The organism is Curtobacterium sp. MCSS17_006 (assembly GCF_003234215.1).
Classification (GTDB): domain Bacteria; phylum Actinomycetota; class Actinomycetes; order Actinomycetales; family Microbacteriaceae; genus Curtobacterium; species Curtobacterium flaccumfaciens.
This window is the reverse complement of the sequence record NZ_QKSO01000010.1, coordinates 57,672-112,812: the sequence shown is the minus strand read 5'-3', so window position 1 is coordinate 112,812 and position 55,141 is coordinate 57,672. Positions and strand designations below refer to the sequence as shown.

Sequence of the window (55,141 nt, the reverse complement as noted above, 5' to 3'; positions counted from 1 at the left end):
CCGCGACTTCCGCGGTCTCAGCGACAAGCAGTTCGACGGCAACGGCAACTACACGTTCGGTCTCACGGAGCAGTCCGTGTTCCACGAGATCGACCAGGACCGCATCGACCGTGTCCGCGGCTTCGACATCACTGTCGTGACCACCGCGAAGACGGACGACGAGGGACGCGCGCTGCTCCGCCAGCTCGGCTTCCCGTTCCGCTCCAACGAGCAGACGGTCTAAACTACTTCGGGCGGTGCGGGCCGGAGGATTCACGTCCTCCGGCCCGCACGCACGAACACACCGATCTCGGGGAACCGCCCCGGGATCACTCGATCGCTCAGGTCGGCATTCGTGGAACGGGTGTCGAAACCAGGCGAGAAATGGACGAACATCATGACGATGACCGATCCGGTCGCAGACATGCTGACCAGATTGCGGAACGCGAACTCCGCGCACCACGACGCAGTCGCGCTCCCGAGCTCCAAGCTCAAGAAGAATATCGCCGACATCCTCAAGCGTGAGGGCTACATCAGCGAGTGGAAGGTGGAGGACGCCCGAGTCGGGCAGACCCTCACCATCGACCTGAAGTACGGCCCCGAGCGCGAGCGTTCGATCGCCGGCATCAAGCGCGTCTCGAAGCCGGGCCTCCGGGTCTACGCGAAGTCGACGGAGATCCCCCAGGTCCTCGGTGGCCTCGGCGTGGCGATCCTCTCGACCTCCTCCGGCCTCCTGACCGACCGCGAAGCCGAGCAGAAGGGCGTGGGTGGGGAAGTCCTCGCCTACGTGTGGTGATCGACAATGTCACGAATCGGACGTCTCCCCATCGACATCCCCGCCGGCGTCACCGTCTCCGTTGACGGTCAGAACGTGGCGGTCAAGGGCCCGAAGGGCGAGCTCGCGCTCGTCATCGCGGAGCCCATCCAGGCCAAGGTCGAGGAGAACCAGGTCCTCGTCACCCGTCCGGACGACGAGCGCGAGTCGCGTTCGCTCCACGGACTGACCCGGACCCTCATCGCCAACAACATCATCGGCGTGACCCAGGGCTACACCAAGGGCCTCGAGGTCGTCGGTACGGGTTACCGTGTCGCGGCCAAGGGCTCGAACCTCGAGTTCGCCCTCGGGTACTCCCACTCGATCACGGTCGAGCCGCCGGCGGGCATCAGCTTCGCGGTGGAGGGCAACAACAAGGTCACCGTCGCCGGTATCGACAAGCAGGCTGTCGGCGAGGTCGCCGCGAACATCCGGAAGCTCCGGAAGCCCGAGCCCTACAAGGGCAAGGGTGTCCGTTACGCCGGCGAGAACGTGCGCCGCAAGGCCGGAAAGTCAGGTAAGTGATCATGGGACTCCTCAAGACACGAGGCAAGAGCAAGGCGGCCGCCAAGGCGCGTCGTCACAACCGTCTCCGCAAGAAGATCACCGGCACCGAGGCTCGTCCCCGTCTCGCCGTCACCCGCTCGTCGCGTCACGTGTTCGTGCAGGTCATCGACGACTCGAAGGGTCACACCCTCGCAAGCGCCTCGACGATGGAGGCAGACCTCCGCTCGTTCGACGGCGACAAGACCGCCAAGGCCCGTCGCGTCGGTGAGCTCCTCGCCGAGCGCGCGAAGTCGGCTGGCGTCGAGGCCGTGGTCTTCGACCGCGGTGGCAGCAAGTACGCCGGTCGCGTCGCCGCGATCGCCGATGGTGCCCGTGAAGGAGGGCTGAACCTGTGAGCGACAACGCGAACACCAACGAAGACGCCAAGACCGAGGCCGTCGAGGCCACGGAGACCGAGGCTGTCGAGACCACGGAGACCACCGAGGCGAGCACGGAGGCCACGGCCACCGACGCAACCGCCGAGGCGACCACCGAGGGCGCCAAGACCGGCAAGGAGGCGGAGGCACCTGCCGTCGCCGAGCGTCCGGTCGAGACCGCCGCGGGCTCCGCGTCGAACAACCGCGACTCCGCTGACAACCGTGGCCGTCGTGGTGGCGGTCGTGACCGTCAGCAGGGCCGCGACCGCAACAACCGCGGTGGCGACAGCCAGTTCCTCGAGCGCGTGGTGACCATCAACCGCGTCTCGAAGGTCGTCAAGGGTGGTCGTCGCTTCAGCTTCACGGCGCTCGTCGTCGTCGGTGACGGCAACGGCCTCGTGGGCGTCGGCTACGGCAAGGCCAAGGAGGTCCCCACGGCGATCTCCAAGGGTGTCGAAGAGGCGAAGAAGAACTTCTTCCGCGTCCCCCGCGTCGGCAACACGATCCCGCACCCGGTGCAGGGTGAAGCCGCCGCTGGCGTCGTCCTCCTGCGTCCGGCCGGCCCCGGTACCGGTGTCATCGCCGGTGGTCCGGTCCGCGCCGTGCTCGAGTGCGCCGGCATCCACGACGTCCTGAGCAAGTCGCTCGGCTCGTCGAACACCATCAACATCGTGCACGCGACCGTCGAGGCCCTGAAGCAGCTCGAGGAGCCCCGCGCCGTCGCGAGCCGTCGTGGCCTCGACGTCGAGCGGGTCGTCCCGGCCCGTCTGCTCCAGGCCGAGGCCGCAGCCCTGCGTGCCGCGACCGAGAAGGCAGGTGCGTGATGGCGATGCTGAAGATCACGCAGATCAAGTCCGTTATCAGCGAGAAGCAGTACCAGCGCGACACCCTGCGCAGCCTGGGCCTCAAGCGCATCGGCCGTTCGGTCGAGCGTGAGGACAACTCCCAGAACCGCGGGTACATCGCGACGGTGGCGCACCTCGTGAAGGTCGAGGAGGTCGACGCATGAGCGACGAGAAGAACGAGCGCGTGCAGGTGCTGAAGCTGCACCACCTCCGTCCTGCAGAGGGCGCCAAGAAGGACCGCACCCGTGTTGGTCGCGGTGAGGGCTCGAAGGGCAAGACCGCTGGGCGTGGTACCAAGGGCACGAAGGCCCGTTACCAGGTCCGGGTCGGCTTCGAGGGTGGGCAGATGCCGCTGCACATGCGCACCCCGAAGCTCCGCGGGTTCAAGAACCCGTTCCGGGTCGAGTACCAGGTCGTGAACCTGGACAAGATCTCGGAGCTCTACCCCGATGGTGGCGACGTCACCGTTGCGGGCCTGGTCGCCAAGGGCGCCGTCCGCAAGAACGAGAAGGTCAAGGTTCTCGGTCAGGGTGACATCACCGTGAAGATCACGGTCACGGTCGACAAGGTCTCGGCGTCCGCCGCCGAGAAGATCGTGGCTGCTGGCGGCACCGTCTCCCAGTAACCCCCGTCGGCGGCCCGTGCGTTTGCGCACGGGCCGCCGTTACGGTTTCCTTGACAGTGGCCGGCATCCGTCGGCCAGGTCGGCCCTGCCGACCGAAACCGGTCCGGCCGCGATCGACGGCCCCGGTCCCACAAGTTCGGAGTCATCGTGTTCAGAGCGGTCGCGCGCATCATGCGCACCCCTGATCTTCGCAAGAAGATCGGCTTCACCCTCGCGATCATCGCGCTGTTCCGTCTCGGGTCGTACATCCCGGCACCGTTCGTCGACTACGCCGCCGTGCAGAGCTGTCTCGCCAGCGCGTCGTCCTCCGGCGGTCTCTACGACCTCATCAACCTCTTCTCCGGCGGCGCGCTCCTGAAGCTCTCGGTCTTCGCGCTCGGCATCATGCCGTACATCACGTCGTCGATCATCGTGCAGCTCCTGCGTGTGGTCATCCCGCACTTCGACACCCTCTACAAGGAGGGCCAGTCCGGCCAGGCGAAGCTGACGCAGTACACGCGCTACCTCACGATCGCGCTCGGTGTGCTGCAGTCCACGACCCTGATCACGGTCGCCCGCTCCGGCGCCCTGTTCGGCACCAACGCCTCCGCGTCCTGCACGTCGATCATCTCGAACGACAGTTGGTACGCCATCATGCTGATGGTGGTCACGCTGACCGCCGGTACCGGCCTCATCATGTGGATGGGCGAGCTCGTCACCGAGCGCGGCATCGGCAACGGCATGTCGCTCCTGATCTTCACGTCGATCGCGGCGCAGTTCCCGTCGGCGCTCTGGGCGATCGAGCAGTCGCAGTCGTTCGAGCTCTTCCTGTTCGTGATCCTGGTCGGACTCGTGATCATGATGGCCGTCGTGTTCGTCGAGCAGTCACAGCGGCGGATCCCCGTGCAGTACGCCAAGCGCATGGTCGGGCGGCGGACGTACGGCGGCAACAACACCTACATCCCGATCAAGGTGAACATGGCCGGCGTCGTGCCCGTCATCTTCGCCTCGTCGCTGCTGTACCTGCCGGCCCTGATCGCGCAGTTCAACCAGCCCTCGGACGGCTCCGAGCCGGCCGCGTGGGTGACCTGGATCCAGAACAACCTGACCTCGGGTGACAACTGGTTCTACATGGTCCTGTACTTCCTGCTCATCGTCGGGTTCACGTACTTCTACGTGGCGATCACCTTCAACCCCGAAGAGGTCGCCGACAACATGAAGAAGTACGGCGGGTTCATCCCCGGCATCCGTGCCGGTCGTCCGACCGCCGAGTACCTCGACTACGTCCTCACCCGGGTGACGCTGCCCGGCTCGCTCTACCTCGGTCTCATCGCGCTCATCCCGCTGGCAGCACTGGCGCTGTTCGGCGCGAACCAGAACTTCCCGTTCGGTGGCGCGAGCATCCTCATCATCGTGGGTGTCGGTCTCGAGACCGTGAAGCAGATCGACTCGCAGCTGCAGCAGCGTCACTACGAAGGGCTTCTCCGTTGAGCGCACGTCTCATCATCGTCGGACCTCCCGGAGCCGGGAAGGGCACCCAGGCCGGCCGCATCGCCGACTCCTTCGGGATCCCCGCGATCTCGACCGGGGACATCTTCCGCAAGAACGTGGCAGAGGGCACGCCCCTCGGTGTGCAGGCGAAGGCGATCATGGACGCCGGCGACTACGTGCCGGACTCCCTGACGAACGAGCTCGTGAAGTCGCGCCTGCAGGAGCCCGATGCCGAGCACGGCTTCCTGCTGGACGGCTACCCGCGCACGGTCGGTCAGGTCGAGTACCTCGACGCGCTGCTCGCTGAGCAGGGCACCGGGATCGACGCCGTCGTGCAGCTCGTCGCCGACCAGGACGAGCTCGTCGGTCGCCTGCTCAAGCGGGCCGAGGACCAGGGCCGCAGCGACGACAACGAGGACACGATCCGTCGTCGCCAGCAGGTCTACGCCGAGCAGACGGCGCCCATCGTGGCGGCGTACGGCGAGCGTGGCCTCGTCGTCGACGTCGACGGCCTCGGTGCCATCGACGAGGTCGGCGACCGCATCCAGACGGCACTGGCGGGCCGCGGGCTCTCCGCGACCGTCTGACCAGCGTGGTGCGGTTCAAGAAGCCCTCGATCTACAAGACCCCGGACGAGCTCCGGGCGATGGTCCGGCCGGGTCTGCTGACCGCCGAGGCGCTCGACGCCGTCCGTGCAGCGATCCGCCCGGGGATCACCACCGGTGAACTCGATGCCATCGCCGAGCGCACCATCCGTGACGGCGGTGGAGTCCCGAACTTCCAGCTCGTGCCCGGCTACCGCCACACGCTGTGCGTGTCGGTGAACGACGAGATCGTGCACGGGATCCCCGGTGCGCGCGTGCTCGCGCCCGGCGACATCGTGTCGGTGGACGCGGGCGCCGAGGTCGACGGCTGGAACGGCGACAGCGCGTTCACGACCGTCGTGCCCGGCGGCGAGGCTGCGGTCACCGCAGCCCGTCAGACGCTCTGCGACACGACCGAGCGGTCGCTCTGGCACGGCATCGCCGCGCTCGCCCACGCGAAGAACCTGCACGAGGTCGGCTCCGCCGTGGAGGACGCGATCGACGAGACCGGCGCGTGGGGCATCGTCGAGGACTACACCGGCCACGGCATCGGCCGGTCGATGCACGAGGAACCGCCGGTCTTCAACTACCGCGTCCGCGGTGCCGGACCTGCCGTCAAGCCGGGGCTGGTGGTCGCCATCGAGCCCATGGTCACGGCCGGCGCGATCGACAGCTCGACGGACGACGACGAGTGGACGGTCCGGACGCTCGACGGCTCGGACGCCGCGCACTGGGAGCACAGCGTCGCGGTGCACGCGGCCGGCATCTGGGTGCTCACGGCCGCCGACGGCGGCGCTCGGGGCCTGGCCCCGCTGGGTGTGACGCCCGTCCCGATCCCGTAGGACGGGCCTCCAGTCCGCACGCGGTGCCCACGCTGGGTGTCTCCGCACGATGCGACGGCCGGGAGGCCCGGCTGGCGTCCGCCGCGTCGACGTCGTCGCGTGGACCCACCCGACCACTGGCGGGCGCACGCGCCGGGCGTCGCGTCAGTTGCCGACGGAGCAGGTCTCCTCGGAGGCGCTCTGCCCGGTGATCGACGAGGGGAGCGGCGTCGCCGACGCGGTCGGCGTCCGCGTGGCGGTCGCGCTCGGCGTCGCCGACGGTGTGCCGGCGGACGACGAGGTCCCGGACGAACCCGAGGTGCCGGACGACCCCGAGGAGCCGGACGACCCGGTGCCGCTCGAGGTCCCGCCGCTCGACGGCGACTCCTCGGACGCGCGACCGGTGCTCGAGTCACTCAGCGACGACCGGACGTCGTTCTGCAGCGCCACGTTCAGGGTGTGGGCCGTCTCCTGGTCGACGATCACGCGGGCGTTGTCGGCGGGGTCGTCGGCCACCGGGTACTGCACGAAGAGCATGTTGGCCGTGCTCATCCCGCGCAGGGCTGCCGCGAGCTTGACGAGGGTGCCGGTCTGGGCCAGGCCGTCGGACAGCGTCATGTTGGACAGGGCCGCGCCGGCCAGCTTGTAGAGCGTGATCGGGTTCGAGAGCGTGCCGTCCGAGGTGACCTTGCGGAGGAGCGCCGACAGGAACACCTGCTGCGAGCTGATGCGGGCGAGGTCGCTGCCGTCGCCGACCCCGTGGCGGGTGCGCAGGAAGGCCAGGGCGTCCGAACCCTCGAGGGAGTGCGAGCCCGTCGTGAGGTGCAGGCCGGTGAACGTGTCGTCGATCGGCTCGGCGACGCAGACGTCCACACCGCCGAGGGCGTTCGACATCTCGATCACGCCGTCGAACGTGATGAGCCCGGCGTAGGGGATGCTCAGGCCGGTGAGGTTCTCGACCGTGTCGACGACGCAGGAGACACCGCCGTTGCCGAGCGCGGTGTTGAACATCGCCGAGGTGGACGCCGGGTACGTCGTACCGGTCGCGGGGTTCGTGCAGGCCGGGATGGGGACCATCAGGTCACGGGGGAAGCTGACCGCGGTGAGCTGCTGGTGGTCCGCCGAGATGTGGATGAGCATCGTGACGTCGTTGCGGGCGCCCTCGACGTCCTCGTCGGAGTCGAACTGGCCGACCCGGGTGTCGCTGCCGATGAGCAGGATGTTCGCCCCGCCCTTGATCGCCGAGATGTCCGCGGTCTTGGCGGTGCTCTGGTCGTCGGTGCTCAGCGCGACGGTCTGCGGCGCGGTGGCGAGCTGCGCCCCGGCGATCGCGGCGACGCTGGTGCCGCTGACGAGCAGGACGGCGACGGTGGCCGCGACGACGGTGACGAGCGTGCCCCAACCCCGGCGACGGGCCTGCTTGCCGTGGCTGGCGAAGGGGCGTCGGGTGGCGTCGGGCACGTGTTCTCCGTTCGGTGGTCCGGCGCGAGCTGCTGGTGCGACGGACGGGGCTGCGGAGCAAAACTACGGTTCGCGCGCAAGTGCGCGCCCGGAGCGCGCCGTCAAACCACTGTGGAACGCTCAGGCACGGCTCCGGAAGCCCCAGACGTGGGGTGTTCCGCGTCCCCACTTGGCAATTGCGGGTTTACCACATAAGATCGATCTTTGGTGTGTCATGCCCTCTCGGGTGTGGCGACCGACCCGCAGACCGGTTCGGGGATCACACCTGTTCCACAACCAAGCGACAGTGAGGCTATGGCCAAGAAAGACGGCGTCATCGAGATCGAAGGCTCGGTGCTCGAAGCTCTGCCCAACGCGATGTTCCGCGTTGAGCTGACGAACGGACACAAGGTCCTCGCGCACATCTCCGGGAAGATGCGCCAGCACTACATCCGCATCCTCCCCGAGGACCGCGTGATCGTGGAGCTGAGCCCGTACGACCTGACCCGCGGCCGGATCGTCTACCGCTACAAGTGATCCGCGAGCTGGAAAGGAACGGCACGGCAATCCTGCCGAGCACGAAGCCAGCGAGCACGAGGAAAGAACCATGAAGGTCAACCCCAGCGTCAAGCCCATCTGCGAACACTGCCGTGTGATTCGCCGCAAGGGCCGCGTCATGGTGATCTGCAAGAGCAACCCGCGTCACAAGCAGCGCCAGGGCTAGTCCCGGGCGCGTGACCGGCACCGGTGTCCCTCGGACACCAGGCTGCTCGAGCACGACCCACAACTGAAGATCGACAACGCAGTACCAGAACCCGGTCGCATGACGGCCGGGGGACACCTCGGGGCGGAGGCCCGAGCACCGGTACTGCGCCACACCTCCATCGACAACAGGAGCAGCCATCACATGGCACGTCTAGCAGGCGTCGACATCCCGCGCGAGAAGCGCGTGGAGATCGCACTCACGTACATCTACGGCGTCGGCCGTACCCGCGCCGTCCAGGCACTGACGGAGACCGGTATCTCCGGTGACATCCGCGTCAAGGACCTGACCGACGACCAGCTCGTCGCCCTCCGTGACTTCATCGAGGGCAACTTCAAGGTCGAGGGTGACCTCCGCCGTGAGGTCGCCGCCGACATCCGCCGCAAGGTCGAGATCGGCAGCTACGAGGGTCTCCGCCACCGTCGTGGTCTCCCGGTGCGCGGTCAGCGCACCAAGACCAACGCTCGTACCCGCAAGGGACCGAAGCGCACCGTGGCAGGCAAGAAGAAGGCTCGATAGGAGACCCCGATGGCTACCCCCAAGACTGCCGCGCGCAAGCCGCGCCGCAAGGAGAAGAAGAACGTCGCTGTGGGCCAGGCCCACATCAAGAGCACGTTCAACAACACGATCGTCAGCATCACCGACCCGTCGGGTGCCGTCCTCAGCTGGGCGTCCTCGGGTGCCGTGGGCTTCAAGGGTTCGCGCAAGTCGACGCCGTTCGCGGCGCAGCTCGCCGCCGAGTCCGCTGCGCGTCAGGCGCAGGAGCACGGCGTCAAGAAGGTCGACGTCTTCGTGAAGGGCCCGGGTTCGGGTCGCGAGACCGCGATCCGCTCCCTCCAGGCCGCTGGCCTCGAGGTCGGCTCGATCAACGACGTCACGCCGCAGGCGCACAACGGGTGCCGCCCGCCCAAGCGCCGTCGCGTCTGACGCGAGGAGCAACCGGCCGCGCCCTGCTCGTCCCCTGACCGGATCCGTTCCGGCGAGGGCGGGCAGGGCCCGCGGCCATTCCTGGTCGTTCGATCGCGCACGTGTGTGCGCGTGATCACAACTCAACAGACCCGTCGGGGCCCATGCGGCCCCGTCGTACCGCCAAGTGTCATATAGCGGACACTTCGCCGAAAGGAATCCCACAGTGCTCATTGCACAGCGCCCCACCCTGACCGAGGAGCCGATCTCCGAGCACCGCTCGCGCTTCGTCATCGAGCCGCTCGAGCCGGGCTTCGGTTACACCCTCGGCAACTCGCTGCGCCGCACGCTCCTCTCCTCGATCCCCGGCGCGGCTGTCACCAGCATCCGCATCGACGGCGTCCTCCACGAGTTCAGCACCGTTCCCGGTGTCAAGGAAGACGTCACCGAGATCATCCTCAACATCAAGAGCCTGGTCGTCTCCAGCGAGCACGACGAGCCCATCACGGCGTACCTGCGCAAGCAGGGTGCCGGTCAGGTCACCGCAGCGGACATCTCCGCTCCGGCCGGCGTCGAGATCCACAACCCGGAACTCGTCATCGCGACCCTGAACGACACCGCGCGCTTCGAGCTCGAGCTCACGATCGAGCGTGGCCGTGGCTACGTCTCGGCGACGCAGAACCGTTCCGAGTTCAGCGAAGCCGGTCAGATCCCGATCGACTCGATCTACTCGCCGGTCCTCAAGGTCACCTACCGCGTCGAGGCGACGCGTGCCGGTGAGCGCACGGACTTCGACCGTCTGGTCGTCGACGTCGAGGCGAAGCCGGCCATCACGCCGCGCGACGCCATCGCGTCGGCTGGTCGCACGCTGGTCGAGCTGTTCGGGCTCGCTCGCGAGCTCAACACGGCGGCCGAGGGCATCGAGATCGGCCCCGCGCCGGTCGACGCCGTGCTCTCGAACGAACTGCAGACCCCGATCGAGGACCTCGACCTGTCGGTCCGCAGCTACAACTGCCTGAAGCGGGAGGGCATCAACACGGTGTCCGAGCTCGTCGCTCTGTCGGAGACGCAGCTCATGAACATCCGCAACTTCGGTCAGAAGTCGGTGGACGAGGTCAAGGACAAGCTCACCGAGCTCGGCCTGTCCCTCAAGGACACCGTCCCCGGATTCGACGGCGCCCACTTCTACAGCGGGTACGACGAGGACGAGTCCAACAACTGACCTCGCGCTCACGCGCAAGCGCGCTGACACCGCGCGCACCACTTTCACCACTGGAGAACTGACATGCCGAAGCCCACCAAGGGCCCCCGCCTCGGTGGCGGTCCCGCCCACGAGCGCCTGCTCCTGAGCAACCTCGCCAACGCCCTCTTCACGCACGGTCGCATCACGACCACCGAGACGAAGGCCAAGCGCCTCCGTCCGGTCGCCGAGCGTCTCATCACGTTCGCGAAGCGCGGCGACCTGCACGCGCGTCGTCGTGTGATCAGCATCCTGCGCGACAAGTCCGTCGTGCACACGCTGTTCACCGAGATCGCCCCCCAGGTCGAGGACCGCCAGGGCGGTTACACCCGCATCACGAAGCTCGGCTTCCGCAAGGGCGACAACGCCCCGCTGGCGTCGATCGAGCTCGTCCTCGAGCCCGTCTCGAGCACGCCCGCTCCGGTCAAGCGCAACTCGGCTCCGGCCGCTGCTGCCGCCCCGGTCGACGAGCCCGCCGCTGACGAGACCACCGAGGAGGCCCCGGTCGAGGAGACCGAGACCACCGAGGAGTCCGCACCGGTCGAGACCGAGTCCGAGACCGAGGCTGCTGCCGAGGTCGAGGCCGACGCCGCCGAGAAGTCGGACGACGCCGACACCAAGTAGTCCGGTGCCCTCCGGGGCGCTGCACCACCACGAGGAAGCCCCCGCGACCCAGGTCGCGGGGGCTTCCTGGCGTTCGAGGCTGGTCGCGGGTACGGACTGCTCGGCGTAACGTCACCGGCCGGGTGCGAGGGAAGGAAGTCATGGCGTTCCAGCACGTTGCGGGTCTGGGGACGAGGGTCTGGCGGTGGAGCCGGACCTCGGGCACGCAGCCGCGCCTGCTGCACGCCGGCAAGGCCGCTGCCGCCGCCGTGATCGCCTGGTTCGTGGCGCGGCACATCCCGGGAGTCGCGGCCGAGTACCCGTACTACGCACCACTCGGCGCTGTCGTCGCGATGCAGACCACGGTGTTCGCCGGCATCCGGAGCGGTGTGCAGACCCTGGTCGGGATCGCCCTCGGCATCCTCATCGCCGCGTTCACGATGTGGGTCGGCGACCCCGGCTTCCTCGCGATCGCGCTCGCGGTCGGCGTCGGGGTGCTGGTCGGCGGGTTCCGCGTGCTCGGGGAGGGCAGCTCGTGGGTGTCCACCGCGGCGCTCTTCGTGCTGCTCGTCGGTGGCGCCAACGCCGAGGGCTACTCGCTCGGCTACCTCGTGCAGATGGCCGTGGGGGTCGTCATCGGACTGTTGGTCAACTTCCTGGTGTTCCCGCCGCTGCACTTCTGGGACGCCGAACACCGCATCGACGCGGTGAACGGCGTGCTCGCGGACCACCTCGACGGGTTGGCCGCCGTGCTCGAGGAGGGCAAGCGCGACGAGAAGGCGTGGGACCACCAGCAGGACCGCCTGGACCGCGCGATCGCGGACGTGCGGTCACGGGTGGCGATCGCACACGAGAGCCGCCGGCTCAACCCCCGTGGTGCACTGCGCGGGTCGCGAGCGCGGCTCCAGAAGGACGGCGGACGCTTCCGGGCCCTGGAGCGGGTCGCCTGGTACACGACAGACCTCACCGAACTCGTGGCACGCTCCGGCCCGGTGTCCGAGGGCGTCGGGCGTCCGGACCCGTCGTTCGCCACCCCCATCGCCGAGGCCCTGCGGAAGATCGCCAGCACGATCCGCGGCGACTCCCCGGAGGACCAGGCCGAAGAGGCCATCGCACGACTCGAGACCGCGCTCGACGCCTCGCGTGAGAACCCCTCCCACGTCGCGGTCACCTCGGCCGCGCTCGTCGCCCTGCGCGGGATCGTCGAGTCCGAGCGACGCGCCACCGACGACCTCGACACCCGGACCGGTCCGTCGGCGTTCGGCCGTCCGCGCGGCTGAGCGGGTACGGGCGGCCGCCGTCCGGCAGACGGATCGCGGGCCGGGAGGCACGGATCACCCCCGCTACGGTGGTCACGTGGACGAGACGGTCGGCTTCCAGGACCCCGACAGCCCGGGCGACGTGCGGCTCCGGCTGGACATCGCGTACGACGGGGCGGCGTTCTCCGGGTGGGCCCGGCAGCCCGGGCTCCGGACCGTCCAGGGCGCCCTCGAGGCCGCACTCGCCACCGTGTTCACCCGCTGGGGCGAACCACCGTTGCTCACCGTCGCCGGACGCACCGACGCCGGGGTGCACGCCACCGGGCAGGTCGCGCACCTGGACCTGTCGGCAGAACAGTGGGCAGCGCTCACCGCCAAGCGCGGGACGGGCCGATCACCGCTCGACGGGCTGCTCAAGCGGGTCAACGGCATCGCGGCACCCGAGGGGGAGGTCGTCGTCACCGGTGCCTCGGTGGCACCCGCGGGGTTCGACGCCCGGTTCTCCCCGCTCTGGCGCCGGTACGAGTACCGGATCGCGGACGCCGACGCCCCGCGCGATCCACGTCGTCGTGGGCACACGGTCTGGCACGCGGCGAGGCTCGACCCGGCAGCGATGGAGCGCGGTGCGCTGACGCTGCTCGGGCTGCACGACTTCGCGACGTTCTGCAAGCCGCGCGAGGGGGCGACGACCATCCGGACGTTGCAGCAGTTCCGCTGGGACCGCGAGCCGGACGGCGTGCTGGTGGCGCGCCTCCAGGCCGACGCCTTCTGCCACTCCATGGTGCGGGCCATGGTCGGCGCGACCATCGCCGTGGGCGAGGGCCGCTTCGGCCCGGACCGCCTCGAGGAACTGCGCATCGCCGAGGAACGCACGAGCGCCTTCAAGACGGCGCCGGCGAAGGGACTGACGCTGACCGAGGTGGGCTACCCGGCTGACGCGGAGCTCGCGGACCGGGCGGAGCAGACCCGGGCCCGACGGTCGGCGGACGGTACCGTCGAGGGATGAGCCCGCGCGAACCCCGTTCCGTCGTGTCCGTCGCCCCCGGAGTCGTCTTCGTCGAGGGCCCCGTGTCCAACTGGGTGGTGCTGGCCGAGGAGGACGGCGTCGCGCTGATCGACGCCGGCTACCCGGCCGACACCGACCTCGTGCTCGACACCGTGCGCGCCGCCGGACACGATCCCGCCGACCTCCGTCGCGTCTACGTGACGCACGGACACGTCGACCACGTCGGCGGCATCCCCGGGATCCTCGAGCGGTACCCCGACGTCGAGGTGCTCGCGCACGCCGACGAGCTCGCCAACGTGCGTGGGCCAGAGCGGCAGCAGGTCACCCCCGCGGAGATCGGCGGACGGCTCGCCAGCCCGCGCGTGCTCGCCTGGCTGGCCCGTGCGCTCCGCTCCGACGCCCTGCGGCCGACCACCGTGCCGTCGGCCCGCGCCTTCACGGGCGCGGACTTCGCCGGACGGGCGATCACGCCGTTCCCAGCGGTCGGGCACACGGACGGCTCGACCGCCTACCTGCTCCCCGCCGCGGACGCGATCGTCACGGGTGACGCGGTCGTGAGCCGGCACGACACCCAGCCCGGGTCGTGGGCCCCGCGGCCCCGGATGATCACGCCGTTCTTCACCGCCGACCAGGACCGCGCGCTCGAGTCCGCGCGGGCGCTGCCGTTCCCGGCGCTCGTGCTCCCCGGGCACGGACCGGCCGTCCGGCGCGTCGGTGGGACATGGTTGCCCATCGGCTGATGTTGCCGGACGTGATCGTCCGCCCTGGCCCCCTGGCCCCCTGGCCCCCTGGCCCCCTGGCCCCCTGGCCCCTGGCCGACGTGGACCAGCCGGCGGGCGCGGAGCTTGCGGAGCGGGCGGAACTCGTGCGAGCGCTGCAAGCCTGACGACTGTCCGACACTTCGTTGTCGTGTTGTTATATATCTCAGACCGAAACGCTGGAATATGAGCGTTTGGTCTGGCACGATCGGTGCACGGCGAAGAAGCCGCAACGATTGGGGTAAGGATGAATCGAATTCGTACGGTCGGGGTGATCGGGGCGATCGTCACCGGCGCCATGCTGAGCACGGTGGGCGCAACAGCTGCGGCGGCAGCGCCTGCGTCGACGATCTCCGTATCGGCCAATGCCGGAGAGCGCGGCGTTTCAGGAGTAGTCCCGATGAGATCGAGCCCCGTGCCGAGCTCACCTGTTCCTCAGGGGGAGAACTCGACCAACAGGGTGCCGATCGGATCGATCGTCAACTGGATCAAGAAAAACGCCTCGTCGATCATGACCGGGATGAAGAACGCGGTCCGAGGGGGAATCAACAACTTCAAGAGGTGGTGGAACGGACTGGCGGGGTGGATCCGCGCTGGCATCACCGCAGTCGGGAACATGAGCGTAACCGAACTGTTCAGCGCGCTCTGGAACTACTTCTTCGGTTGATCGATGACGGCTGCGGGGAGTGGTGCAACGCTCCCCGCAGCCGTAGCGCGAGAGGAGCACAATGCTCGAAATGGTCGACGTTCGCTTGCGCGGGCATGGCCGTCCACGCCTGGACGGAGTGAACCTCCGGCTCGCTCCAGGCGTCGTGTACGGCCTGATCGGTCCGAACGGGGCGGGGAAGTCCTCGCTGATGTCAGTCCTTGCGCGTTTGGTCCCGGCCTCGTCGGGAGAGCTGTCGTCGCCTCCGACCCTCGTCGGGGCCGTTCTGTCGGAAAACGGACTTCACCCGGGTCGGACTGTCCGCGAGACGATTCGCCTCCGCGGCTCCTACGCGCGGTTGGGACGGGAAGTCGCGGACGATGCGCTCCGCCGAGCCGGCCTGGAGTCCGTTGCGCGCCGGAAGGTCGGTGCGCTGTCTCTCGGGATGCGCATGCGCCTGGCGATCGCCGCGGCGACCATCGGCGAGCCCGGTCTTCTGATCCTCGACGAACCGATGAACGGTCTCGACCCGGACGGTATCTCGTGGGTCAGGTCGGTCATCGCGGACATGCGGAGCCGGGGCGTGATCGTCGTGGTGTCGAGTCATCTCTTAAGCGAACTGGCACAATTCATCGACGTCGCGGTGATCATCAGCGCCGGAACGATCACCCGCATCGAGTCGATGCGCCGCGTCACACAACCCGGCTGTCTCATCCGGGTGAATGATCCGGCTGCTTTGGTAGACATCTTCGGGCTGAAGGGGTGCTGCAGCACGATCCGCGGTGAATGGGTGAGCGTCGACCTGCCTGCGCCGGAAGCTGTTCGTGAAGCGGTCACCAACTCACTCGACGTCTTCGGCGTCGAGGAACGTGGGACCGACCTCGAGGACCTCTACGCGACCACAACAACGGGTGAGTACTTGGCAGGGGGCGCGCGATGATCTCCTTCGTCCAGAGCTCGCTCCTGGAGCTCCGCAAGCGCACCGACACGCAGGGCTCCATCACTGCATACGCGCTGTTGAGTGCCTTGGTCATCGCGTGCGGTGTGCTCAGTGTCTGGGTGGTGAAGTCCGCTCCCTCCTTCGGAGCCGGCGAAGTGCTCGTGATCGTCGGTCTCCCGGCCGCGCTCGCCTCGGCGATCGTCGGCGTCGTGTTCGGCGTGGGTGACGGACGGGTGGGCGGGGAACGCGACGGGATACTCACTTGCCTCTCCCGCGACACCCTCTATCTCGCGCGTGGATGTGCCTGTGTCGCGATGGTGGCTGGTCTGGTCATTGCGAGCACAGCTGTGGCACTTCTCTCCGTCGTGGTGGCCAGCGCGCTCGGCGGCGAGTTGTCGTCGGTGTCCTTCGTGACGCAACTCGGAGAGGTCGCATCGCTCGCTCTCGCGGCGGCAGCCCTGGGCTTTGGCATCGGTGCGTCGCTCAGAGGTCTCGCGGTTGCACTGGCGAGTGTCCTCTTGATCATCCTCGTCGTGGACACGACACTGGCGCTCGCCGGCCCCTGGACGGACTTCATCCGGTTCAGCACCGTTCAAGCCGGAGTGACCGGGGATGCTCCTTTCCTGCCTTCCTTGACGTCTGGGCTCCTGTGGATCGGTGTGCCTCTGGTCGGAGGCTGGCTCCGCACGCGTTCAGCGGAGGTGTGACGTGGTAGGCACAAGAACGCTCCGTCGAAGTCGATCGGTCGGCACCGCGAGCCTCATCCTCATTGCGACCCTCGGCCTGTTCGTCGTCGGGGTCGACGGCCAGGTGCCGCTGATCCGACTCGTCGCTGCCGGAATCGCGGTGCTCGCTGGTGCGGCCTCGCTCTGGCTCACGCGCAAGCGGAGCGGCCTGTCCAGTTGGTACGCGATCACCATCGCTGTCGTGCTCCTCCGGCTGGCGAGCGGAGCATGAACCGGGGGCCCAGCCCGTCCCTGATGTTGCCGAGCGCAATCATTCACCTCGGCGCAACCTGAACGTCCCCGCAGATCGGTAGCCTGCGGGCATGGCCAACACCCTCGGACGCACGTTGTTGTGCGCCACCGCGGCCGCGACGCTCCTCGCGGCCCCGCTCGTCACCGTCACCGCAGCGACCGCGAACCCCGGGGGGACCGACCTCGTCATCGAGGAGGCCTACCTGAAGGCGGGCAGCAAGGGCGCGTTCTACAACCAGAAGTTCGTCGAGATCGGCAACCCGACCGACGCCCCGGTGTCACTCGAAGGATGGTCGCTGCAGTACCGCTCCGCGACGGGCACCGGCACGTTCTCGGCCAGTGCGCTCGAGGGCACCGTGCCGGCGAAGGGCACCTTCCTGGTGTCGATGGCGGGCAACGGCGGAGCCACCGCGGCCGGCGAGGACCTGCCCGCAGCCGACGACACCGCGTCGCTCAACCCGTCCGGCACCACGGGCACGCTCGTGCTGTCCGACGCCACGGCACCCCTGGCGCTCGCCGCCGGACCCGTCACCACCGGCACCGACGGCGTGGTCGACCTGCTCGGCTACGGCGCCTCGAACACCTTCGAGTCGACCGTGCGCACCGTGACCGGGGACAACTCCGTGCCGAACGGCCTGGTCCGCCAGGGCACCACGGACACCGACGTCAACGGTGCGGACTTCTCCGTGACGACGACGCTCACCCCACGGAACGCCGCGGGCGAGACGACGGCACCGACCGAGCCCACGGAACCGACCGACCCGGGTGACGGCGGGACCCCGACGCCCGGCACGCCCGCCGAGACGGTGACCATCGCCCAGCTGCAGGGCACCACGGACGCCTCGCCGTACGCCGGCAAGAGCGTCACGACCGACGGCGTCGTCACCGCGGTGTACGGCACCGGCGGCTTCAACGGCTACACGATCCAGACCCCCGGCACCGGCGGCGCCATCGACCTCGGCGCCCACACCGCGTCCGACGCGGTGTTCGTCTTCTCGTCGGCGACCGCCGGCCTGGTGCACGAGGGCGACCACGTCCGGGTCACCGGCGCCGTGTCCGAGTACTTCGGCCTGACCGAGCTCACGGTGTCCGGCGCCTCGTCGCTGCAGCAGCTGGAGGACACCGTCGCGGCACCGCAGCCCGCCGCGGTCGCGTTCCCGTCGTCCGACGCCCAGCGCGAGTCGCTCGAGAGCATGCTCGTCGCTCCCCAGGGCGCGTACACCGTCGCCGACAACTACACGACGAACCAGTACGGCGAGGTCGTGCTCGCCAGCGGCACGAAGCGCCTGGTCCAGCCGACCGAGGTCGGCCGCCCGGGCAGCGCCGAGGCGAAGGCCGTCGAGGCCGACAACGCCGCGCGCAAGGTCACGCTCGACGATGGTGCGAGCACCAACTTCCTGACCCAGGCGAACCAGGGCATCCCGGTGTCGTGGCTCACCCAGGGCCCGGTCACCGTCGGGGCCGCCGCCACCTTCACCGAGCCGGTCGTCCTCGACTACCGCAACAACGGGTGGAAGTTCCAGCCGACCGCGCCGATCACGGGTGCGACCCCGGCCGCCGACCTGCCGGCGTCGTTCTCGAAGGTGCGCCAGCCGGCACCGCAGGACGTCGGAGGCGACCTGAAGCTCGCCGGCTTCAACGTGCTCAACTACTTCCCGACCACGGGCGACGAGCTCACCGGCTGCAAGTACTACACCGACCGTGCCGGTGACCCCGTCACGGTGAACTCCGGCTGCGACGCCCGCGGCGCCGCCGAGCAGGAGGACTTCCTGCGCCAGCAGGTCAAGATCGTGAAGGCCATCAACGGCCTGGACGCCGACGTCGTCTCGCTCGAGGAGATCGAGAACTCGGTCCGCTTCGGTCAGGACCGTGACGCCGCCGTGGCCACCCTGGTCGACGCGCTCAACGCCGCCACCGGCCAGGACACCTGGGCCTACGCGAAGTCACCGGCCGTCGTGCCCGCGAGCGAGGACGTCATCCGCCTCGCCCTCATCTACAAGAAGGACCGCGTCGAGCCCGTCGGCGAGTCGACGATCCTGCTCGACGACGCGTTCACGAACGCCCGCCAGCCCGTCGCGGACGCGTTCCGCCCGGTCGGCGGCACCGCGGACGACGACTTCCTGGTGATCGCGAACCACTTCAAGTCCAAGGGCTCCGGCACCGGCGAGAACGCCGACCAGGGCGACGGGCAGGGGGCCTCGAACGCCGACCGCGTCGAGCAGGCGAAGGCCCTCGTGACCTTCTCCACCGACATGCAGGAGCAGTACGGCACCGACAAGGTGTTCATGCTCGGCGACTTCAACGCCTACAGCAAGGAGGACCCGGTGGTGGTCCTCGACGAGGCCGGCTACACCGACCTCGGCCCGGCGCTCGACAGCACCGAGTACTCGTACGTGTTCTCCGGCCTGAGCGGCTCGCTCGACCACGTCTTCGCATCGAAGGCCGCGCTCCAGACGGTCACGGGCGTGGACATCTGGAACATCAACTCGGTCGAGTCGGTGGGCCTGGAGTACAGCCGCTACAACTACAACGCGACGAACCTGTACACCGACGACGTGTACCGGGCGAGCGACCACGACCCGATCCTGGTCGGGTTCAACCTGGACGCCGCGGGCACGGACCCGACGCCGGTGCCGACCCCGACCCCGGTGCCGAACCCGACGCCGACGCCGACCCCGACTCCGGTGCCGCCGGTCGACGGGATCACCCCGCCGGTGGCTCCGGTGGCGCCGTCGGAGTCGCTGTTGACGGAGGCGAGCCGTAGTGGGGTGTCGGCTCCGGCGTCGGCTCGTGCGGGGGAGACGATCACGGTGACGGTGGGCCCGGCTTCGGCCGGTGACACGGTGAACGTGTGGTTGTTCTCGGAGCCGACGCTGATCGGGACGGCTGTGGTGGCTGCTGACGGGACGGTTCGGGTGACGATCCCGGCGGACACCGTCGCTGGTGCGCATCGGCTGGCGGTGACGGCTGCTGACGGGAGCCTGATCGGGTGGACCCCGATCACGATCACCACGGACGGGCAGCTCGCGTTCACGGGTGCCGCAGGCCTCGGTGCCGGAGCGTTGGTGGCGTTCCTGCTGCTCGCGGCGGGAGCGGGTGTGCTGATCGTGCGTCGCCGACGGAAGGCTGTGCCTGCGGAGTAGTCCCCACGCCCCACGGGCACACTTGGTGAGCAAGAATGGTCGGGTTCGCACAGCGAACCCGACCATTCCTGCTCACCATGCGCGGTGGGCGCGACCGCGCGACGGCCTGGAGGCGCGGTGCGGGGCCGCCCCGCGCCTCCAGGCCGGCAGCCGGCCGCGTTTGACCGACGTACCCCGCGTCGGCTAGGCTCTCACCTTGGTCTGTGCGCCCCGCGCGCGGACAGTCAGATGAGCCCTCCAACCGAGGTGTTCCCCGTGCTTCTGCCCGTGGAACTCCCGACCGGAGTGGGATTCACGGACTCCTCACCTCGACACGAAAGCAGCACTCCTGTGACTCGCACGTTCTCACCGAAGCCGGCAGACGTCCAGCACGACTGGATCGTCATCGACGCCACCGACGTCGTCCTCGGCCGTCTCGCCACCCACGCCGCGGCGCTCCTGCGCGGCAAGCACAAGGCCACCTTCGCCCAGCACATGGACATGGGTGACTTCGTCATCATCGTGAACGCCGACAAGGTCGCCCTGACCGGTTCGAAGCTCGCGAAGAAGGTCTACTACCGTCACTCGGGTTACCCGGGCGGCCTGACGGCGACCTCCTACCCGGAGATGCTCGAGAAGCACCCCACCCGCGCCGTCGAGAAGGCGATCCGCGGCATGCTGCCGAAGAACACCCTCGGCCGCGAGCAGCTCAAGAAGCTGAAGGTCTACGCCGGCGCGGAGCACCCGCACGCCGCACAGCAGCCCAAGCCGTACATCTTCGACCAGGTCGCACAGTAGTTCCGGCCACGACGACTTCAAGGACACAGAAAACTCATGGCTCAGATCGCTGATTCCCTCGACCAGACCCCGGAGAGCTTCACCACGGAGAGCGCACCCGCCGCTGCCGAGGCCGCTCCCCGTCAGATCCTCAACGTCTCCGGCGGTGCCGTCGGGCGCCGCAAGGAGGCCATCGCGCGCGTCCGGCTCGTCCCGGGCTCCGGCACGTTCGTCGTGAACGGCCGCACGCTCGAGGACTACTTCCCGAACAAGCTGCACCAGCAGCTCATCAACGACCCCTTCAAGGTGCTCGAGCTCCTCGGCTCGTACGACGTCGTCGCCCGCATCACCGGTGGCGGCCCCTCGGGTCAGGCCGGCGCGCTCCGCCTCGCCATCGCCCGCACCCTGAACGAGATCGACCGCGAGAACAACCGCGCGGCCCTCAAGAAGGCCGGCTTCCTCACCCGTGACGCCCGCGTCATCGAGCGCAAGAAGGCCGGTCTCAAGAAGGCCCGCAAGGCTTCGCAGTTCTCGAAGCGCTAGTCGTCACCGGCTGAAGATCGCAATGCCGCGTCTGTTCGGTACCGACGGGGTTCGTGGTCTCGCCAACGGCGAGCTGACGGCCGCGCTCGCACTGGGTCTTGCCCAGGCGAGCGCGGCCGTCCTCACACACGGACACCATGCCGACGCCCGCCGGGCGTCGGGCCGACCGCGCCCGCGCGCGGTCCTCGCGCGTGACCCGCGCGTCTCCGGCGAGTTCCTCGGTGCCGCCGTCGCGGCCGGGCTCGCCTCGGCCGGCGTCGACGTGCTCGACGCCGGGGTCATCCCCACCCCCGCCGCGGCGTTCCTCGTCGCGGACATCGACGCCGACTTCGGCGTGATGATCTCCGCATCGCACAACCCCGCTCCCGACAACGGGATCAAGTTCTTCGCCACGGGTGGCCGCAAGCTGCCGGACGAGGTCGAGGACCGCATCGAAGCGGCCATGCACGACCACTCCGCACCCACCCCCACCGGCATCGACGTCGGGCGCATCTCGCGGTTCGCCGACGCCGAGGACCGCTACGTGGTGCACCTGCTCGGCACGCTGCCGCACCGGCTCGACGGCATCCACGTCGTGCTCGACTGCGCGAACGGTGCCGCCGCCGGCGTCTCGCCCGAGGTCTTCGTCAACGCGGGAGCCCGCGTGACGCTCATCGGCGCCGACCCCGACGGCTGGAACATCAACGACGGCGTCGGTTCGACCCACATCGACAACCTCGCCCGCGCGGTGCTCGAGCACGGTGCCGACGTCGGCATCGCGCACGACGGGGACGCGGACCGCTGCCTGGCGGTCGACGCCGCGGGCAACGCGATCGACGGCGACCAGATCATGGCGATCCTCGCGCTGTCCCTGCAGGAGCGCGGACGACTGAAGGACGACACCCTCGTCGCGACGGTCATGTCGAACCTCGGGCTGAAGCGCGCCATGGCCGACGCGGGCATCACCGTGATCGAGGCCGGCGTGGGCGACCGCTACGTGCTCGAGAAGATGACCGAGGGCGACTACTCCATCGGTGGCGAGCAGTCCGGCCACATCATCTTCAACGAGTTCGCCACCACGGGTGACGGCATCCTGACCGGGCTGCACCTGGTCGCCGAGATGGCGCGCACGGGCAAGACCCTGCAGGAGCTCGCCTCGTGCATGACGGTGTTCCCGCAGGTGCTGCTCAACGTCCGGGGCGTCGATCGTCACGGGCTGGCCGACCAGGGCGTGCAGGACGCCATCGCTGCCGCCAGCGAGGCGCTCGGGGACAGCGGCCGCGTGCTGCTCCGTCCGTCGGGCACCGAGCCGGTCGTTCGCGTCATGGTCGAGGCCGCTTCGCAGGACGATGCCCAGCGCATCGCCGAGGAGCTCGCCGCCGTCGTGCAGGACCGCCTGGCGCTCGACGCCGCGTAGGTTCCCCTCCGCAAGACACCGGTGTTCGCCGGTTGAACACGCGCAGAACGCGGTTCAGCTCGCGAACACCGGTGTTTTGCGCTGCCCTGCTGGCTGCGCTGCCCCCTCCGCTCAGATCTTGCGGAGCAGGACCGAGTTCACCTTGTGGTTCGCGCCCTTCTTGAGGACCAGCGTGGCGCGGGAGCGCGTGGGCAGCACGTTCTCGATCAGGTTCGGCTCGTTGATCGCCCGCCAGACCTCGGTCGCCGTCCGGACCGCGTCCTCACGCGAGAGCGAGGCGAACCGGTGGAAGAACGAGTCGGGGCTCGAGAACGCCTCTTCCTGCAGGGCGAGGAACCGGTCGACGTACCAGGACTCGATGTCCTTCGTCTTCGCGTCCACGTAGATCGTGAAGTCGAACAGGTCGGACAGCGCGAGCCGCCCGTGCACCGGGGGCGCCAGCACGTTGAGGCCCTCGACGATGAGCACGTCGGGCTGCCGGACGACGATCTCGGCATCGGGCACGATGTCGTAGACCAGGTGCGAGTAGTACGGCGCGCGGACCTCGGTCGCCCCGCTCTTCACCTGGCTCACGAAGCGCAGCAGGGAGCGGCGGTCGTACGACTCCGGGAAGCCCTTCCGGTCCATGATCCCGCGGCGCTCGAGCTCCGCGTTCGGGTACAGGAAGCCGTCGGTCGTCACGAGCTCGACCCGAGGGGTGTCCGGCCAGCGTTTCGTCAGCTCGCGCAGCAGACGGGCGACGGTGGACTTGCCGACCGCGACGGAGCCCGCGACGCCGATGACGAACGGCGTGCGTCCGGCGCGCTCCCCGAGGAACCGGCTCGTCTCGGCGTGCAGGTTCCGCGCGCCGGCGGCGTAGAGCGTGAGCAGGCGGGACAGGGGCAGGTAGACCTCCTGCACCTCCTGCATGTCCAACCGGTCGCCGAGACCGCGCAGCTGCACGATCTCGGTCTCGGTGAGCGACAGGTGCTCCTTCGGGGCGAGCTGGGACCACTCGTCACGCGGGATCTCCACGAACGGGGTCGGGTGCGCGACGGCGGTCTCCGAGAACGGCATGGGATCGAGCGTACAGACGGGAGGCCCGGTGGACGTGAGCCGGTCGGCTCACGTGCCCCGGGCCTCCCGTCCAGTGCTCGGTGCGCGTCCGCAGGACGCGACGCGTCAGGCGGGGAGGGCCGCCTCGATGGCGGCGACGACCTCGGGGGCGTCCGGCTTCGTGGTGGGGCGGAAGCGCGTGACGGTGCCGTCGGGGGCGACGAGGAACTTCTCGAAGTTCCAGGCGACCCGGCCGGCCTTGCCGTCGGCGTCCGGAGTCTCCTTGAGGGCCTGGTACAGCGGGTGCGCGCTCTTGCCGTTGACCTTGACCTTCTCGGACATCGGGAACGTGACACCCCAGGTGGTGGAGCAGTACTCGTCGATCGCCTCGGACGAGCCGAGCTCCTGCAGGAACTGGTTGCTCGGGAAGCCCAGCACCGTGAACCCTCGGGGGCCGTACTGCTTCTGCAGGGCCTCGAGCTGCTCGTACTGCGGGGCGAGGCCGCACCGGGAGGCGACGTTCACGACCAGTACGGCCTTGTCGGCGTAGGCGCCGAACGTGGTGTCCTCGCCGTGCAGCGTGGTGATGGCGATGTCGTCGAAGCGTCCCATGGCCCGGACGCTAGTCCACGATGTCGAGATCGGCCTGACGGCGGACGAACTCGCCCATGTTCGGCACCGTGAACGCCACCTTGCCGCGCTCGGGCGCGTAGATGATGCCCTTCTCGATCAGTCCCTGTCGTGCCGGGCTGGTCCCCTTCGGTTCCGCACCGAGGCGCGATGCCACGACGGCAGTCCCGGAGACGCCGGCCGGGTCGTCCGACATCGCCACGAGGTACTGCCGCTCCGCAGGTGTGGCACGGTCCCAGCGGGCCGGGAAGAAACCGCTGTCGAGTTCTGCGTTGCCGCGGTCGACGGCAGCTGCTGCGTCATCGTGGGTGATCCGTCGGTCGGCCGCGAGGTCCCACGCCGCCGCCCCGTAGGTCTGGAGGTAGTACGGGTACCCGCCCGAGGCATCGATGAGGAGATCGAGCGCCGCGGCGTCGAAAGTCACCCCGGAGCGGGCGGCCGGAACGGTGAGTGCGTCAGCGGCTGCTCCCGACGGCAGTGACCCGATCTCCCGGTAGTCGAAGAGGCGCTCGGCGTAGGACCGGGCCGCCGTCAGCTTGGCCGGTACGTTCGGCAGACCGGCCCCGACCATCACGAACGGCCAGCCACGTTGTCCGGCCCGGTGCTGGACGGACAACAGCGCGGAGAGCAACTCAATGTCGAGGTCCTGGACCTCGTCGATGAAGAGTGCGAGCGCCCGGTTCTGCTCCCGCAGCGCGGGGGCGAGGTCCTCGACGAGTTCCTCGAGGTCGATCTCGATGACGCCGGAGTCCGCGCGACCCTCGACGGCGGAGAACCCCAGGTCGAAGCCGATGTTCCCGAAGTGCACACCGAACGACGTGACCGTGCCGAGCGCGCGCTGCACGGCTGCGCTGACCGAGCGGCCGCGGGCGAGGCGACGTGCTGCGAGCGCGATCTCTCGCGCGAGCCTCCGTCGAGCACCCTCGCGGCCGGACACGCTCGTCTGCCCTTCGACGTCGACCACCAACCACTCCGCGGCGTCAGCCTGCATGCGGAACTGGTTCAGGAGGACGGTCTTCCCGACCCCACGCAGCCCGTGGAGGATCATGCTGCGCGTTCCGAGCGCGCGCCGCGACCGTGCCACGACGAGGTCGAACGCCTCGATCTCGGCGTCGCGCCCGACCAGCTCCGGGGGGCGCAGGCCGGCGCCTGGCGAGTACGGGTTCAGTGCGGCGTGCATCGAGGAGAGTCTACGCTTGTCTAACGGATTTCGCAGAATGCTCCCGATTGTGCTCGATCCACTCCCCTCGGTCGCTTCGCAGGGTCGGCGTCCAGGCAGACCGTAGGATCGGTTCCATGTGTGGAATCGTCGGCTACGTCGGCAGCAACAGCAGCCAGGACGTCCTCCTCGGTGGCCTCCGTCGCCTCGAGTACCGCGGCTACGACTCGGCGGGCATCGCCGTCGTCGACCCAGCCGGAGACCTCGTGTCGGCCAAGAAGGCCGGCAAGCTCCAGGCTCTGGTCGACGAGCTCGAGTCGTCGCCCATCCCGGACGGCACGACGGGCATCGGGCACACCCGCTGGGCGACCCACGGTGGCCCGACCGACGGCAACGCCCACCCGCACCTGGCCGACGGCGACAAACTCGCCCTCATCCACAACGGCATCATCGAGAACTTCTCCGAGCTCCGCGCCGAACTGCAGGCCGAGGGCATCGAGTTCCGCAGCGAGACCGACTCCGAGGTCGCCGCGCACCTGGTCGGACGGGCCTTCCGCGACACCGGTGACCTGACCGCAGCCATGCAGCAGGCCGTGCAGCGGCTCGAAGGGGCCTTCACGCTCCTCGTCGTGCACGCCGACCAGCCCGGCGTCGTCGTCGGTGCCCGTCGCAACTCGCCCCTGGTGGTCGGGCTCGGCGACGGTGAGAACTTCATGGGCTCGGACGTCGCCGCCTTCGTCGCCTACACGCAGCGCGCGCTGTCGATCGGGCAGGACGAGATCGCCACGATCCGCCCCGACGGCGTGGACGTCATCCACTTCGACGGCACCCCGGCCACGCCGACCGAGTTCGAGGTCAACTGGGACGCCTCCGCCGCCGACAAGGGCGGTTGGAGCTCGTTCATGGCGAAGGAGATCAGCGAGGAGCCCGAGGCCGTCGCGAAGACGATCCTCGGTCGCGTCCACGACGGCGCCGTCACGCTGACCGACCTCGACCCGATCGCCGAGCGCCTGGCGACCGTCGACCGCGTCATCGTGATCGCCTGCGGCACCGCCGCCTACGCCGGCATCCTCGGCAAGTACGCCATCGAGCAGTGGGCCCGCATCCCGGTCGAGGTCGAGCTCGCGCACGAGTTCCGCTACCGCGACCCGGTGCTGAACGAGCGCACCCTGGTCGTCTCGATCAGCCAGTCCGGCGAGACCATGGATACGCTCATGGCCGTCAAGTACGCCCGCGAGCAGGGCGCGCAGGTCCTGTCGATCTGCAACACCCAGGGCGCCACGATCCCGCGTGAGTCCGACGCCGTGATCTACACGCACGCCGGGCCCGAGGTCGCCGTCGCGTCGACCAAGGCCTTCATCGCCCAGGGCGTCGCGCTCTACCTGCTCGGGCTGCACCTGGCGACGCTGCGCGGCACGCTCACCACCGAGCAGATCGCCGAGCAGGTCGCCGAGCTCGAGGGGCTCGCGCCGAAGCTGCAGCAGACCATCGAGGACGCCGCCGGCATCAAGGACCTGGCGCGCTGGATGGCGGACACCCGGAGCGTGCTGTTCCTCGGCCGCCACGTCGGCTACCCGATCGCGCTCGAGGGTGCCCTCAAGCTCAAGGAGCTCGCGTACATCCACGCCGAGGGCTTCGCCGCCGGTGAACTCAAGCACGGTCCGATCGCCCTGATCGAGCCGGGCCAGATCGTCTTCGTCATCGTGCCGTCGCCGCGCGACCCCCGGTCGTTGCACCCGAAGGTCGTCTCGAACATCCAGGAGATCCGCGCCCGCGGTGCCCGGGTGATCGCGATCGCCGAAGAGGGCGACGCTGCGGTGCTGCCCTTCGCCGACGAGGTCCTGCGGATCCCGCTGGCGACCCCGCTGTTCGAGCCGCTGCTCGCCGTGGCACCGCTGCACATGTTCGGCATGGAGCTCGCTGCGGCCAAGGGCCTGGACGTCGACCAGCCACGCAACCTCGCGAAGTCGGTCACCGTCGAGTAGTCGCGACGGTGATCATCGGGATCGGGGTCGACGTGGTCGACCTGGAGCGGTTCGAACGGGTGCTGGAGCGCACACCGGCGATGCGGACGCGGCTGTTCACGCCGTCCGAGCAGGTCCGTGACGGCGAACCCCGGCCGATCGCGTCCCTCGCCGCACGGTTCGCTGCCAAGGAAGCCCTGATCAAGGCCTTCGGGTCGAGTGCCGGGCTCAGCTGGCAGGACCTCGAGGTCGTGTCCGATGACCAGCGGAACCCGTCGCTCACCCTGCACCAGGGCGCCCGGCAGGTGGCGGACGCGCGTGGCGTGACGAGCGTGCACCTGTCGCTCTCGCATGATGGAGGGATCGCGACCGCGTTCGTGGTCCTGGAAGGAACAGACGTGGTCCTGGAAGGAACTCTCCGGTGAGTGCGTTCACCGGCATCACGGTCGATCGCGGAGCCCTGATCGAGAACTACGCGACCATCGCCGACCGGGTCGCCCCGGCCGGGGTCATCGCGGTGGTCAAGGCGAACGCCTACGGCCACGGCGCCCTCGACGCCGCGCAGGCCTTCGTGGACGCCGGTGCCGAGTGGCTCGGGGTCGCCGACATCGACGAGGCCGTCGCGCTGCGTCAGGGCGGCATCGACGAGGGGGTCCGGATCCTCGCGTGGCTGCACGCCCCCGACGAGGACTTCCGTCGCGCCGCGCAGTTCGACGTCACCCCCGCGGTGTCGAGCGTCGAGCAGCTCTCCGCAGCAGCCGACTCCGACGTCCGCGCCGTGCACCTGTGCGTCGACACCGGCCTGAGCCGCAACGGTGCGGTCGAGTCCGAGTGGGCCGAGCTCTTCGCGACCGCCGGCGCCCTGGCCCGCGGCGGCAACCGCACCCGGGTCGAGGGGCTCATGTCCCACCTGTCGAACGCGTCGCGCACCGACGACCTCGACCAGGACGCCGCACTGCAGCGGGCGCTGGACGGCCTCGCCGCGAACGGCATCGTGCCGGACGTGGTGCACCTCGCCGCGAGTGCCGCGAGCATCGCCGTGCCGGAGACCCGCCACGACCTGTCCCGCGTCGGGCTCGCCCTGTACGGGCTGAGCCCCTTCGACGGTCGCACCTCGGCCGACCTGGGGCTGCGCCCGGCGATGCGGGTCACCGCCGCCGTGCTCCGCACCGTGCCGGTCGCCGCGGGCGACGGCGTCTCCTACGGCTACACGTGGCGCGCCGAGACGGACACCCGTCTCGCCGTGATCGGCCTCGGCTACGCCGACGGCTTCGACCGCGACTTCGGCAACCGGGTCTCGGTGCGGATCGGCGACCGGACGTTCCCGGTGGTCGGACGTGTCGCGATGAACGCCATGCACGTCGACATCGGCGATGCCGACGTCCAGGTCGGTGACGAGGCGGTGCTGTGGGGCGACCCCGCGAACGGCGACCCCGCCGTCGAGGACTGGGCCGACGCCATCGGCACGATCAACTACGAGGTGGTCGCCCGGATCGGCCGCAGCGTGGAACGGAGGACGACGTGAGCTCCGCACCGCTGCGTCAGGCGCGCATCGACCTCGACGCCTACCGGGCCAACCTCGACCGTGTCCGCGAGTGGATGGACCCGGTCGCCGTCATGGCGATCATGAAGGCCGACGCCTACGGGCACGGCCTCGAGCCGATCGCGCTCGCCGCCGTCGACGCCGGCATCCGCTGGATCGGTGTGCTGACGGTGCCCGCGGCCCTGCGCCTGCGCTCGATCGGCGTCGGCGAGGACGTCCACCTGTTCACCTGGCAGCACGACTCCGACCTGGACTTCCGTGACGCCATCGACTCGGCCGTCGACCTCGGCGTCTCGAACGTCGCCGAGCTGCAGCGCATCATCGACGCCGTCGACCAGCGACCGGCCCGGGTGCACCTCGGCGTCGACTCCGGCCTGCACCGCGACGGCGCGACCCCGGCGGACTGGCCGGCGCTCGTCGAGCTCGCCCGGGACGCCCAGCGGAGCGGCCGCATCGAGGTCGTCGCCGCGTACACGCACCTGGCCGAGGCGTCCGACCACGAGGACAGCGCCGCGGTCGCCGTGTTCGACGCCGCGATCGAGATCGCCGAGGACCTGGGGCTCGACGTCCCGATGGAGCACGTCGCCGCGTCGCTCGCGGGGCTGGAGCGCAAGGAGTTCCGCAAGGACATGGTCCGGATGGGCGCGAACCTGTTCGGCATCCCCGGAGCCGACGGGGTCTCGGCGGCCGACCTCGGACTCGAGCCGGTGATGACCCTGACCGCGTCGGTCGCGAAGACGAAGCGCGTCCCCGTCGACACGGGCGTCTCCTACGACTACACGTACCGCACGGCGACCGAGACGACCCTGGCGCTCGTGCCCGTCGGGTACGCCGACGGGGTCCCGCGTCTGGCGCAGGGCCGCATCGAGGTCGCGATCCGCGGCAAGCGCTACCCGATCGCCGGCCGCGTCGCGATGGACCAGTTCCTGGTGGACGTCGGCGAGGACGACGTGCAGACCGGCGACACCGTCGTGCTGTTCGGCACCGGCGAGCACGACGAGATGACCGTGCTCGAGTGGGGCGCAGCGCTCGAGACCATCGGTGAAGAGATCGTCTGCCGCATCGGCAGTCGTGTGCCCCGGTTCTACGAGGGCCACGACATCGAGGGACGGGTCGGGGAGTACCTGCGGGGCGAGCGGCCGTGACCGAGTCGGCGCGCGTCCTGCTCGACACCACCGTCGACGGCACCGACGCGATGGGGGAGCTCGGCGCCCGGCTGGCCGCCGTGCTGCGCGCGGGGGACCTCGTCGTGCTGACCGGGCCGCTCGGTGCCGGCAAGACGACCCTGACGCGCGGGCTCGGCGCCGCACTCGGTGCGCGCGGCCAGGTGTCCAGCCCGACCTTCGTCCTCGCCCGGACGCACCCGACGACCGCCGGCCCCGACCTGGTGCACGTCGACGCCTACCGTCTGTCCGACCCGGTCGAGCTGGACGACCTCGACCTCGACTGGGACGCCGCCATCGTCGTCGTCGAGTGGGGGCGCGGCATGGTCGACGGCATCAGCGACAGCGTGCTCGACGTCGAGATCACCCGGGCCACCGGCGCCGACGCGGCCGACCACGGTGTCGACGACGACCTCGATCCGGACGACGTGCCCGACGAGCCGCGCCGGGTCGTCGTCACCGCGACGGGGCCGCGCTGGACGGGCGTCGACCTCTGACCCTGCAGCGCGTGGACACCGGTGCGGTCGACGACCTCCGCACCTTCCTCGTCGGTGCCGACCTGACCGTCGCCGGGCTCGACCGTGCTGGCCACGACCGTGCCGGTCTCGAGCCGACCGTCCGGCTGTGGGTCGACCGTGCCGAGGACGGCCGCGTGGTCGGCAGCACCGGGTACGAGACGAGCGCCGACGGCGTCCACGTGCTCGTCCGCAGCGTGGCGGTCGCGCCGCAGCTCCGGGGGCTCGGCCACGGCACCCGGCTCGCGCGCTTCGCCGTCGACCACGCCGCGGTCACGGGCGCGCGACGGGCGTGGCTGTTCTCGCGGCGCTCCGGTCCGTTCTGGCAGTCGCTCGGGTTCACCCTCGCCGACCGCGACGACCTGGCGGCCGCCCTGGCCGCCACCCACCAGGTCCGGTCGTTCCGGCGGACCGGGCAGCTCGCGCGCGAGGTCGCCTGGTCCCTCGACCTGACCGCGGTGTGAGCCGGCGCGGCCGGGCGACAGCGGGTGTCCCGGTACCACCCAGCCGGCTCCGGGAGGATGCGGTGTGCCGACGCTCATCGTGACCGCCCACCCGGACCCCGACTCCCTCACCCACCACCTCGCGGCTCGCCTGCGGGACGCCCTGCCCGCGGGGACGGTCGAGACCGCCGACCTGGCGGCCGAGGGGTTCGACCCGCGCTTCACCCTCGCCGACCGGCAGACCTACCGGACCGGCACGGACGCGCTGGCCGACGTCGTCGCCGAGCAGCAGCGCATCGACCGCGCCACCGACCTCGTCCTCGTGTTCCCGGTCTGGTGGTGGTCCGTGCCCGCGGTGCTCAAGGGGTGGATCGACCGCGTGTTCGTGAACGGCTGGGCGTTCGACGTCGATCCGGACGGCGGCATCCGTCGGGCGCTCGAACGGCTCACTGTCCACCTGGTGCCGATCGCGGGCGACGACGCCGGCGTGTACGAACGGCACGGGTACGCCGAGGGGCTCCGGACGCAGGTCGAGCACGGCATTGTCGACTTCTGCGGTGCCCGGCGGGGCGCCACCGTGTTCGTGCACGACTCCGAGACCGAGGACGCCGAGGCCCGCGAGCGCGCGGTCGCCGCGGCGGTGGAGGGTGTCCGTCGGGCGGTCGTCGACCGTGCCCCGGCCGGCGACCGGTAGCCTCGCAGCAGATCTGGTCAGCGCGAACGGGGGAACCATGCGCATCGTCCTCGACACCGGCGGCTTCAGCGACGTGGAGGTCGGCACGGTGGACCGTGACGACACCGAGTTGGTGTTCCGGTCGCCCGCAGGAGCGGTCGTGGCACGCCATCCGGTGACCGCCGTCGTCTGCCTGGACGTCCGGGCGACCGGCCCGCGGTCAGCGTCGGCGCCGGTGCCGGCCGTCGCCACGACGTCCGGAGCGGACGACCCGTCGTCCCCGCTGGTGGTCCGGGCTGCACCGACCGGCAACCCGCAGGTCGACGCTGCTCGGCTCGACCGGCCCGCCGCCTACGCGCCGTGGACGCAGCAAGAGGACACCGGGCTCGAGGCAATGACGGCCGCGGGGATGTCCGTGGCGGACGTTGCGATCGTCCTGCGTCGCCAGGACGGCGGTGTGCGGTCCCGGCTGCGGCACCTTCGAGGAGCAGCGGACGAGGCCGCGACGGGTACGGGCGCGACGTCGCCCACCAGCACGGTCCGTTTCGACTAGCCGCGGCCCCCTGACTTGCATGACGGATCGAACGTCCCCGCGTCCCGACGTGCAGGTGCTTGGAAGTTCGATCTGAAGTTATAGGGCAGAGGGCACTTTGCTTATGATGAGGAGATGCGCCGAGAAGACTTCCGATCAGAACGCTTCGGCGCACTCGCCACGCGTCCGTTGTCCGAGTGGCCGCACGCCTACTTCTTGCCCGCGCCGTTACCACGTGAACTTGTCCTCGAGCCGATGACCAACGCCGCGGTGTCCCGCGCGGACATCGCGATCGGTCGGCTCGCCGGGCTCGGGCAGCTCATCCAGGAACCAGAACTCCTGCTCGGCCCGTCCATGGCGCAGGAGGCGCTGGCGAGTTCGCGCATCGAGGGAACCCAGGCGTCGCTGAGCGATGTGCTCAGCGTCGAGAACGACGACGAGATCCTCGACGAGGATCTCCGCGAGGTGGACAACTACCTCCGGGCCGCCCGCGAGGGAGTGGCGCTCCTCGCAGATCTCCCCATCACCCAACGGTTCATCTGTTCGCTCCACGAGACCCTGATGCGGGAGGTCCGCGGAGACGAGAAGTCGCCCGGTGAGCTTCGTCGCTCACCAGTGTGGATCGGATCTCCGAACGCTCGACCGGAGACTGCCCGGTTCATCCCGCCGCACCAGGACCACCTTCCCGAGACCCTTGACGACTGGGAGCGTTTCGTCAACGCACCACTGGAGTCGATGTCGGTCACGGTGAAGTGCGCTCTGATGCACTACCAGTTCGAGACGATCCACCCGTTCCTCGACGGCAATGGTCGGATCGGGCGCCTCCTGATCGGGTTCTCGCTGATCGCAGACGGCATCCTGCCCGCGCCGATCTTGCACATCTCGGGGTACTTCGAACAACACCGAACCGAGTACTACGAGCGGTTGCAGGCCGTTCGGGAGCGCGGAGAGGTCAACGAGTGGATCCAGTTCTTCGCCGAGGCGGTGACCGTCCGAGCGAATGACAGCGCCGAGCGGATCCGGAAGCTCGTGGAGATCCGCGAGCGATACCGCCTCGCTGCGCGGACGGAGCGTTCGGCGCTCCCCGGGCTCGTCGACGTGATCTTCAAGAACCCCGTCCTCACGGTGGCGTCGGTCCGGAGGGCGCTCGGCGTGTCACAGCCGACGGCATCCGCGTTGCTCCGTCGAGCCGAGGAGTACGGCTGGCTCCGGTCGCTCGGGCGAGCGGGCAGAGGCGGCCGCGAGCGCTGGCGTGCCGACGAGATCTGGAACGCGGTCGCTGGCAGTCTCGACGAGGACTGACGCCTTGCCCCGCCCCGCCTACGATGGACGGGTGCTGCTCGCCATCGACACCTCCGCCGGGACCTCCGTCGCCGTCGTCGACCCGGCCACCGGCCAGGCCCTCGCGACCCGCGACACCGAGGACAGCCGCCGGCACGCCGAGGTGATCGGCCCGTTCCTCGCCGAGACCCTCGCCGAGGCCGGCATCACCGGAGCCGACGTCACCGGCGTCGTCGCCGGCATGGGCCCGGGCCCCTTCACCGGCCTGCGCGTCGGAATCGCCGCCGCCCGCACCTTCGCTGCCGCTCGCGGCGTCCCCGTCCTGCCCCTCGTCAGCCACGACGCGGTGGCCCTCGACCAGCGCGACTCGGGCATCGCCGGACCGTTCGTCGTCCTCACGGACGCACGCCGCCGCGAGGTCTACTGGAGCGCCTACGATGCCGACGGCGTCCGCGTGGCCGGCCCCGGACTCGCCAGGCCCGCCGATCTCGACGACGCGATCCGCGCCTCCCGGCCCGAAGCGGTGGGCTGGGACCGCGTGACGGTCGCGTCCATCCCGGCCTGGAGGCTCGGCTCGCTCGCCGCGGACCGGCTCGCGTCCGGTGCGGCGTTCGACCAGGACACGCCCCTGTACCTGCGCGACCCCGACGTCACGGTGCCGGGTGCGCCCAAGCGGGTGAAGCAGTGACCCTGCCGGACGGGCTCCGCCTGCGGCGAGCACACCCGCAGGACCTCGACGACATCATGTGGCTCGAGCACGTCTCGTTCCCGACGGACGCCTGGTCGGCGTCGCAGATGTCCGGTGAGCTGTACTCACCGCACGGGTACTACGTCGTGATCGAGACGGCCGACGACACGTCCGCGCCGCTGGTCGTCGGGTACGCCGGCCTCTCGTCGCTCGCGGGCAACCCGGTGGCCGACGTGCAGACCATCGCCGTCGCCGCGGACCAGCGCGGCAAGGGCCTCGGGCGGGTCCTGTTCACGGAACTGCTCGACGAGGCCCGGCGCCGCGGTGTGCGCGAGGTGTTCCTCGAGGTGCGCGCGGACAACCCCGTGGCGCAGGCGATGTACACGGCGTTCGGGTTCGAGCACATCGCGACCCGGCCGCGCTACTACCAGCCGGACGGCGTCGACGCGTGGGTGATGCGGGCGGAACTGCCCGGCCCGGACGCCGAGCGGTCGTCCGTCGTCGGACCCATCGGACAGGAGGCCCTCGGTGCGCGCGACTGAACCACTGGTGCTCGGCATCGAGACGAGCTGCGACGAGACCGGCGTCGGCATCGTGCGGGGGAGCACCCTGCTGGCGAACGTGATCGCCTCGAGCATGGACGAGCACGCGCGCTACGGCGGGGTCGTGCCCGAGGTCGCCGCGCGGGCGCACCTGGAGGCGATGACCCCGACGCTGCACGAGGCGCTCGAGCGTGCCGGCGTCACCCTCGACGAACTCGACGCCGTCGCGGTGACCGCCGGGCCGGGCCTGGCGGGGGCGCTCATGGTCGGGGTGGGCGCTGCGAAGGCGCTCGCCGTGGCCACCGGCAAGCCCCTGTACGGCGTGAACCACCTGGTCGGGCACGTCGGCGCCGACGTGCTGCGCGAGGACGGCAGCGAGATCGAGCTGCCGACGATCGCGCTGCTGGTGTCCGGTGGCCACACGTCGCTGCTGCTGGTGCGGGACCTGGTCGGCGACGTCGAACTGCTCGGCGAGACGATCGACGACGCGGCGGGCGAGGCGTTCGACAAGGTCGCGCGGCTGCTCGGACTGCCCTACCCCGGCGGCCCGCAGATCGACCGTGCGGCGGCCGAGGGCGACCCGACGGCGATCCGGTTCCCCCGGGGACTGACGCTGCCGAAGGACATGGCCGCGCACCGGTACGACTTCTCGTTCTCGGGGCTCAAGACCGCCGTCGCACGGTGGGTCGAGCGCTGCCGTGACGAGGGCCGCGAGGTGCCGGTGGCCGACGTCGCCGCGAGCTTCCGCGAGGCCGTCGTCGACGTCCTGCTGACCAAGGCCCTGAACGCGTGCCGCGACACCGGTGTCGACCGGCTGCTGCTCGGTGGCGGGGTCGTCGCGAACGCCCGACTGCGACAGGTCGCTGAGGAGCGCTGCGCGGCCGCTGGCGTGCGGCTCCGGATCCCGCCGTTCGACCTGTGCACGGACAACGGCGCGATGATCGCCGCCGTCGGCGCCCGACTCGTGGCCGAGGGGCACGCGCCGAGCGACCTCGGCATCGCGGCGGACTCGACCCTGCCGGTGACGACCGTCCAGGTCTGACCAGTTCGGCCCCGGTCCTTCTTCGGGAGCCTGTGGGAGGATTCACACGGGCGTCGGAGAGACCGGACGCCCGAGAGGGGTGGACGGTGTCCGATCAGAACGAGTGGCCGAAGCCGGGCGAGACGCCGAACGGCCCGGCGAACGGACAGCCCGACGGCACGCCCGCCCCGGATGCCCCGCAGGCTCCTGACGCACCGCAGGCGCCGTCGGCGCCGGAGGCGCCCCAGAACCCGTACGGCCAGCAGCAGGACCCGTACGCGGCCCCGCCGCAGCAGAACCCGTACGGCGCTCCGCAGCAGCCGCAGAACCCGTACGGTCAGCCGCAGCAGCAGTCGAACCCGTACAGCCAGCAGCAGAACCCCTACGCGGCACCGCAGGCCTCGTCGAACCCGTACGCGGCCCCGCAGCAGCAGAACCCGTACGCGGCTCCGCAGCAGCAGCAGAACGCGTACGGCGCCCCACAGAACCCGTACGGCCAGCAGCAGAACCCGTACGCGCAGCCGCAGCAGCAGCCCTACGCGTCGAACCCGTACACGTACCAGCCCTACGCGCAGCGCCCGAAGACGAACGTCCTGTCGATCCTGTCGATCGTCTTCGCGTTCGGCGGCATCATCATCTGGCCGATCATCATCCTGACGAGCCCGGCCGGCGCGATCATGGGCCACATCGCCCTCGGCAGGATCAAGCAGACCGGCGAGGGTGGCCGCGGCCTGGCGCTCGCCGGCATCATCGGTGGCTGGATCCTGACGGGCCTGTTCATCCTGATCGTCGCCCTGGTGTGGATCTCGATCGCGAACGCGTCGGACTACTCCGACTACTCCGACTACAGCTCGAACTCCGGCGCCTTCGTCAACTGACGCTGACGCCGACGCCGACGCGCTCGCAGCACCGCACGCGGCCCCCGGCCGTCAGCCGACCGTGTCGGTGAGCCGCTCGCACAGGATCGCCGTGTGGCGTCCCTCCAGGCGGGTGAGCACGAGCGTGACGCGACCCGAACCGCGCAACCGCAGCCGCTTGCGGAACTGCGCCGGGTCGACGTCGACGCCGCGCTTCTTGATCTCGACGGTGCCGATGCCGTCGGCGGCGAGCCGTGCTGCCAGTCGCTTGACGTCGAGCGGCATCGTGTCGAGCACCCGGAAACCCTGCGCGAAGGGGGTCGTGACGGCGCGGTCGGCCGTGACGTAGGCGATGCCCTCGGACAGCATGTGCCCGTCGAGGCCTCGTGCCAGGTCGCCGATCAGCCGTGCGCGGATCACGGCGCCGTCGGGCTCGTACAGGTAGGCACCGAGCGGTCCGACCTCGGCATCGTCGGCGTCGGCCGCTCCGGTCATCTCGGCGATGCCGTGCGCGCCGATGACGGTCGCAGCGCGGCGGATCCCGGGGCGGGCGAGGGGTCCGAACCACAGGGCGAGCTCGACGACCTCGCGGTCGACGGAGGTCCACTGCGCCTCGGCGGTGTCCGGGATCAGGTCGCGGTCGATGCCCGGTCCGAGCTTGACACCGGTCGGCGTCGTCGTCGCCGCGGCGAACACGGTGTCGAGCGAGGGCGACCAGTCGTTGGGGTCGGCAAGCCGGCGGGTGTCCGAGTGGCCGGAGGTGCGGCGTGCGGGGTCCATCCACACGCCGTCCACCGAGGACAGGTCGAAGGACGCGGCATCACCGAGTTCCACCCGTGCGTTCGGCCAGACCGCCAGGTTGTGGGTCGCGACGGCCGCCGTCACCTCGTCGCGGTCGACCGCGGTGACGTCGAGGTCGAGCGCCGCCATCGCCATGGCGTCCCCGCCGATGCCGCAGCCGAGGTCGGCGACCCGGGTCAGGCCGGCCGCGGCGAAGCGTCCGGCGTGCTGGGCCGCGACCTGCAGCCGGGTGGCCTGCTCGAGCCCGGCCTCGGTGAAGAGCATGCGGGAGGCGAAGTCGCCGAACTTGCCGCGGGCCTTCAGCCGCAGTTTCGCCTGGGTCAGCACCGCGGCGACCAGCCGGGGATCGTGTCCCTCGGCGCGCAGCCGGGACACCACGCGGACGATCTCGCCACCGTCGGAGACACCCGGGGTACGGTCGAGCAGGGCCATCCCGTCGGAGGTCAGCAGTGCGGTGAGTTCGGCGGCGTCCATGCGTCGATCCTCGCAGGTGCTGCGTGTTCTCCGGATGTGCTGGCACTCGGATTGACCGAGTGCCAGAGGCCCCCTAGAGTTGGCGTTGGCACTCTCCTGTGCGAAGTGCCAACCCGGTTTTCATCTGTACCGAGTCCGTACCGAGAAAGAAGAGGTCACCGTGGCCGTCAGCATCAAGCCGCTCGAGGATCGCATCGTCATCCGCCAGGTCGAGGCGGAGCAGACCACCGCTTCCGGTCTGGTCATCCCCGACACCGCGAAGGAGAAGCCCCAGGAGGGCGAGGTCGTCGCCGTGGGTCCGGGTCGCATCGACGACAACGGCAACCGCGTCCCGCTCGACGTCGCCGTGGGTGACAAGGTCATCTACTCCAAGTACGGCGGAACCGAGGTCAAGTACTCGGGCGAGGACCTGCTGGTCCTGTCGGCCCGCGATGTCCTCGCGGTCATCGTTCACTGAGTCGAGTACTCACCGCGGACGCCCCGTCCGGCCTTCGGGCCGACGGGGCGTTCGTGCGTCCGGGGCCGGTCACCCGGGTGCGCCGGTCCTGATCAGCCCGCGCACCCCGCCTGGAGGCCCGGTGCGCGTCCCACGCGTCGGCGGTCGTTCCTAGGATGGTTCCGTGAGTGAACCGAGTCCGGCGCGACCCGTCCGCAGCGAGGCATCCGTCGGCGTGGTGCAGGCCATCGTGGCGTACGGGCTCTGGGGACTGATGCCCCTGCTCTTCGCGGCCATGGCCCCCGCGGCGGCGTTCGAGATCGTGTCGTGGCGGATCGTCTTCGGCCTGGTGTTCTGCGCGGTGGCGATCGCGGTGACCCGGTCGTGGCTCCGCACCCGGACCCTGATGGCCCAGCGCCGCGTGATGCTCGTCATGGGGCTCGCCGCCGTCCTGATCCTGGTCAACTGGACCGTCTACGTCCTCGCGACGACCACCGGCCACACCGTCGAGGCCGCGCTCGGCTACTTCATCAACCCGCTCGTCACCATCGCGCTCGGCGTCGTGGTCCTGCGCGAACGCCTGCGTCCGGCGCAGTGGGCGGCCGTCGGGCTGAGCGTCGTGGCGGTCGTCGTCATCGCGATCGGCTACGGGCAGATGCCGTGGATCTCGCTGGCCCTGGCGTTCTCGTTCGGACTGTACGGCCTGGTGAAGAAGCGGGTCGGCGGCACCGTGGATGCCCTGAGCGGCCTGACGATCGAGACCGTGTGGCTGCTGCCGATCGCGGTCGTGGCGCTGGTGCTGCTCGGCGTGACCGGGCTCGGTGGCGGCGTGACGTTCACGAGCGAGGGCTGGGGGCACGCGGTGATCACGGTGCTGACCGGGCCGGCGACCGCGGTGCCGCTGCTGCTCTTCGCGTCGTCGGCACGCCGGGTGAGCCTGTCGACGCTCGGGCTGACCCAGTACCTGGCGCCCGTGATGCAGCTGCTCGTCGGGGTGCTCGTGCAGCACGAGGAGATGTCGGCCGGACGCTGGTTCGGCTTCGGCATCGTGTGGCTCGCGCTCGTGGTGCTGACGGCGGATTCGTTCGCCGCCGCGCGGGCGTCCCGTCGCCGGGCGCTCGCACCCACCCAGGCCGAGCCGGTCTGACGGCCGCACCACGGGCCTCCAGGCCGACGCGAAAGCGACAGGCCCCCACGGAAGTTCCGTGGGGGCCTGTCGCTTTCGCGAGCGGTGCTGGGCTGCGCCCTACTTCTTCACCGCACCCTGGATGGCGCTCTGGTAGACGGGCTTGTTGTCGCCGTCGAACTTGTAGATGCCGATGTAGGCGGCCGACGGGTCGTTGTTCTCGTCGAACGGACCGATGCCGGACGGGCCGGTGTAGTGGATGTCCTTGCCGTCGTCCAGGAGCGTCTTGCACTCCTTGAACGTGGCGCACTCGGTGCCGCCGTCAGCACCCGACACCGCAGCCATGTTGGCCTGGATGGTGCCGGAGTCGGTGCCCTTGCCCTTCACCGCGGCCAGGGCGGCGAGGACGGTGGCGTCGTAGGACTCCGCCGCGTACGAGTAGTCGGCGAGCGTCTTGCCCGACGAGTCCTTGTAGAACGCAGCGAGCTGCTTCTTGAAGTCGTCCTTCGGCGAGGCACCGGGGATGGTGCCCTGGGCACCGGTCAGGGTGCCCTTGTCGAAGTCCTTCGAGTAGTCCGCCGTGTTGCCGTCGGACATGTAGATCTTCGCCTCGTTGCCCTGCGACACGAGCTCCGGGATGATCGACTTCGTCTCGTCGAAGGCGAGGACGACGATCGCGTCGGGCTTCGCGGCCAGGGCCGCGGTCACCTCGGACGAGAACGTGGTCTGGCCGGGCGGGAACTCCTGGCCCTCACCCTTGCCGCCGTAGACGACCTGGCCACCCGACGCCTCGACCGCAGCCTGCACCGAGTTGCGGAGGCCGGTGCCGTACGTGTCGTTGAAGACCAGGAAGGCGACCTTCGCGTTGCCGTCACCGGTCACGAGCTGACCGAGCGCGGAACCCTGCACCGAGTCCGGCGGTGCGGTCCGGTAGTAGTAGGACGAGTAGCCGGAGAGGTCGGTCGCGGTGTTCGCGGGCGAGATCTCGACGATGCAGTTGCTCGTCAGCTGGTCGATGACGTTCAGCGTCACGGACGAGGACTCGGCGCCGATCGCGACCGGCACCTTCGCGTTGACGAGTTTCGTCGCGGCGGAGCTCGACACGGTCATGTCGTTGCTGTCGCCGGAGTCGGTCGCCGGGTCGATCGTGACGTCCTTGTCGAGGACGCCGCCCGCGGCGTTGATGTCCTTGACGGCCAGGCCGACACCGGACTCCGCCGGCGGGTTGAGGTAGGCCAGCGAACCGGTCAGGGGCAGGATCGTGCCGATCTTCAGCGCGTCCGTACCGGGGGTGTCCGGGGCCTTGCAGCTGGCGGCGGGATCCTTCTTCGCATCGCTCGACGCCGAGCTCGAGGGGGAAGCACTGCCGGTGGTGGAACACGCGGCGAGGAGGACGGCTGCTGCGCCCGCCAACGCCAGTGCCGCGGTGGCACGGGTGGTTCTGATCATCCGTGGAGCCCTTTCTCTGCGCGGAGGCTGTGCCGCTTCGGGTGAATGCGACGCCTCCACTGGATGTCGAGAAACGTAGGGTCCATGTGTTTCGCCCGTGTGACGGGGCGGTACGCAAAGGTGTTTCGTTACCGAGCCGTGACGTTCCTGTGCGCAGGGACAGGGATCGTCGCAGGAGCGACGGTGCGGGCGTGGCGACCCGTCCTGCGCCAGGCGGATGGTCCGGCAGGGCGCCCGGGAGGCCCGGCGTACGGTCCGCCGCATGAGCGACTTCCAGCCCACCACAGCCATCGTCACCGGCTCCGAATCCGGGATCGGCCGTGCGACCGCCGTCGCGCTCGCCGAAGCCGGCATGGACATCGGCATCACCTACCTGTCCGAACCCGACCGTGCCGAGGAGACCGCGGAGGAGGTCCGGAAGACCGGCCGTCGTGCCTTCGTCGAGCAGATCGACGTCTCCGACCTCGCCGGGGCGGCCGCCGTCGTCGACCGCCTCGTCTCGCAGCTGGGTGGCGTCGACGTCTTCGTGGCCGACGCCGGCACCGGCGACAACGCCCCGTTCCTCGAGATGACTCTCGACCAGTGGCGCCACACGGTGTCGACCGACCTCGACGGGGCCTTCGTCACGATGCAGGCCGCCGCGAAGCACATGGTGCAGGCGGGCACCGGCGGCCGGATCATCGGCATCACGAGCGTGCACGAGCACCAGCCCCGCTACGGCTCGAGTGCCTACGACGCCGCGAAGCACGGGCTCGGCGGCCTGCTGAAGACCATGGCGATCGAGCTCGCCGAACACGGCATCACCGTGAACGCCGTCGCCCCCGGCGAGATCGCCACCCGGATGACCGGCGCCGAGGACGAGGACCCGCACACCATCGACCGCCCCGGCGTGCCGCTCGGCCGTCCGGGCAACGCGTGGGAGATCGCGGCAGCCGTGGCGTTCCTGGCCTCGCGTGCGTCGTCCTACATCACCGGGGTCTCCCTACCGGTGGACGGCGGGATGCTGCAGATGGGCCCGCACGGCGGCTCGCACATCACGTCGAACGACTGGCGTTCGGCCTGACGCGTCCGCTCACGAACGCCAGACGCCCCCGCTCCGTCCGGAGCGGGGGCGTCTGGTCGAGTGCTGCTAGCTGCGGTAGTTCGGCGCCTCGACGACCATCTGGACGTCGTGCGGGTGGGACTCCTTGAGCCCCGCCGCCGTGATGCGGACGAACTTGCCACGGGCCTTCAGCTCGGGGATCGTGCGACCGCCGACGTAGAACATCGACTGCCGCAGCCCACCGGTGAGCTGGTAGACGACGTTGCCGACCGAGCCGCGGTAGGGCACCTGGCCCTCGATGCCCTCGGGGATGAGCTTGTCGTCGTTCGGCACGTCCGCCTGGAAGTAGCGGTCCTTCGAGTACGAGGTCTTCTTGCCACGGGTCTGCAGGGCCCCGAGGGACCCCATGCCGCGGTAAGCCTTGAACTGCTTGCCACCCACGAACACCAGGTCACCGGGGGACTCGTCGGTGCCGGCCAGCAGCGAGCCGAGCATGACGGTGTCGGCGCCGGCAACCAGGGCCTTCGCGATGTCGCCCGAGTACTGCAGACCGCCGTCGGCGATGATCGGGACACCGGCTTCGCGTGCGGCGAGGGAGGCCTCGTACACGGCGGTCACCTGCGGCACACCCACACCGGCGACGACGCGCGTGGTGCAGATGGAGCCCGGGCCGACGCCGACCTTGACGGCGTCCACACCGGCGTCGATGAGCGCCTGGGCGCCCGCGCGGGTGGCGACGTTGCCGCCGATGACGTCGATCGCGTCGAACGTCGGGTCGGCCTTGAGACGGCGGACCATGTCGAGCACGCCTTCGCTCTCGCCGTTGGCCGTGTCGACGACGAGCACGTCGACGCCGGCGTCACGCAGGGCCTCGGCACGCTGCCAGGCATCGCCGAAGAACCCGATCGCGGCACCGACGCGGAGTCGGCCCTCGTCGTCCTTCGTGGCGTCCGGGTACTGCTCGCTCTTGTCGAAGTCCTTGACGGTGATGAGGCCGCGGAGCTTGCCGTCGGCGTCGACCAGCGGCAGCTTCTCGATCTTGTGCTGCGCGAAGATGGCGATCGCCTCTTCGGGGTCGATGCCCTCCATCGCGGTGATCAGCGGGGCCTTCGTCATCACGTCGCGCACGTACGTGGTGGCCTGCTCGAACGTGGCCACGAAGCGCATGTCGCGGTTCGTGATGATGCCGACGAGGGTGCCGTCCTGCTCGACGACCGGCAGGCCGGAGACACGGAACTGGCCGCAGAGCGCGTCGACCTCGGCCACGGTGGCGTCCGGGGTGGTGGTCACCGGGTTGGTGATCATGCCCGACTCGGAGCGCTTGACCTTGTCGACGTAGGCAGCCTGGTCCTCGATGGACAGGTTGCGGTGCAGGATCCCGATGCCGCCCTGGCGCGCCATGGCGATGGCCATGCGGGCTTCGGTGACGGTGTCCATCGCGGCGGAGAGCAGCGGGACGTTGACGGAGATCCGCTTGGTGAGCCGGGACGCCGTGGACGCCTCGCTCGGGATGACGTCGGTGTGCCCGGGCAGCAGCATGACGTCGTCGTACGTGAGTCCGATGAATCCGAACGGATCCGGCTGGTCCATGGGTCCCCTTCGTGGGCGAGTGAAGTGTCGAGACACCGGGAACACGACGACGGGTTCCGGATAGGACATGGTAACGCGAGCGGCTGTCGCCGCATTCCGCCTGGAGGCACGGATCGCGCCCGCCTCGCAGCGTTCCTCCACAACGTCACAGTTCGGGTACGAATCACACAGGGAACGTGTTGGAAACACGGGTGTCACAAAATCCCCATAGGTTCCTCGTCATCCGAACGAGAGGCTCTTCCGTGGGATCCATCACTCCTCCGGGACGGGCGCAGCCGCGCCTGTTCCGCCTCCGCCACGCACGACGACGACCGGTCCTGGCGGCCGTGCTCGTCGCCGCGTTCCTGGCGACCTTCCTGATCGACTGGGCGGTCACCCTGCCGGCCTTCAGTGCCACCTCGGCACCGGCCACCAGCCAGGCGTGCACCGTCAGCCCCGACAACGGGTGCATCCAGGGCACGATCACCGACTCCGAGCGTGAACCGGCCGAGGGCGTCGACGTCGACGTGACCGGCCCGAGCGGCTTCGACCAGACGGCCACGACCAACGACGACGGCCGCTGGTCCGTCAGCGTCGACACGGCCGGCGAGTACACCGTGAGCGTCGACCAGGGCACCCTGCCGAAGGGTCAGTACCTGACGAACGCCGCCGACGCCGAGCGCAAGGTGCAGGCCACCCTGAACGCCAACGTCGGGCAGATCTTCCAGCTGTCCGACCAGAAGGGCGCCACGACCTCGACGGACTCGTCGGGTGTGAGCATCCAGCGGGCCTGGCAGCAGTTCGCCTCCGGGCTCCGGCTCGGGCTGCTCATCGCCCTGGCGTCGATCGGGCTCTCGCTCATCTACGGCACGACAGGGCTGTCGAGCTTCTCGCACGGTGAGCAGGTCACCCTCGGCGGTCTGCTGGCGTACGTGTTCGCCAACCAGCTCGGCTGGAACATATGGGTCACCGGCATCGTCGTCACGCTGTTGTGCGCCGCGACCGGGTACCTGCAGGACGCCGCGATCTGGCGCCCACTCCGGCGACGGCGCATCAGCCTCACACAGCTCATGATCGTGACGATCGGTCTGTCGATCGCCGCCCAGTACGCGTTCCAGTACTTCTTCGGCGCCTCGACGGTCCGCATCCAGCAGGGCAACCCGGAGACCGTGCGGTTCGCCGGCGTCACCCTGACGGTGCAGTCGTACGTCGCCATGGGGATCGCGCTCGTGGTCCTGATCGCGACCGGGCTCTTCCTGGCGAAGACCCGCTTCGGCCGGGCGACCCGGGCCGTGTCCGACAACCCGGCGCTCGCCGCGGCTTCCGGCATCGACGTCGACCGGGTGATCCGCTTCGTGTGGACGCTCGCCGCCGGCCTCGCGGGGCTCTCCGGTGTGATGCTCGGACTCGTCCTGAACGGCGTGAACTGGCAGACCGGGCTCCAGCTGCTCCTGCTCATGTTCGCCTCGGTCACGCTCGGCGGCCTCGGCACCGCGTACGGCGCCCTGGTCGGCTCGATGATCATCGGCGTCGTCGTGGAGCTCACGAACCTGGTGCTCCCCGGTGACTTCAAGTACGCCACCGCCCTCGTCATCCTCATCCTCATCCTGCTGTTCCGGCCGCAGGGCATCTTCGGCCGCGCCGAGCGGATCGGCTAAGGGAGCACGCGCATGGACTACATCCTCAACCTGCTGTCCTCGCTCACCCAGGAGGCACTCGCCCCGACCACGGCGGCGTTCGCGCTGGCCGCGATCGGCCTGAACGTGCACTTCGGGCTCACCGGCCTCGTGAACATGGGCCAGGCAGCGTTCCTGCTGCTCGGTGCCTACGGCTTCGCGATCTCGATCACCAACGGGCTGCCGTTCGTGATGGCGGTCCTCATCGCCCTGCTCGTCGCGATCGTGTTCGCGATCATCCTCGGCATCCCGACCCTGCGGTTGCGCGGCGACTACCTGGCGATCGTCACGATCTCCGGCGCCGAGATCATCCGCATGGTGGGCCGCTCGAGCCTGCTCACCTCGACCACGGGCGGCTCGAACGGCATCACCGGGTCGAGCTACCGCGACCCGTTCACCGCCCTCAGCCCGCTGCCCGACGGGACCACCACGATCCTGTGGTTCACGTACGCGAACAACGGCGTCAACGGCTGGTGGATCCGCATCGCGGCGTGGGCCATGGTCGCCCTGTTCACCCTGGTGCTCTTCCTGCTCATGCGCAGCCCGTGGGGCCGCGTGGTGAAGGCCATCCGCGAGGACGAGGACGCCGTCCGCTCGCTCGGCAAGAACGTCTACTCGTACAAGATGCAGGCGCTCGTGTTCGGTGGGGCGCTCGGTGCGATCGCGGGCATCATCTACGTGCTGCCGAGTTCGGTGCAACCGGACGCCATGGGCCGCTCGATGACGTTCTTCATCTGGACGGCGCTCATCCTCGGTGGTGCGGCGACGGTGTTCGGACCGGTGCTCGGAGCCGTGCTCTTCTTCGTCGTCCGGCTCTTCATCCGCACGCTGGCCGGCGACTTCATCCCCGACTCGATCATGAACGCGCAGCAGGCCGAGCAGTTCTCGTACGTGCTCGTCGGCGTCGCGCTCATGCTGCTCATCGTGTTCCGTCCACAGGGGTTGCTCGGCAACAAGAAGGAGCTGACGTTCAGTGTCTGAGACCTACGGCCACCCCAAGGCCGACCCGATCCTCACCGTCGACGACGTCACCCGCCGCTTCGGTGGCATGACCGCCGTGGACGTCGACCACCTCGAGGTCCAGCGCGGCTCCATCACGGCTCTCATCGGCCCGAACGGCGCCGGCAAGACCACGTTCTTCAACCTGCTCACCGGGTTCGACAAGCCGAGCCCCGGAGCGAAGACGCAGTTCAACGGCGCCACGCTGCAGAAGACGAGCGCGACGCACATCGCGAACAAGGGCATGGTCCGCACCTTCCAGCTGACCAAGGCGCTGTCCCGGCTCACCGTGATGCAGAACATGCTCCTCGGCGCCCGCGACCAGCCCGGCGAGAACTTCTTCGCCGCCCTGGTCAAGCCGGTGTGGGCGAAGCGAGAGCGCGAGATCACGGCCAAGGCCGAGGACCTCCTCGCCCGGTTCAAGCTCGACACCAAGGCCGACGACTACGCCGGTTCGCTGTCCGGCGGGCAGCGGAAGCTGCTCGAGATGGCCCGGGCGCTGATGTCCGACCCGACGATGATCATGCTCGACGAGCCGATGGCCGGCGTGAACCCCGCGCTCACCCAGTCGCTCCTCGGGCACATCCAGTCCCTGCGCGACGACGGCATGACCGTGCTCTTCGTCGAGCACGACATGCACATGGTCCGGCACATCTCGGACTGGGTGGTCGTGATGGCCGAGGGCAAGGTCGTCGCCGAGGGCCCGGCGGACACGGTGATGGACGACCAGGCCGTGATCGACGCCTACCTCGGTGCGCACCACGACACCGACCTGGGTGACGACTCGCTCCTCACCGAGGAGACCTTCGAGGAACTGGCGGAGGAAGTCGCCGAAGAGGACGCAGCAGAGGAGACGACCCGATGACGGACGCAACGGACCCCACGAACGCGAGCAGTGCCTCCAGTCCGTACCCGGCGGCCACGCTGGAACGCGAGCCGGTGCTCAGCGCGAAGAACCTCGTCGCCGGCTACCTGCCGGGCGTGAACATCCTGAACGGCTGCGACCTGGACTGCTACCCGGGTGAGCTCATCGGCATCATCGGGCCGAACGGCGCGGGCAAGTCGACGCTCCTGAAGGCGCTGTTCGGGCTGGTGTCCATCCGCGAGGGTTCGGTGACCCTGCAGGGCGATGACATCACGAACCTCAAGGCGAACAAGCTCGTGCAGGCCGGTGTCGGCTTCGTGCCGCAGACGAACAACGTGTTCCCCTCGCTGTCGATCGAGGAGAACCTGCAGATGGGGCTGTACCTGCGGCCCCGGAAGTTCGCCGAACGGCTCGAGGTCATCTACGACCTGTTCCCGGTCCTCGCCCAGCGGCGCAACCAGCGGGCCGGATCGCTCTCGGGTGGTGAGCGGCAGTCCGTCGCGATGGCCCGTGCGCTGATGATGGACCCGAAGGTGCTGCTGCTCGACGAGCCGAGCGCCGGACTGTCCCCCGTGCGCCAGGACGAGACGTTCCTGCGGACCCGCCGGATCAACAAGGCCGGTGTGTCGATCATCATGGTGGAGCAGAACGCGCGACGCTGTCTGCAGATCTGCGATCGTGGGTACGTGCTCGACCAGGGGAAGAACGCGTACTCGGGCACCGGGAAGGAACTCGCTGACGACCCCAAGGTCATCGAGCTCTACCTGGGGACGCTCGCCAAGGACGTCGACGCACAGCGCTAGCGCTGTCGTCGACTACGGGTACCGCTGTGGGGGTGGTATCCGTGACGGGTGGGGCCGTGCGTGGTCGCTTCGCGCCGCACGGCCCCGCTCCTGTACCCGGCCAGGAGGCGCGGCTCGCCCCGCGCGGGTCGGTATCGTTCCGCGGGTGCGCACCTCCGGACCCCTCGTGCTCGACGCCCTCGTCTGGCTCGTGTTCATCGCGCTCTTCGTCGGGGCGGCGCTGCTCGTCAAGGTCGCGGCCGTGCTGCTCGTCGTCCTCGTGGTGCTCGCGCTCCTGCTCGGCTTCGTGCTGCGGGCGCTCCGGAAGCGCCGCCGGGCCCCGCGGCGTCCGCGCTGAAGGCTGCGTGGTGCGAGGTTCCGCACGTCGTGCGACCCTCGCGACCTCGCACCGAACACGGAACCTCGCACCGTACGCGGCATGCCTCGCACGGTGCGAGCCGCACCGTCCGGCCCGTGCACGCCGCAGAGCCCGCCCGGTAGGCTGTCCGGGTGAGCGAAGTCGAGATCGGTGCAGGCAAGCGCGGACGTCGGGCGTACGCGTTCGACGACATCGCGGTGGTCCCCTCCAGGCGGACGCGTGACCCGCGCGACGTCAGCGTGCAGTGGTCGATCGACGCGTTCACGTTCGCGTCGCCGATCCTGTCGGCGCCGATGGACTCCGTGTCCTCGCCGGCGACGGTCATCCAGATGGGCAAGCTCGGCATCCTCGGTGTGCTCGACCTCGAAGGTCTGTGGACCCGCTACGAGGACCCGACCCCGTACTACGACGAGATCAAGTCGCTCACCGACGGCAACGTCACGAAGCGCATGCAGGAGATCTACTCCGAGCCGATCAAGGCCGAGCTGATCACCGCACGCCTGGCCGAGATCCGCGCAGCCGGCGTGCCGGTCGCCGGTTCGCTCAGCCCGCAGCGCACCCAGGAGTTCTCGAAGACGGTCGTCGACGCCGGTGTCGACCTGTTCGTCATCCGCGGCACCACGGTCTCGGCCGAGCACGTCTCCCAGACCGAGGAACCCCTCAACCTCAAGAAGTTCATCTACGAGCTCGACGTCCCGGTGATCGTGGGCGGTGCCTCGACCTACACGTCGGCGCTGCACCTCATGCGCACCGGTGCCGCCGGTGTGCTCGTCGGCTTCGGTGGCGGCGCAGCGTCGACCACCCGCGCCGCGCTCGGCATCCACGCCCCGATGGCGACCGCCGTCGCGGACGTCGCCGGTGCCCGTCGTGACTACCTCGACGAGTCGGGCGGCCGGTACGTGCACGTCATCGCCGACGGCGGGCTCGACACCGCGGGCGACATCGTCAAGGCCATCGCCGTGGGCGCCGACGCCGTCATGCTCGGCACCGCACTGGCCCGTGCGACCGAGGCCCCGGGTGGTGGCTACCACTGGGGTGCGGAGGCGCACCACCCCGAGCTGCCGCGCGGCCGCCGGGTCGAGGTGGGCACGATCGCCCCGCTCGAGAACGTCCTGAACGGCCCGACGCCGACCCACGACGGCCGCGCCAACCTCGTCGGTGCCCTGCGCCGCTCGATGGCGACGACCGGATACTCCGACGCCAAGGAGTTCCAGCGAGTAGAAGTGGTCGTGGCGCCGTACCACCAGTGACGGTGGCACCCGGGCGCGAACCCGGGTGACGCCACGGCGCCGACCGTGACCCGGAGGCGACGATGGCCAAGTCCAGCACGACGAAGCAGACCAGCACGGCCGGACGTCCACGTGACGTCGCGCCCGGCGTGGGGTTCGACCCCGCGGCGAAGCTCGGGCCGGACGAACGTGCGGCCGCGATCGAGACGCTGAAGACCAAGGAGCTCGACGTCCTGGTCGTCGGCGGCGGGATCGTCGGTGCGGGCAGTGCGCTCGACGCCGTGACCCGCGGCCTGAGCGTCGGCATCGTCGAGGCCCGCGACTGGGGCTCGGGGACGTCGAGCCGTTCGTCCAAGCTCGTGCACGGCGGCATCCGCTACCTCGAGCAGCTCAACTTCGCACTCGTCCGCGAGGCGCTCATCGAACGCGGCCTGCTGCTCCAGCGCATCGCCCCGCACCTGGTGAAGCCCGTGCGCTTCCTCTACCCGCTCAACCACCGGGTCTGGGAGCGCTTCTACATCGGCATCGGCATGGCGATGTACGACGTGTTCAGCTGGTCCGGCGGCCGTCCGCCCGGCGTCCCGCACCACCGGCACCTCAGCCGGAAGCAGGTGCTCAGGAACATGCCCGGGCTCAAGAAGGACGCCTTCGTCGGCGGCATGACGTACTACGACGCCCAGGTCGACGACGCGCGCTACGTCGCGTCCCTCGTGCGCACCGCGGCCTCGTACGGCGCCGAGGCAGCCAGTCGCGTCCGCATCGAGGGGTTCATCAAGGTCGGGGAGCGCGTGGTCGGCGCGCAGGCCCACGACATCCAGACCGGCGAACGGTTCGAGATCCGCGCGAAGCAGGTCGTCAACGCCACCGGTGTCTGGACCGACGACACCCAGGCGATGATCGGCACCCGCGGCCAGTTCAAGGTGCGGGCGTCGAAGGGCGTCCACCTCGTCATCCCCCGTGACCGGTTCCAGTCGAACACGGGCATGATCCTGCGCACCGAGAAGAGCGTGCTCTTCGTCATCCCGTGGGGCCGGCACTGGCTCGTCGGCACGACCGACACCGACTGGTACCTCGACAAGGCGCACCCGGCAGCGACCGCGGCGGACATCGACTACATCCTCGAGCACGTCAACAAGGTGCTCGCCGTCCCGCTCACCCGCGAGGACGTCGAGGGCGTCTACGCCGGACTCCGCCCGCTGCTGGCGGGGGAGTCAGACCAGACCTCGCAGCTCAGCCGCGAGCACGTCGTCGCGCACACCGTGCCCGGGCTCGTCGTGGTCGCCGGCGGCAAGTGGACCACCTACCGGGTGATGGGCAAGGACGCCATCGACGAGGCCGTCGCGGCCATGGACGGCAGGATCCCGGAGTCGACGACCGAGGACATCCCGCTCCTCGGTGCCGAGGGCTACCCCGCCGCGTGGAACCGACGCGCCCGCACCGCACGGAGCTTCAACGTGCACAAGGTCCGCATCGAGCACCTGCTCAACCGGTACGGCACCCTCGCGACCGAGGTGCTGCAGCTCGTCGAGCAGGACCCCGCGCTCGCCGAACCGCTGCCGGGGGCCGACGACTACATCGGCGCCGAGGTCGTCTACGCCGCCTCGCACGAGGGCGCCCTGCACCTGGAGGACGTCCTCGCCCGTCGTACCCGCATCTCCATCGAGGCCTGGGACCGCGGCGAGTCAGCAGCGCCCGTCGCCGCGAAGCTCATGGCGGACGTGCTCGGATGGGACCAGGAGACGACCGAGCACGAGGTCGCGAACTACCTGAAGCGCGTCGCCGCCGAACGGGAGTCGCAGCTGCAGCCCGACGACGAGAGCGCGGACCGCGTACGGCTCGAGGCCCCGGACATCGCGTTCGGCTTCGACGAGGACGACGTGGTCGTGGACGGCGGCCGTTCGGACGGCGCCGAGGGCGCGAAGGCGTCCGACGAGCAGGTCGTCGGCGAGAAGACGAGCGAGCCGGAGTAGGGCCGACCCCGGTCGGACGCGACCGGCTTCGACGACGGGTGTCGCGCCTCCAGGCTGACGAACGGCCTGGAGGCGCGACTCGCGTCCGTCAGGCGACCCGCGGTCCCGACGTTGCCCGGAGGGCGCGCCGCCGCTCGCCGAACACGATCACCACCGGGATCGCGACCAACGCGACCAGGCTCGTGACGTACAGGACACCGGCCCAGGCGGTGTGGGCGCCGCCGCTGACCCCGTAGCCGTCGGCGACGTCCATGCCGAGCTGGAAGCCGGTGACGAAGAACGGGACCGCACCCGCCGCGATGATCCCGAGCATCCAGGCGACGACGAAGTGCGGTTCCACGCGCCGCCAGAGCGTCACCGTCGCGACCACGAGCGCCAGCGCGACACCGATCGCCGCGGTGACGAGGATGGCGACGACGTCACCGCGGACGTCGAACCCCTGCCCCTCGAGGTGCGCGTGGATCGCGTCCAGCGAGGTGCCCGGCACCGCCGCGAGCGGATCCAGCACGAGTTGCTGCACCGCGAGCAAGGCTGCGTACAGCGCCACGACCAGCACCCCGACGACGGCCACGACGACCCGTGTTCTCCCCATCCACAGAACAGTAGCGGGAGGAATGCGCGGGACCACCGGGTGGTTAGCATGGGGGTACTCGAAGAGGGAGCCATCATGGTCGACGTCCATCGCGTCAAACTCCCCGGAGTCGGCGTGCTGCACAGCTTCTACACCGACGACGGTGGCAAGTGCGGTGTCATCACGCACCGGTCGGGGCACTCCGACCTCATCTCGTTCGCCGACGTCTCCGACGGCGCGGACAAGTCCGAGAAGGTCTCGCTGCGTCTCAGCGAGGACGAAGCGCACACGCTCGCCGAACTGCTCGGCGGCACCCGGATCACCGAGGGCCTCGACAAGCTCGACGAGATCCCCGGGCTGTCCATCGACTGGTTCTCCGTCGACTACGACGACGCCATCGCGGGCAAGCCCCTCGGTGACCTGCACGACTCCGGCTTTATCGGCCTGACCGTCGTCGCCGTGGTCCGTGGCGACAGCGCCAACCCGGCGCCCTCGTCGGACTTCGTCGTCTTCCCCGGAGACACGATCGTCGTCGCCGGATCCCCCGAGAAGGTCGCCAAGGCGTTCTCCTTCTACCGCAGCGGAGAGCTTGCGGCCGCCTCGGCCGAGGCCCCGCGGAAGAGCTAGCGCATGCACCTGGGTGGTGAGCTGCTCACCATCGGTGTGCTCTTCGTCATCGCCTACGTCCTGGGCCGGCTCGGCAAGACCATCGGTCTGCCGGCCATCCCGATCTACATGGTGGTCGGACTCGTCGCGAGTCCGAACACGCCGTGGTTCGGGCTGAGCGTCGAGTCCCACACGATCGAGCTCGTCGCGACGTTCGGGCTCATCCTGCTGCTGTTCAACCTCGGGCTCGAGTTCGACCAAGAGGAGTTCTACGGCAACGCCGGCAAGCTCCTGGTGTCGGGCGGCACCTACGTCGTCATCAACATGGGCGTCGGGTTCGCCTTCGGGTTCTCGCTCGGCTGGGGCACCCGAGAAGCCCTGATCATCGCGGGCATGACGGCGACGTCCTCGAGCGCCATCGTGACGAAGCTCCTCATCGAGCTCCGGCGCCTGGCGAACGACGAGACCCCGATGATCCTCGGCGTCACCGTGATCGAGGACGTCTTCATCGCCGTCTACCTGGCGATCGTCTCCGTCGTGCTCTCCGGCGACACCAACGTCTGGGCCGTCGTCGGCAAGCTGGCACTCGCGTTCGGGTTCCTCATCGTGATGTTCACGCTCGCGCGCTTCGCGGGCAAGTGGGTGTCGAAGATCTTCGCCACCCGTGACGACGAGTTGTTCACGGTGCTGTTCTTCGGACTCGCGGTCATGTTCGGTGGAATCGGCGACCTGCTCGGCGTGACCGACGCCATCGGTGCCTTCGTCATCGGCCTGCTCTGCGGAGCGACCCGGTACCGCGACCGCATCGAACAGCTCGCCCTGCCGATGCGCGACGTCTTCGCCGCGTTCTTCTTCGTCAACTTCGGGCTCGGCCTCGACCTGTCGACCTTCGGCGAGGTGCTCTGGCCCGTCCTCGGCGCCATCGGCATGACGGTCGTGCTCAACGCGGTCGCCGGCCAGATCGTCGCGCGCATGAACGGCTTCAACGTCCAGCAGGGCATCAACACCGCCGTCATCCTGGTGAACCGTGGCGAGTTCGCGCTGATCCTCGCGACGCTGTCGGCTGCCGCCGGGCTGGAGGCGCGGATCACCGCCTTCGCGGGCCTCTACGTCCTCTGCATGGCCGTCCTCGGGCCGCTGCTCGCGGTGAACTCGGACCGGATCGGCCGCCTCGTGGTGCGCCCGGGCCGGCTCATCCGCCTGCGCGGACGCCTGGGCGGCCGACGTGCCGTCGCCGCCGCCGCCGCCGAGAGCGCCGAAGCGGCCGAGGCCGAGGCGGACGCCACCGCCGCGGCGCGGAAGGCCGAGCGGGACCGCCAGTTCGCCGAGGAGTTCGCGCTCGTCGAGGCGGCTGGCAGGGACGAGCGAGACAATGAGGGGTCCGAGCCGACGTCCGCACCCGTGACGTCGCCGGTCGAGATCCCCGCCGAGCGCCCCGAGCGCCCGGTCCGACAGCGCGATCCGGAGTACTGATACAGATGTGGGCCGTTGCCCGACGACCGAGGTGGATCGCGCTGCTGTTGCTGGCGCTCGTGCTGGCGGCGGTGTTCGCCGGGCTGGGCAAGTGGCAGCTGGAGCGGTCGATCGCCAACGGCAAGCCCCTGCCGGCGACCACCGAGACCCGCCGCACGCTCGAGGCGGTCACCGCCCCCGAGCGCCCCGTCAGCGAGAGTCTCGCCGGGCAGAAGGTCACCGTCACCGGGACCTTCGTCGCCGACGACACCACCGTCCTGACCGGCCGCACCGGGGGTGGGAAGTACCAGACCGTCGGACACCTGGTGGACTCGGACGGTGGGGCGAGCCTCCCGGTCGTCATCGGGTGGTCCGACCAGCGGTCGGCCGCCGTCGCCGGAGGCGAGCGCCTGGCGGACGGCCAGACGCTCACGATCCAGGGCCGCTACTACCCGGCCGAGTCGCCCGACCAGGACGCCTACAAGAAGGGCGAGTACTCAGCCGTCGCCCCCGCCCGGTTCGTGAACACCTGGCAGGCCTTCGACGACCGCATGTACCTCGGGTACGTGGTCGCCGACGGCACCACCGCGAAGGCCGCCGACCTCGGCACCATCGCCGACCGGGCACCGTCGCGCGAGGTCCAGTTCGACTGGCTCAACCTGTTCTACGCGATCGAGTGGGTCGTCTTCGCCGGCTTCGCCGTGTTCCTCTGGTACCGGTTCGTGAAGGACGCCTGGGAGCGCGAGCAGGAAGAGGACCGCGAGGCAGCGGTCGCCACCGAAGCCGACGCGCTCCGACGGTAGGATTGCCGGCATGGCCCTGACCGTCCGAACCCGTGACATCCCCAAGATCCCGGGGGCGGTGAAGTGGTACCGCGTCTCGGCGTACATCACCGGTGTGCTGCTGCTCGCCCTGGTGGTCGAGGTCATCATCAAGTACACGCCGCTGCAACTCGAGATGCAGCTCGGCAACGGTCCGTTCTTCGTGCCCAACGGCACGGCGGGCGAGACCCCGGGCACGTTCAACCTGTCGATCGCGATCCTCATCGCCCACGGCTGGCTGTACGTGCTCTACCTCTTCACGGACTTCCGTCTGTGGAGCATCATGCGCTGGAGGCCGTCGCGCTTCCTGCTCATCGCCCTCGGGGGCATCATCCCGTTCATGTCCTTCGTGGTCGAACACCGCATGCAGCAGCGGGCCATGGACACCTACCACGAGCTGATCGCTGCCCA

Annotated in this window: 62 protein-coding genes (2 of these 62 only partly in view); 54 read left to right on the top strand and 8 right to left on the bottom strand. The window is 69.7% G+C overall.

The features are described 5' to 3' along the window. From rplE to map, 10 genes are all read left to right on the top strand, one after another. Positions 1-223, top strand: the end of a protein-coding gene (gene rplE, locus DEJ21_RS11295) for a 50S ribosomal protein L5 (RefSeq protein WP_042537502.1). 368 nt of this gene lie to the left of the window's left edge; 223 of the gene's 591 nt are visible here — the last part of the coding sequence; the start codon falls outside the window, past its left edge; its stop codon occupies positions 221-223. A 153-nt stretch (positions 224-376) separates the two neighbouring features. Beyond that, positions 377-775 (top strand): 30S ribosomal protein S8, encoded by a 399-nt coding sequence (gene rpsH, locus DEJ21_RS11290; protein WP_017885519.1) that lies wholly within the window; start codon positions 377-379, stop codon positions 773-775. Between the two features lie 6 nt (positions 776-781). Next, positions 782-1,318, top strand: a complete 537-nt coding sequence (gene rplF, locus DEJ21_RS11285; RefSeq protein WP_017885518.1) for a 50S ribosomal protein L6 — start codon at positions 782-784, stop codon at positions 1,316-1,318. 2 nt (positions 1,319-1,320) lie between these two features. Then, entirely contained in the window at positions 1,321-1,695 is a 375-nt protein-coding gene (rplR, locus tag DEJ21_RS11280; protein ID WP_027466725.1) for a 50S ribosomal protein L18, read from the top strand. Beyond that, entirely contained in the window at positions 1,692-2,540 is an 849-nt protein-coding gene (gene rpsE, locus DEJ21_RS11275; protein WP_071406161.1) for a 30S ribosomal protein S5, read from the top strand. Before rplR ends, rpsE begins: the two co-directional genes overlap by 4 nt. After that, on the top strand, positions 2,540-2,725 hold the full coding sequence (rpmD, locus tag DEJ21_RS11270; RefSeq protein ID WP_017885515.1) for a 50S ribosomal protein L30: 186 nt from the start codon (positions 2,540-2,542) through the stop codon (positions 2,723-2,725). Before rpsE ends, rpmD begins: the two co-directional genes overlap by 1 nt. Next, the gene (gene rplO / locus DEJ21_RS11265; RefSeq protein ID WP_027466723.1) at positions 2,722-3,186 is read left to right on the top strand and encodes a 50S ribosomal protein L15; all 465 of its coding nucleotides are present in this window, start codon (positions 2,722-2,724) and stop codon (positions 3,184-3,186) included. Before rpmD ends, rplO begins: the two co-directional genes overlap by 4 nt. 147 nt (positions 3,187-3,333) lie before the next feature. Beyond that, positions 3,334-4,656, top strand: coding sequence for a preprotein translocase subunit SecY (gene secY / locus DEJ21_RS11260; protein WP_027466722.1), 1,323 nt, complete (start codon positions 3,334-3,336; stop codon positions 4,654-4,656). Continuing rightward, complete coding sequence (locus DEJ21_RS11255) at positions 4,653-5,243, top strand: adenylate kinase (RefSeq protein ID WP_111224640.1); 591 nt, start codon at positions 4,653-4,655, stop codon at positions 5,241-5,243. The genes secY and DEJ21_RS11255 overlap by 4 nt, the downstream gene beginning before the upstream one ends. A gap of 5 nt (positions 5,244-5,248) precedes the next feature. Then, positions 5,249-6,082 carry a type I methionyl aminopeptidase gene (map, locus tag DEJ21_RS11250; RefSeq protein WP_375342398.1) on the top strand — a complete coding sequence of 278 codons (834 nt, stop codon included), beginning with the start codon at positions 5,249-5,251 and terminating at the stop codon, positions 6,080-6,082. Between the two features lie 144 nt (positions 6,083-6,226). Here the strand turns inward: map and DEJ21_RS11245 are convergent, their stop codons facing one another. Next, on the bottom strand, positions 6,227-7,522 hold the full coding sequence (locus tag DEJ21_RS11245; RefSeq protein ID WP_111224639.1) for an LCP family protein: 1,296 nt from the start codon (positions 7,520-7,522) through the stop codon (positions 6,227-6,229). Between the two features lie 294 nt (positions 7,523-7,816). On the opposite strand from DEJ21_RS11245, the gene infA reads away from it, so the two are divergent. The 17 genes from infA to glmM all read left to right on the top strand — a co-directional run bounded on the left by infA (position 7,817) and on the right by glmM (position 22,437). Next, on the top strand, positions 7,817-8,038 hold the full coding sequence (infA, locus tag DEJ21_RS11240; RefSeq protein ID WP_017885509.1) for a translation initiation factor IF-1: 222 nt from the start codon (positions 7,817-7,819) through the stop codon (positions 8,036-8,038). Between the two features lie 70 nt (positions 8,039-8,108). Next, the gene (rpmJ, locus tag DEJ21_RS11235; protein WP_022903266.1) at positions 8,109-8,225 is read left to right on the top strand and encodes a 50S ribosomal protein L36; all 117 of its coding nucleotides are present in this window, start codon (positions 8,109-8,111) and stop codon (positions 8,223-8,225) included. A 183-nt stretch (positions 8,226-8,408) separates the two neighbouring features. After that, a complete protein-coding gene (gene rpsM, locus DEJ21_RS11230) occupies positions 8,409-8,783 on the top strand; it encodes a 30S ribosomal protein S13 (RefSeq protein WP_017885508.1) in 375 nt (124 codons plus the stop codon). Between the two features lie 9 nt (positions 8,784-8,792). Then, positions 8,793-9,191 (top strand): 30S ribosomal protein S11, encoded by a 399-nt coding sequence (rpsK, locus tag DEJ21_RS11225; RefSeq protein WP_017885507.1) that lies wholly within the window; start codon positions 8,793-8,795, stop codon positions 9,189-9,191. 205 nt (positions 9,192-9,396) lie between these two features. Then, positions 9,397-10,392, top strand: coding sequence for a DNA-directed RNA polymerase subunit alpha (locus DEJ21_RS11220; protein WP_017885506.1), 996 nt, complete (start codon positions 9,397-9,399; stop codon positions 10,390-10,392). Between the two features lie 63 nt (positions 10,393-10,455). Then, the gene (rplQ, locus tag DEJ21_RS11215) at positions 10,456-11,034 is read left to right on the top strand and encodes a 50S ribosomal protein L17 (RefSeq protein ID WP_071245471.1); all 579 of its coding nucleotides are present in this window, start codon (positions 10,456-10,458) and stop codon (positions 11,032-11,034) included. Between the two features lie 140 nt (positions 11,035-11,174). Beyond that, positions 11,175-12,293: an aromatic acid exporter family protein gene (locus DEJ21_RS11210; protein ID WP_111224638.1), complete on the top strand. Its 1,119-nt coding sequence runs from the start codon at positions 11,175-11,177 to the stop codon at positions 12,291-12,293. A gap of 76 nt (positions 12,294-12,369) precedes the next feature. Next, positions 12,370-13,278, top strand: coding sequence for a tRNA pseudouridine(38-40) synthase TruA (gene truA, locus DEJ21_RS11205; RefSeq protein WP_111224637.1), 909 nt, complete (start codon positions 12,370-12,372; stop codon positions 13,276-13,278). Continuing rightward, entirely contained in the window at positions 13,275-14,018 is a 744-nt protein-coding gene (locus DEJ21_RS11200; protein WP_111224636.1) for an MBL fold metallo-hydrolase, read from the top strand. Before truA ends, DEJ21_RS11200 begins: the two co-directional genes overlap by 4 nt. A gap of 289 nt (positions 14,019-14,307) precedes the next feature. After that, positions 14,308-14,703, top strand: a complete 396-nt coding sequence (locus DEJ21_RS18000; RefSeq protein ID WP_146247755.1) for a hypothetical protein — start codon at positions 14,308-14,310, stop codon at positions 14,701-14,703. 70 nt (positions 14,704-14,773) lie between these two features. Next, positions 14,774-15,622, top strand: coding sequence for an ATP-binding cassette domain-containing protein (locus tag DEJ21_RS11190; protein WP_181435854.1), 849 nt, complete (start codon positions 14,774-14,776; stop codon positions 15,620-15,622). Continuing rightward, complete coding sequence (locus DEJ21_RS11185) at positions 15,619-16,329, top strand: hypothetical protein (RefSeq protein ID WP_111224633.1); 711 nt, start codon at positions 15,619-15,621, stop codon at positions 16,327-16,329. The genes DEJ21_RS11190 and DEJ21_RS11185 overlap by 4 nt, the downstream gene beginning before the upstream one ends. 1 nt (position 16,330) lies before the next feature. Then, on the top strand, positions 16,331-16,579 hold the full coding sequence (locus tag DEJ21_RS11180) for a hypothetical protein (protein ID WP_111224632.1): 249 nt from the start codon (positions 16,331-16,333) through the stop codon (positions 16,577-16,579). 91 nt (positions 16,580-16,670) lie between these two features. Further along, complete coding sequence (locus tag DEJ21_RS11175; RefSeq protein ID WP_111224631.1) at positions 16,671-19,742, top strand: ExeM/NucH family extracellular endonuclease; 3,072 nt, start codon at positions 16,671-16,673, stop codon at positions 19,740-19,742. Between the two features lie 330 nt (positions 19,743-20,072). Then, entirely contained in the window at positions 20,073-20,519 is a 447-nt protein-coding gene (gene rplM, locus DEJ21_RS11170; RefSeq protein ID WP_027466717.1) for a 50S ribosomal protein L13, read from the top strand. A 36-nt stretch (positions 20,520-20,555) separates the two neighbouring features. Next, complete coding sequence (gene rpsI, locus DEJ21_RS11165; protein WP_017885499.1) at positions 20,556-21,041, top strand: 30S ribosomal protein S9; 486 nt, start codon at positions 20,556-20,558, stop codon at positions 21,039-21,041. Between the two features lie 22 nt (positions 21,042-21,063). Next, positions 21,064-22,437, top strand: coding sequence for a phosphoglucosamine mutase (glmM, locus tag DEJ21_RS11160; protein ID WP_071406153.1), 1,374 nt, complete (start codon positions 21,064-21,066; stop codon positions 22,435-22,437). 111 nt (positions 22,438-22,548) lie between these two features. Here the strand turns inward: glmM and coaA are convergent, their stop codons facing one another. The 3 genes from coaA to DEJ21_RS11145 form a co-directional block, all read right to left on the bottom strand. Further along, complete coding sequence (gene coaA, locus DEJ21_RS11155) at positions 22,549-23,493, bottom strand: type I pantothenate kinase (RefSeq protein WP_027466714.1); 945 nt, start codon at positions 23,491-23,493, stop codon at positions 22,549-22,551. Positions 23,494-23,598: 105 nt separating this feature from the next. Continuing rightward, positions 23,599-24,084, bottom strand: coding sequence for a glutathione peroxidase (locus DEJ21_RS11150; RefSeq protein WP_071245463.1), 486 nt, complete (start codon positions 24,082-24,084; stop codon positions 23,599-23,601). Positions 24,085-24,094: 10 nt separating this feature from the next. Next, positions 24,095-25,282, bottom strand: coding sequence for an ATP-binding protein (locus DEJ21_RS11145; protein ID WP_111224630.1), 1,188 nt, complete (start codon positions 25,280-25,282; stop codon positions 24,095-24,097). A gap of 116 nt (positions 25,283-25,398) precedes the next feature. Between DEJ21_RS11145 and glmS the strand changes: the two genes are divergently transcribed. From glmS to DEJ21_RS11080, 13 genes are all read left to right on the top strand, one after another. Further along, on the top strand, positions 25,399-27,246 hold the full coding sequence (glmS, locus tag DEJ21_RS11140; protein WP_042537488.1) for a glutamine--fructose-6-phosphate transaminase (isomerizing): 1,848 nt from the start codon (positions 25,399-25,401) through the stop codon (positions 27,244-27,246). 8 nt (positions 27,247-27,254) lie between these two features. After that, positions 27,255-27,650, top strand: a complete 396-nt coding sequence (locus DEJ21_RS11135) for a holo-ACP synthase (protein WP_111224629.1) — start codon at positions 27,255-27,257, stop codon at positions 27,648-27,650. Beyond that, on the top strand, positions 27,647-28,750 hold the full coding sequence (gene alr / locus DEJ21_RS11130) for an alanine racemase (RefSeq protein WP_071406148.1): 1,104 nt from the start codon (positions 27,647-27,649) through the stop codon (positions 28,748-28,750). The genes DEJ21_RS11135 and alr (DEJ21_RS11130) overlap by 4 nt, the downstream gene beginning before the upstream one ends. After that, a complete protein-coding gene (alr, locus tag DEJ21_RS11125; protein ID WP_181435853.1) occupies positions 28,747-29,913 on the top strand; it encodes an alanine racemase in 1,167 nt (388 codons plus the stop codon). The genes alr (DEJ21_RS11130) and alr (DEJ21_RS11125) overlap by 4 nt, the downstream gene beginning before the upstream one ends. After that, positions 29,910-30,428 carry a tRNA (adenosine(37)-N6)-threonylcarbamoyltransferase complex ATPase subunit type 1 TsaE gene (gene tsaE, locus DEJ21_RS11120; protein ID WP_181435852.1) on the top strand — a complete coding sequence of 173 codons (519 nt, stop codon included), beginning with the start codon at positions 29,910-29,912 and terminating at the stop codon, positions 30,426-30,428. The genes alr (DEJ21_RS11125) and tsaE overlap by 4 nt, the downstream gene beginning before the upstream one ends. A gap of 11 nt (positions 30,429-30,439) precedes the next feature. Further along, the gene (locus tag DEJ21_RS11115) at positions 30,440-30,910 is read left to right on the top strand and encodes a GNAT family N-acetyltransferase (protein WP_111032258.1); all 471 of its coding nucleotides are present in this window, start codon (positions 30,440-30,442) and stop codon (positions 30,908-30,910) included. Positions 30,911-30,974: 64 nt separating this feature from the next. Next, the gene (locus DEJ21_RS11110) at positions 30,975-31,583 is read left to right on the top strand and encodes an NAD(P)H-dependent oxidoreductase (RefSeq protein WP_111087749.1); all 609 of its coding nucleotides are present in this window, start codon (positions 30,975-30,977) and stop codon (positions 31,581-31,583) included. A 37-nt stretch (positions 31,584-31,620) separates the two neighbouring features. Next, a complete protein-coding gene (locus DEJ21_RS11105; protein ID WP_128780465.1) occupies positions 31,621-32,115 on the top strand; it encodes a hypothetical protein in 495 nt (164 codons plus the stop codon). A 114-nt stretch (positions 32,116-32,229) separates the two neighbouring features. Further along, positions 32,230-33,396 (top strand): Fic family protein, encoded by a 1,167-nt coding sequence (locus tag DEJ21_RS11100; protein WP_111224627.1) that lies wholly within the window; start codon positions 32,230-32,232, stop codon positions 33,394-33,396. Positions 33,397-33,427: 31 nt separating this feature from the next. Further along, positions 33,428-34,063: a tRNA (adenosine(37)-N6)-threonylcarbamoyltransferase complex dimerization subunit type 1 TsaB gene (tsaB, locus tag DEJ21_RS11095; protein WP_111224626.1), complete on the top strand. Its 636-nt coding sequence runs from the start codon at positions 33,428-33,430 to the stop codon at positions 34,061-34,063. Further along, the gene (gene rimI, locus DEJ21_RS11090) at positions 34,060-34,605 is read left to right on the top strand and encodes a ribosomal protein S18-alanine N-acetyltransferase (protein ID WP_111224625.1); all 546 of its coding nucleotides are present in this window, start codon (positions 34,060-34,062) and stop codon (positions 34,603-34,605) included. The genes tsaB and rimI overlap by 4 nt, the downstream gene beginning before the upstream one ends. Continuing rightward, the gene (gene tsaD, locus DEJ21_RS11085) at positions 34,592-35,647 is read left to right on the top strand and encodes a tRNA (adenosine(37)-N6)-threonylcarbamoyltransferase complex transferase subunit TsaD (RefSeq protein ID WP_111224624.1); all 1,056 of its coding nucleotides are present in this window, start codon (positions 34,592-34,594) and stop codon (positions 35,645-35,647) included. The genes rimI and tsaD overlap by 14 nt, the downstream gene beginning before the upstream one ends. An 86-nt stretch (positions 35,648-35,733) precedes the next feature. After that, positions 35,734-36,504, top strand: a complete 771-nt coding sequence (locus DEJ21_RS11080) for a DUF4190 domain-containing protein (RefSeq protein ID WP_111224623.1) — start codon at positions 35,734-35,736, stop codon at positions 36,502-36,504. 51 nt (positions 36,505-36,555) lie between these two features. Here DEJ21_RS11080 and DEJ21_RS11075 read toward each other — a convergent pair whose 3' ends face one another. Then, complete coding sequence (locus DEJ21_RS11075) at positions 36,556-37,758, bottom strand: class I SAM-dependent methyltransferase (RefSeq protein ID WP_111224622.1); 1,203 nt, start codon at positions 37,756-37,758, stop codon at positions 36,556-36,558. Between the two features lie 160 nt (positions 37,759-37,918). Here DEJ21_RS11075 and groES point away from each other — a divergent pair, with 160 nt between their 5' ends. Next, complete coding sequence (groES, locus tag DEJ21_RS11070) at positions 37,919-38,215, top strand: co-chaperone GroES (RefSeq protein ID WP_017885484.1); 297 nt, start codon at positions 37,919-37,921, stop codon at positions 38,213-38,215. 163 nt (positions 38,216-38,378) lie between these two features. Beyond that, positions 38,379-39,341, top strand: coding sequence for an EamA family transporter RarD (gene rarD, locus DEJ21_RS11065; protein ID WP_181435851.1), 963 nt, complete (start codon positions 38,379-38,381; stop codon positions 39,339-39,341). A 99-nt stretch (positions 39,342-39,440) separates the two neighbouring features. Here rarD and DEJ21_RS11060 read toward each other — a convergent pair whose 3' ends face one another. Further along, on the bottom strand, positions 39,441-40,769 hold the full coding sequence (locus DEJ21_RS11060; RefSeq protein WP_071404636.1) for an ABC transporter substrate-binding protein: 1,329 nt from the start codon (positions 40,767-40,769) through the stop codon (positions 39,441-39,443). 262 nt (positions 40,770-41,031) lie between these two features. Between DEJ21_RS11060 and DEJ21_RS11055 the strand changes: the two genes are divergently transcribed. After that, the gene (locus DEJ21_RS11055) at positions 41,032-41,832 is read left to right on the top strand and encodes an SDR family oxidoreductase (RefSeq protein ID WP_111038526.1); all 801 of its coding nucleotides are present in this window, start codon (positions 41,032-41,034) and stop codon (positions 41,830-41,832) included. Positions 41,833-41,898: 66 nt separating this feature from the next. On the opposite strand, the gene guaB is transcribed toward DEJ21_RS11055, so the two are convergent. Continuing rightward, positions 41,899-43,401 carry an IMP dehydrogenase gene (guaB, locus tag DEJ21_RS11050; protein WP_071404638.1) on the bottom strand — a complete coding sequence of 501 codons (1,503 nt, stop codon included), beginning with the start codon at positions 43,399-43,401 and terminating at the stop codon, positions 41,899-41,901. A 326-nt stretch (positions 43,402-43,727) separates the two neighbouring features. On the opposite strand from guaB, the gene DEJ21_RS11045 reads away from it, so the two are divergent. From DEJ21_RS11045 to DEJ21_RS11015, 7 genes are all read left to right on the top strand, one after another. Further along, positions 43,728-45,038, top strand: a complete 1,311-nt coding sequence (locus DEJ21_RS11045) for a branched-chain amino acid ABC transporter permease (protein ID WP_111224621.1) — start codon at positions 43,728-43,730, stop codon at positions 45,036-45,038. Positions 45,039-45,050: 12 nt separating this feature from the next. Beyond that, positions 45,051-46,037: a branched-chain amino acid ABC transporter permease gene (locus DEJ21_RS11040; RefSeq protein WP_027466698.1), complete on the top strand. Its 987-nt coding sequence runs from the start codon at positions 45,051-45,053 to the stop codon at positions 46,035-46,037. After that, the gene (locus DEJ21_RS11035) at positions 46,030-46,920 is read left to right on the top strand and encodes an ABC transporter ATP-binding protein (protein ID WP_027466697.1); all 891 of its coding nucleotides are present in this window, start codon (positions 46,030-46,032) and stop codon (positions 46,918-46,920) included. Before DEJ21_RS11040 ends, DEJ21_RS11035 begins: the two co-directional genes overlap by 8 nt. Further along, positions 46,917-47,723, top strand: a complete 807-nt coding sequence (locus DEJ21_RS11030) for an ABC transporter ATP-binding protein (protein WP_258375012.1) — start codon at positions 46,917-46,919, stop codon at positions 47,721-47,723. Before DEJ21_RS11035 ends, DEJ21_RS11030 begins: the two co-directional genes overlap by 4 nt. A 145-nt stretch (positions 47,724-47,868) precedes the next feature. Next, positions 47,869-48,060: a hypothetical protein gene (locus DEJ21_RS11025; RefSeq protein WP_027466695.1), complete on the top strand. Its 192-nt coding sequence runs from the start codon at positions 47,869-47,871 to the stop codon at positions 48,058-48,060. A 152-nt stretch (positions 48,061-48,212) separates the two neighbouring features. Next, the gene (locus DEJ21_RS11020; protein WP_027466694.1) at positions 48,213-49,331 is read left to right on the top strand and encodes a GuaB3 family IMP dehydrogenase-related protein; all 1,119 of its coding nucleotides are present in this window, start codon (positions 48,213-48,215) and stop codon (positions 49,329-49,331) included. 62 nt (positions 49,332-49,393) lie between these two features. Beyond that, positions 49,394-51,280: a glycerol-3-phosphate dehydrogenase/oxidase gene (locus DEJ21_RS11015; RefSeq protein ID WP_111224620.1), complete on the top strand. Its 1,887-nt coding sequence runs from the start codon at positions 49,394-49,396 to the stop codon at positions 51,278-51,280. Positions 51,281-51,368: 88 nt separating this feature from the next. On the opposite strand, the gene DEJ21_RS11010 is transcribed toward DEJ21_RS11015, so the two are convergent. Further along, positions 51,369-51,872, bottom strand: a complete 504-nt coding sequence (locus DEJ21_RS11010; protein WP_146247754.1) for a hypothetical protein — start codon at positions 51,870-51,872, stop codon at positions 51,369-51,371. Between the two features lie 75 nt (positions 51,873-51,947). Here DEJ21_RS11010 and DEJ21_RS11005 point away from each other — a divergent pair, with 75 nt between their 5' ends. The 4 genes in view from DEJ21_RS11005 to DEJ21_RS10990 are tightly spaced (at most 10 nt apart) and all read left to right on the top strand, a layout consistent with a single transcriptional unit that may run on beyond the window. After that, entirely contained in the window at positions 51,948-52,478 is a 531-nt protein-coding gene (locus DEJ21_RS11005) for a cation:proton antiporter regulatory subunit (RefSeq protein ID WP_017885470.1), read from the top strand. Positions 52,479-52,481: 3 nt separating this feature from the next. Next, entirely contained in the window at positions 52,482-53,930 is a 1,449-nt protein-coding gene (locus DEJ21_RS11000; protein WP_111224618.1) for a cation:proton antiporter, read from the top strand. 5 nt (positions 53,931-53,935) lie between these two features. Then, a complete protein-coding gene (locus tag DEJ21_RS10995) occupies positions 53,936-54,712 on the top strand; it encodes an SURF1 family cytochrome oxidase biogenesis protein (protein ID WP_111224617.1) in 777 nt (258 codons plus the stop codon). A gap of 10 nt (positions 54,713-54,722) precedes the next feature. Next, on the top strand, positions 54,723-55,141 hold the 5' portion of the coding sequence (locus DEJ21_RS10990; RefSeq protein ID WP_017885467.1) for a DUF3817 domain-containing protein. 28 nt of this gene lie beyond the right edge of the window; only the first 419 of its 447 coding nucleotides appear in the window; its start codon is at positions 54,723-54,725; its stop codon lies beyond the right edge, outside the window.

Excerpts from the sequence above, each read along its gene's own strand:
- rpsH (WP_017885519.1), top strand. The coding sequence starts at position 377 with ATGACGATGACCGATCCGGTCGCAGACATGCTGACCAGATTGCGGAAC.
- rplF (WP_017885518.1), top strand. The coding sequence starts at position 782 with ATGTCACGAATCGGACGTCTCCCCATCGACATCCCCGCCGGCGTCACC.
- rplR (WP_027466725.1), top strand. The coding sequence starts at position 1,321 with ATGGGACTCCTCAAGACACGAGGCAAGAGCAAGGCGGCCGCCAAGGCG.
- rpmD (WP_017885515.1), top strand. The coding sequence starts at position 2,540 with ATGGCGATGCTGAAGATCACGCAGATCAAGTCCGTTATCAGCGAGAAG.
- rplO (WP_027466723.1), top strand. The coding sequence starts at position 2,722 with ATGAGCGACGAGAAGAACGAGCGCGTGCAGGTGCTGAAGCTGCACCAC.
- infA (WP_017885509.1), top strand. The coding sequence starts at position 7,817 with ATGGCCAAGAAAGACGGCGTCATCGAGATCGAAGGCTCGGTGCTCGAA.
- rpmJ (WP_022903266.1), top strand. The coding sequence starts at position 8,109 with ATGAAGGTCAACCCCAGCGTCAAGCCCATCTGCGAACACTGCCGTGTG.
- rpsM (WP_017885508.1), top strand. The coding sequence starts at position 8,409 with ATGGCACGTCTAGCAGGCGTCGACATCCCGCGCGAGAAGCGCGTGGAG.
- rpsK (WP_017885507.1), top strand. The coding sequence starts at position 8,793 with ATGGCTACCCCCAAGACTGCCGCGCGCAAGCCGCGCCGCAAGGAGAAG.
- rplQ (WP_071245471.1), top strand. The coding sequence starts at position 10,456 with ATGCCGAAGCCCACCAAGGGCCCCCGCCTCGGTGGCGGTCCCGCCCAC.
- DEJ21_RS11210 (WP_111224638.1), top strand. The coding sequence starts at position 11,175 with ATGGCGTTCCAGCACGTTGCGGGTCTGGGGACGAGGGTCTGGCGGTGG.
- DEJ21_RS11200 (WP_111224636.1), top strand. The coding sequence starts at position 13,275 with ATGAGCCCGCGCGAACCCCGTTCCGTCGTGTCCGTCGCCCCCGGAGTC.
- DEJ21_RS11190 (WP_181435854.1), top strand. The coding sequence starts at position 14,774 with ATGGTCGACGTTCGCTTGCGCGGGCATGGCCGTCCACGCCTGGACGGA.
- DEJ21_RS11185 (WP_111224633.1), top strand. The coding sequence starts at position 15,619 with ATGATCTCCTTCGTCCAGAGCTCGCTCCTGGAGCTCCGCAAGCGCACC.
- DEJ21_RS11175 (WP_111224631.1), top strand. The coding sequence starts at position 16,671 with ATGGCCAACACCCTCGGACGCACGTTGTTGTGCGCCACCGCGGCCGCG.
- rpsI (WP_017885499.1), top strand. The coding sequence starts at position 20,556 with ATGGCTCAGATCGCTGATTCCCTCGACCAGACCCCGGAGAGCTTCACC.
- glmM (WP_071406153.1), top strand. The coding sequence starts at position 21,064 with ATGCCGCGTCTGTTCGGTACCGACGGGGTTCGTGGTCTCGCCAACGGC.
- coaA (WP_027466714.1), bottom strand. The coding sequence starts at position 23,493 with ATGCCGTTCTCGGAGACCGCCGTCGCGCACCCGACCCCGTTCGTGGAG.
- DEJ21_RS11150 (WP_071245463.1), bottom strand. The coding sequence starts at position 24,084 with ATGGGACGCTTCGACGACATCGCCATCACCACGCTGCACGGCGAGGAC.
- DEJ21_RS11145 (WP_111224630.1), bottom strand. The coding sequence starts at position 25,282 with ATGCACGCCGCACTGAACCCGTACTCGCCAGGCGCCGGCCTGCGCCCC.
- glmS (WP_042537488.1), top strand. The coding sequence starts at position 25,399 with ATGTGTGGAATCGTCGGCTACGTCGGCAGCAACAGCAGCCAGGACGTC.
- DEJ21_RS11105 (WP_128780465.1), top strand. The coding sequence starts at position 31,621 with ATGCGCATCGTCCTCGACACCGGCGGCTTCAGCGACGTGGAGGTCGGC.
- DEJ21_RS11100 (WP_111224627.1), top strand. The coding sequence starts at position 32,230 with ATGCGCCGAGAAGACTTCCGATCAGAACGCTTCGGCGCACTCGCCACG.
- DEJ21_RS11075 (WP_111224622.1), bottom strand. The coding sequence starts at position 37,758 with ATGGACGCCGCCGAACTCACCGCACTGCTGACCTCCGACGGGATGGCC.
- DEJ21_RS11060 (WP_071404636.1), bottom strand. The coding sequence starts at position 40,769 with ATGATCAGAACCACCCGTGCCACCGCGGCACTGGCGTTGGCGGGCGCA.
- DEJ21_RS11055 (WP_111038526.1), top strand. The coding sequence starts at position 41,032 with ATGAGCGACTTCCAGCCCACCACAGCCATCGTCACCGGCTCCGAATCC.
- guaB (WP_071404638.1), bottom strand. The coding sequence starts at position 43,401 with ATGGACCAGCCGGATCCGTTCGGATTCATCGGACTCACGTACGACGAC.
- DEJ21_RS11040 (WP_027466698.1), top strand. The coding sequence starts at position 45,051 with ATGGACTACATCCTCAACCTGCTGTCCTCGCTCACCCAGGAGGCACTC.
- DEJ21_RS11030 (WP_258375012.1), top strand. The coding sequence starts at position 46,917 with ATGACGGACGCAACGGACCCCACGAACGCGAGCAGTGCCTCCAGTCCG.
- DEJ21_RS11015 (WP_111224620.1), top strand. The coding sequence starts at position 49,394 with ATGGCCAAGTCCAGCACGACGAAGCAGACCAGCACGGCCGGACGTCCA.
- DEJ21_RS11010 (WP_146247754.1), bottom strand. The coding sequence starts at position 51,872 with ATGGGGAGAACACGGGTCGTCGTGGCCGTCGTCGGGGTGCTGGTCGTG.
- DEJ21_RS11005 (WP_017885470.1), top strand. The coding sequence starts at position 51,948 with ATGGTCGACGTCCATCGCGTCAAACTCCCCGGAGTCGGCGTGCTGCAC.
- DEJ21_RS11000 (WP_111224618.1), top strand. The coding sequence starts at position 52,482 with ATGCACCTGGGTGGTGAGCTGCTCACCATCGGTGTGCTCTTCGTCATC.
- DEJ21_RS10995 (WP_111224617.1), top strand. The coding sequence starts at position 53,936 with ATGTGGGCCGTTGCCCGACGACCGAGGTGGATCGCGCTGCTGTTGCTG.